Source organism: Pseudonocardia wallangbongensis, assembly GCF_054486945.1.
In genome coordinates this window covers 564,847-621,579 of record NZ_JBRERS010000005.1, presented here as the reverse complement: position 1 = coordinate 621,579, position 56,733 = coordinate 564,847, and the positions used below count along the sequence as shown (strand labels likewise).

Annotated in this window: 54 protein-coding genes (2 of these 54 cut by a window edge); 27 read left to right on the top strand and 27 right to left on the bottom strand. The window is 73.2% G+C overall.

Translation table 11 applies throughout. The features are described from left to right. Positions 1-1,137 carry the 5' portion of an SLC13 family permease gene (locus ACU436_RS21995; protein ID WP_459028104.1) on the bottom strand. 213 nt of this gene lie to the left of the window's left edge, so 1,137 of the gene's 1,350 nt are visible here — the first part of the coding sequence; its start codon is at positions 1,135-1,137; its stop codon lies off the left edge, out of view. Between the two features lie 118 nt (positions 1,138-1,255). Between ACU436_RS21995 and ACU436_RS21990 the strand changes: the two genes are divergently transcribed. Next, a complete protein-coding gene (locus ACU436_RS21990; RefSeq protein WP_459028102.1) occupies positions 1,256-2,428 on the top strand; it encodes a pyridoxal-phosphate-dependent aminotransferase family protein in 1,173 nt (390 codons plus the stop codon). Then, on the top strand, positions 2,425-5,346 hold the full coding sequence (locus tag ACU436_RS21985) for an FAD-binding and (Fe-S)-binding domain-containing protein (RefSeq protein ID WP_459028100.1): 2,922 nt from the start codon (positions 2,425-2,427) through the stop codon (positions 5,344-5,346). Before ACU436_RS21990 ends, ACU436_RS21985 begins: the two co-directional genes overlap by 4 nt. Before the next feature lie 4 nt (positions 5,347-5,350). Here ACU436_RS21985 and ACU436_RS21980 read toward each other — a convergent pair whose 3' ends face one another. Next, on the bottom strand, positions 5,351-6,736 hold the full coding sequence (locus ACU436_RS21980; protein ID WP_459028098.1) for an alpha/beta hydrolase family protein: 1,386 nt from the start codon (positions 6,734-6,736) through the stop codon (positions 5,351-5,353). Between the two features lie 47 nt (positions 6,737-6,783). Between ACU436_RS21980 and ACU436_RS21975 the strand changes: the two genes are divergently transcribed. From ACU436_RS21975 to ACU436_RS21965, 3 genes are all read left to right on the top strand, one after another. Continuing rightward, entirely contained in the window at positions 6,784-7,662 is an 879-nt protein-coding gene (locus tag ACU436_RS21975) for a TetR/AcrR family transcriptional regulator (protein WP_459028096.1), read from the top strand. Positions 7,663-7,882: 220 nt separating this feature from the next. After that, positions 7,883-9,034 (top strand): sensor histidine kinase, encoded by a 1,152-nt coding sequence (locus ACU436_RS21970; protein WP_459028095.1) that lies wholly within the window; start codon positions 7,883-7,885, stop codon positions 9,032-9,034. After that, entirely contained in the window at positions 9,034-9,711 is a 678-nt protein-coding gene (locus tag ACU436_RS21965; protein ID WP_459028093.1) for a response regulator transcription factor, read from the top strand. The genes ACU436_RS21970 and ACU436_RS21965 overlap by 1 nt, the downstream gene beginning before the upstream one ends. Here the strand turns inward: ACU436_RS21965 and ACU436_RS21960 are convergent. Further along, the gene (locus tag ACU436_RS21960; RefSeq protein WP_459028091.1) at positions 9,708-10,031 is read right to left on the bottom strand and encodes a hypothetical protein; all 324 of its coding nucleotides are present in this window, start codon (positions 10,029-10,031) and stop codon (positions 9,708-9,710) included. The genes ACU436_RS21965 and ACU436_RS21960 overlap by 4 nt on opposite strands. A gap of 29 nt (positions 10,032-10,060) precedes the next feature. Continuing rightward, complete coding sequence (locus ACU436_RS21955) at positions 10,061-11,512, bottom strand: amidase (RefSeq protein ID WP_459028191.1); 1,452 nt, start codon at positions 11,510-11,512, stop codon at positions 10,061-10,063. Between the two features lie 311 nt (positions 11,513-11,823). Here ACU436_RS21955 and ACU436_RS21950 point away from each other — a divergent pair, with 311 nt between their 5' ends. Beyond that, on the top strand, positions 11,824-13,068 hold the full coding sequence (locus tag ACU436_RS21950; protein WP_459028189.1) for an MFS transporter: 1,245 nt from the start codon (positions 11,824-11,826) through the stop codon (positions 13,066-13,068). On the opposite strand, the gene ACU436_RS21945 is transcribed toward ACU436_RS21950, so the two are convergent. From ACU436_RS21945 to ACU436_RS21910, 8 genes are all read right to left on the bottom strand, one after another. Further along, positions 13,037-13,933 carry a DMT family transporter gene (locus ACU436_RS21945; protein WP_459028089.1) on the bottom strand — a complete coding sequence of 299 codons (897 nt, stop codon included), beginning with the start codon at positions 13,931-13,933 and terminating at the stop codon, positions 13,037-13,039. The genes ACU436_RS21950 and ACU436_RS21945 overlap by 32 nt on opposite strands. A 122-nt stretch (positions 13,934-14,055) precedes the next feature. Continuing rightward, positions 14,056-14,658, bottom strand: a complete 603-nt coding sequence (locus tag ACU436_RS21940; protein ID WP_459028087.1) for a GNAT family N-acetyltransferase — start codon at positions 14,656-14,658, stop codon at positions 14,056-14,058. Between the two features lie 9 nt (positions 14,659-14,667). Beyond that, positions 14,668-15,441 carry a creatininase family protein gene (locus ACU436_RS21935; RefSeq protein ID WP_459028085.1) on the bottom strand — a complete coding sequence of 258 codons (774 nt, stop codon included), beginning with the start codon at positions 15,439-15,441 and terminating at the stop codon, positions 14,668-14,670. After that, positions 15,441-16,778: an FAD-binding oxidoreductase gene (locus tag ACU436_RS21930; RefSeq protein ID WP_459028083.1), complete on the bottom strand. Its 1,338-nt coding sequence runs from the start codon at positions 16,776-16,778 to the stop codon at positions 15,441-15,443. Before ACU436_RS21930 ends, ACU436_RS21935 begins: the two co-directional genes overlap by 1 nt. Then, positions 16,775-17,950, bottom strand: a complete 1,176-nt coding sequence (locus ACU436_RS21925) for a substrate-binding domain-containing protein (RefSeq protein ID WP_459028081.1) — start codon at positions 17,948-17,950, stop codon at positions 16,775-16,777. Before ACU436_RS21925 ends, ACU436_RS21930 begins: the two co-directional genes overlap by 4 nt. Before the next feature lie 26 nt (positions 17,951-17,976). Further along, positions 17,977-18,825, bottom strand: coding sequence for an ABC transporter permease (locus ACU436_RS21920; RefSeq protein WP_459028080.1), 849 nt, complete (start codon positions 18,823-18,825; stop codon positions 17,977-17,979). Then, positions 18,822-19,574, bottom strand: coding sequence for an ABC transporter ATP-binding protein (locus tag ACU436_RS21915; protein WP_459028078.1), 753 nt, complete (start codon positions 19,572-19,574; stop codon positions 18,822-18,824). The genes ACU436_RS21920 and ACU436_RS21915 overlap by 4 nt, the downstream gene beginning before the upstream one ends. Positions 19,575-19,579: 5 nt before the next feature. Beyond that, positions 19,580-20,842, bottom strand: coding sequence for an amidohydrolase family protein (locus ACU436_RS21910; protein ID WP_459028076.1), 1,263 nt, complete (start codon positions 20,840-20,842; stop codon positions 19,580-19,582). A gap of 175 nt (positions 20,843-21,017) precedes the next feature. Here ACU436_RS21910 and ACU436_RS21905 point away from each other — a divergent pair, with 175 nt between their 5' ends. Together ACU436_RS21905 and ACU436_RS21900 are read left to right on the top strand one after the other, a co-directional pair. Then, on the top strand, positions 21,018-21,599 hold the full coding sequence (locus ACU436_RS21905) for a helix-turn-helix domain-containing protein (protein WP_459028074.1): 582 nt from the start codon (positions 21,018-21,020) through the stop codon (positions 21,597-21,599). Next, positions 21,592-22,182, top strand: coding sequence for a pyridoxine/pyridoxamine 5'-phosphate oxidase (locus tag ACU436_RS21900; protein ID WP_459028072.1), 591 nt, complete (start codon positions 21,592-21,594; stop codon positions 22,180-22,182). The genes ACU436_RS21905 and ACU436_RS21900 overlap by 8 nt, the downstream gene beginning before the upstream one ends. A 63-nt stretch (positions 22,183-22,245) precedes the next feature. On the opposite strand, the gene ACU436_RS21895 is transcribed toward ACU436_RS21900, so the two are convergent. From ACU436_RS21895 to ACU436_RS21885, 3 genes are all read right to left on the bottom strand, one after another. Next, the gene (locus ACU436_RS21895; protein ID WP_459028070.1) at positions 22,246-23,127 is read right to left on the bottom strand and encodes a type IV toxin-antitoxin system AbiEi family antitoxin domain-containing protein; all 882 of its coding nucleotides are present in this window, start codon (positions 23,125-23,127) and stop codon (positions 22,246-22,248) included. A gap of 120 nt (positions 23,128-23,247) precedes the next feature. Continuing rightward, positions 23,248-24,540: an amidohydrolase family protein gene (locus ACU436_RS21890; protein WP_459028068.1), complete on the bottom strand. Its 1,293-nt coding sequence runs from the start codon at positions 24,538-24,540 to the stop codon at positions 23,248-23,250. Positions 24,541-24,550: 10 nt separating this feature from the next. Next, positions 24,551-25,879, bottom strand: coding sequence for an aminotransferase-like domain-containing protein (locus ACU436_RS21885; protein WP_459028066.1), 1,329 nt, complete (start codon positions 25,877-25,879; stop codon positions 24,551-24,553). A 95-nt stretch (positions 25,880-25,974) separates the two neighbouring features. On the opposite strand from ACU436_RS21885, the gene ACU436_RS21880 reads away from it, so the two are divergent. From ACU436_RS21880 to ACU436_RS21870, 3 genes are all read left to right on the top strand, one after another. Then, on the top strand, positions 25,975-26,757 hold the full coding sequence (locus ACU436_RS21880) for an alpha/beta fold hydrolase (RefSeq protein WP_459028064.1): 783 nt from the start codon (positions 25,975-25,977) through the stop codon (positions 26,755-26,757). A gap of 144 nt (positions 26,758-26,901) precedes the next feature. Continuing rightward, complete coding sequence (locus ACU436_RS21875; RefSeq protein WP_459028187.1) at positions 26,902-27,834, top strand: permease; 933 nt, start codon at positions 26,902-26,904, stop codon at positions 27,832-27,834. Then, the gene (locus ACU436_RS21870) at positions 27,831-28,514 is read left to right on the top strand and encodes a TIGR03943 family putative permease subunit (RefSeq protein WP_459028062.1); all 684 of its coding nucleotides are present in this window, start codon (positions 27,831-27,833) and stop codon (positions 28,512-28,514) included. The genes ACU436_RS21875 and ACU436_RS21870 overlap by 4 nt, the downstream gene beginning before the upstream one ends. Before the next feature lie 260 nt (positions 28,515-28,774). Here ACU436_RS21870 and ACU436_RS21865 read toward each other — a convergent pair whose 3' ends face one another. Next, positions 28,775-29,386, bottom strand: a complete 612-nt coding sequence (locus ACU436_RS21865) for a DedA family protein (protein WP_459028060.1) — start codon at positions 29,384-29,386, stop codon at positions 28,775-28,777. Between the two features lie 71 nt (positions 29,387-29,457). Here ACU436_RS21865 and ACU436_RS21860 point away from each other — a divergent pair, with 71 nt between their 5' ends. Further along, on the top strand, positions 29,458-30,534 hold the full coding sequence (locus ACU436_RS21860) for a carboxylate-amine ligase (protein WP_459028058.1): 1,077 nt from the start codon (positions 29,458-29,460) through the stop codon (positions 30,532-30,534). Between the two features lie 11 nt (positions 30,535-30,545). Here ACU436_RS21860 and ACU436_RS21855 read toward each other — a convergent pair whose 3' ends face one another. Together ACU436_RS21855 and ACU436_RS21850 are read right to left on the bottom strand one after the other, a co-directional pair. Continuing rightward, on the bottom strand, positions 30,546-32,705 hold the full coding sequence (locus ACU436_RS21855) for a 3-hydroxyacyl-CoA dehydrogenase NAD-binding domain-containing protein (protein WP_459028056.1): 2,160 nt from the start codon (positions 32,703-32,705) through the stop codon (positions 30,546-30,548). 203 nt (positions 32,706-32,908) lie between these two features. Continuing rightward, a complete protein-coding gene (locus tag ACU436_RS21850) occupies positions 32,909-34,120 on the bottom strand; it encodes an acetyl-CoA C-acetyltransferase (RefSeq protein WP_459028185.1) in 1,212 nt (403 codons plus the stop codon). A 101-nt stretch (positions 34,121-34,221) separates the two neighbouring features. On the opposite strand from ACU436_RS21850, the gene ACU436_RS21845 reads away from it, so the two are divergent. The 3 genes from ACU436_RS21845 to ACU436_RS21835 all read left to right on the top strand — a co-directional run bounded on the left by ACU436_RS21845 (position 34,222) and on the right by ACU436_RS21835 (position 36,449). After that, positions 34,222-34,953: a MerR family transcriptional regulator gene (locus ACU436_RS21845; protein ID WP_459028054.1), complete on the top strand. Its 732-nt coding sequence runs from the start codon at positions 34,222-34,224 to the stop codon at positions 34,951-34,953. Positions 34,954-35,130: 177 nt separating this feature from the next. After that, entirely contained in the window at positions 35,131-35,928 is a 798-nt protein-coding gene (locus tag ACU436_RS21840) for an alpha/beta hydrolase (RefSeq protein ID WP_459028052.1), read from the top strand. A 98-nt stretch (positions 35,929-36,026) separates the two neighbouring features. Next, positions 36,027-36,449, top strand: coding sequence for an acyl-CoA thioesterase (locus ACU436_RS21835; RefSeq protein WP_459028050.1), 423 nt, complete (start codon positions 36,027-36,029; stop codon positions 36,447-36,449). Here the strand turns inward: ACU436_RS21835 and ACU436_RS21830 are convergent. Further along, complete coding sequence (locus ACU436_RS21830) at positions 36,446-37,528, bottom strand: NAD-dependent epimerase/dehydratase family protein (RefSeq protein WP_459028048.1); 1,083 nt, start codon at positions 37,526-37,528, stop codon at positions 36,446-36,448. The two genes, ACU436_RS21835 and ACU436_RS21830, sit on opposite strands and share 4 nt — an antisense overlap. Before the next feature lie 84 nt (positions 37,529-37,612). Between ACU436_RS21830 and ACU436_RS21825 the strand changes: the two genes are divergently transcribed. Next, the gene (locus tag ACU436_RS21825) at positions 37,613-38,299 is read left to right on the top strand and encodes a TetR/AcrR family transcriptional regulator (protein ID WP_459028046.1); all 687 of its coding nucleotides are present in this window, start codon (positions 37,613-37,615) and stop codon (positions 38,297-38,299) included. On the opposite strand, the gene ACU436_RS21820 is transcribed toward ACU436_RS21825, so the two are convergent. Together ACU436_RS21820 and ACU436_RS21815 are read right to left on the bottom strand one after the other, a co-directional pair. Next, complete coding sequence (locus ACU436_RS21820; protein WP_459028044.1) at positions 38,300-39,232, bottom strand: aminoglycoside phosphotransferase family protein; 933 nt, start codon at positions 39,230-39,232, stop codon at positions 38,300-38,302. Between the two features lie 9 nt (positions 39,233-39,241). Continuing rightward, positions 39,242-40,216, bottom strand: a complete 975-nt coding sequence (locus ACU436_RS21815) for a DUF2867 domain-containing protein (protein WP_459028042.1) — start codon at positions 40,214-40,216, stop codon at positions 39,242-39,244. A gap of 53 nt (positions 40,217-40,269) precedes the next feature. Here ACU436_RS21815 and ACU436_RS21810 point away from each other — a divergent pair, with 53 nt between their 5' ends. The 3 genes from ACU436_RS21810 (at position 40,270) to ACU436_RS21800 (ending at position 44,377) form a co-directional block, all read left to right on the top strand. Next, positions 40,270-40,842 carry a TetR family transcriptional regulator gene (locus tag ACU436_RS21810; protein ID WP_459028040.1) on the top strand — a complete coding sequence of 191 codons (573 nt, stop codon included), beginning with the start codon at positions 40,270-40,272 and terminating at the stop codon, positions 40,840-40,842. Between the two features lie 60 nt (positions 40,843-40,902). Beyond that, complete coding sequence (locus ACU436_RS21805) at positions 40,903-43,668, top strand: AfsR/SARP family transcriptional regulator (protein ID WP_459028038.1); 2,766 nt, start codon at positions 40,903-40,905, stop codon at positions 43,666-43,668. Positions 43,669-43,804: 136 nt separating this feature from the next. Beyond that, positions 43,805-44,377 carry a hypothetical protein gene (locus tag ACU436_RS21800; RefSeq protein ID WP_459028036.1) on the top strand — a complete coding sequence of 191 codons (573 nt, stop codon included), beginning with the start codon at positions 43,805-43,807 and terminating at the stop codon, positions 44,375-44,377. A 45-nt stretch (positions 44,378-44,422) separates the two neighbouring features. Here the strand turns inward: ACU436_RS21800 and ACU436_RS21795 are convergent, their stop codons facing one another. Continuing rightward, positions 44,423-45,187, bottom strand: coding sequence for an enoyl-CoA hydratase/isomerase family protein (locus tag ACU436_RS21795; RefSeq protein ID WP_459028034.1), 765 nt, complete (start codon positions 45,185-45,187; stop codon positions 44,423-44,425). Positions 45,188-45,267: 80 nt separating this feature from the next. Between ACU436_RS21795 and ACU436_RS21790 the strand changes: the two genes are divergently transcribed. Genes ACU436_RS21790 through ACU436_RS21775 form a run of 4 tightly spaced genes read left to right on the top strand, consistent with a single transcriptional unit; the run spans position 45,268 to position 47,777 of the window. Beyond that, on the top strand, positions 45,268-46,353 hold the full coding sequence (locus tag ACU436_RS21790) for an S-(hydroxymethyl)mycothiol dehydrogenase (protein WP_459028032.1): 1,086 nt from the start codon (positions 45,268-45,270) through the stop codon (positions 46,351-46,353). Beyond that, the gene (locus tag ACU436_RS21785) at positions 46,353-46,979 is read left to right on the top strand and encodes an MBL fold metallo-hydrolase (RefSeq protein ID WP_459028030.1); all 627 of its coding nucleotides are present in this window, start codon (positions 46,353-46,355) and stop codon (positions 46,977-46,979) included. Before ACU436_RS21790 ends, ACU436_RS21785 begins: the two co-directional genes overlap by 1 nt. Positions 46,980-47,022: 43 nt before the next feature. After that, on the top strand, positions 47,023-47,322 hold the full coding sequence (locus ACU436_RS21780; protein WP_459028028.1) for a type II toxin-antitoxin system Phd/YefM family antitoxin: 300 nt from the start codon (positions 47,023-47,025) through the stop codon (positions 47,320-47,322). Beyond that, positions 47,319-47,777: a type II toxin-antitoxin system VapC family toxin gene (locus tag ACU436_RS21775; RefSeq protein ID WP_459028026.1), complete on the top strand. Its 459-nt coding sequence runs from the start codon at positions 47,319-47,321 to the stop codon at positions 47,775-47,777. The genes ACU436_RS21780 and ACU436_RS21775 overlap by 4 nt, the downstream gene beginning before the upstream one ends. Here the strand turns inward: ACU436_RS21775 and ACU436_RS21770 are convergent. Beyond that, positions 47,684-48,856, bottom strand: a complete 1,173-nt coding sequence (locus tag ACU436_RS21770) for an MFS transporter (RefSeq protein WP_459028024.1) — start codon at positions 48,854-48,856, stop codon at positions 47,684-47,686. The genes ACU436_RS21775 and ACU436_RS21770 overlap by 94 nt on opposite strands. A 71-nt stretch (positions 48,857-48,927) precedes the next feature. Between ACU436_RS21770 and ACU436_RS21765 the strand changes: the two genes are divergently transcribed. The 3 genes from ACU436_RS21765 to ACU436_RS21755 all read left to right on the top strand — a co-directional run bounded on the left by ACU436_RS21765 (position 48,928) and on the right by ACU436_RS21755 (position 52,356). After that, complete coding sequence (locus ACU436_RS21765; RefSeq protein ID WP_459028023.1) at positions 48,928-49,968, top strand: gamma-glutamylcyclotransferase family protein; 1,041 nt, start codon at positions 48,928-48,930, stop codon at positions 49,966-49,968. Positions 49,969-50,076: 108 nt separating this feature from the next. Then, positions 50,077-50,991, top strand: a complete 915-nt coding sequence (locus ACU436_RS21760; RefSeq protein WP_459028021.1) for an ABC transporter ATP-binding protein — start codon at positions 50,077-50,079, stop codon at positions 50,989-50,991. Between the two features lie 174 nt (positions 50,992-51,165). Next, a complete protein-coding gene (locus tag ACU436_RS21755) occupies positions 51,166-52,356 on the top strand; it encodes an ABC transporter permease (RefSeq protein ID WP_459028019.1) in 1,191 nt (396 codons plus the stop codon). Between the two features lie 15 nt (positions 52,357-52,371). Here ACU436_RS21755 and ACU436_RS21750 read toward each other — a convergent pair whose 3' ends face one another. The 4 genes from ACU436_RS21750 to pdxH form a co-directional block, all read right to left on the bottom strand. After that, a complete protein-coding gene (locus ACU436_RS21750; protein WP_459028018.1) occupies positions 52,372-52,587 on the bottom strand; it encodes a hypothetical protein in 216 nt (71 codons plus the stop codon). Positions 52,588-52,666: 79 nt separating this feature from the next. Continuing rightward, positions 52,667-53,968: a citrate synthase gene (locus tag ACU436_RS21745; protein ID WP_459028016.1), complete on the bottom strand. Its 1,302-nt coding sequence runs from the start codon at positions 53,966-53,968 to the stop codon at positions 52,667-52,669. A 105-nt stretch (positions 53,969-54,073) separates the two neighbouring features. Continuing rightward, entirely contained in the window at positions 54,074-55,306 is a 1,233-nt protein-coding gene (locus ACU436_RS21740; RefSeq protein ID WP_459028014.1) for an MFS transporter, read from the bottom strand. 261 nt (positions 55,307-55,567) lie between these two features. Continuing rightward, positions 55,568-56,221, bottom strand: coding sequence for a pyridoxamine 5'-phosphate oxidase (gene pdxH, locus ACU436_RS21735; protein ID WP_459028012.1), 654 nt, complete (start codon positions 56,219-56,221; stop codon positions 55,568-55,570). Between the two features lie 146 nt (positions 56,222-56,367). On the opposite strand from pdxH, the gene ACU436_RS21730 reads away from it, so the two are divergent. Continuing rightward, positions 56,368-56,733 carry the start of a citrate synthase 2 gene (locus ACU436_RS21730; protein ID WP_459028010.1) on the top strand. 795 nt of this gene lie beyond the right edge of the window, so only the first 366 of its 1,161 coding nucleotides appear in the window; the start codon lies at positions 56,368-56,370; the stop codon falls past the right edge of the window.

The following is a 56,733-nucleotide window of genomic DNA, read 5'->3' as shown; positions in this document are numbered from 1 at the left end:
CTGGCCGCCGAGCAGCAGCGGGACGGCGAGCGGGATCAGCGCGGCGAGGATGCCGGTGGTGGAGGCGAACGCCGAGACCACGGCACCGATGTAGCAGATCAGCAGCGCGGCGATCAGGGGAACGCCGACCGACGCCACCTGCTCTCCCACCCAGTCGATGGTGCCGTTCTCCTGCAGCAGGCTGACGTAGGTGACGATCCCGCAGACCAGCAGCACGGTCGGCCACGCGACCTGGGCGACCGCACCCTTGTAGGAGTTCGGGGCGACCAGCGAGAGCAGGACGGAGGCGGTGATGGCCAGCAGGCCGACATCCAGCTGGAACGCCAGCGCGCCGACCGCCACCAGGAGCAGCGCGACGAGCGTGAGCGACCGGTTGCGGTCGAGCGTGGTGATCGTGTGGTGGTCGTCGTCGGTGAAGGCGGCGCCGGTGGCTCCCGTGGTGGTGCTCTTCGCCGCGCCCGGCCCACCGCCCGGTGCGACCGCGGCCTCGCCCGCCTCCGCCGACTCGTCGACCACCCGGCCGACGAGCTGGCGCCCGCCGAACAGGAAGAACATGACGACGTTGAGCACGGTGTTGAAGACGAGGCTGCCCAGGAAGAGGAACACCGGGCTCCCCGGCAGCCCGGCATCCGCCACCACGCCGTTGGTGATGCTGCCGAAGATGCTGATCGGCGAGAAGCCACCGGCCGTGGCGCCGTTGATGATCGACAGGCCCATGAGCACCGGGTTGATCCGGTGCCGCACGGCGAGGCTGAGCCCGATGGGCGCGATGATCGCGACGGCCGCCGGGACCACGGACCCGAACGCGGTGAGGAGCGCGGTGACCGCGAACATGATCCACGGCACGAGCCAGATCCGGCCGCGGACGCCCTGCACCGACCGGTGGACCAGCCAGTCGACGGTGCCGTTCGCCCTGGCGATCGCGAACAGGAACGTGACGCCGACCAGCGTCACGAACAGGCTGCCGGGGAACCCGTCGAAGATCCCGTCGGCGATGTCGTCCGGCGAGCCCTCCAGGACGAACGATCCGATCACGAACGCCGCGACCAGCGCGATGGCGCCCAGGTTGATGGGGAACATGGTGGCGATCACGAAGGCGATCACCAGCACGAGGATCGAGATCACGTGGATGGACATGCGCACTTCCTCACGGCGGCGTTGTCGGAGGTGTTCCGCATCGCGGAAGTATGATTCCGGCTGGAGTATGGTTCGGGCCACTCGGAGCGTCAACCCGGGACACGACTTGGAGGTCCGCGTGCACATCACCGGAGGACGTCACTTCCTGCAGATCCCCGGACCGACCAATGTGCCGGACCGGGTGCTGCGGGCGATGGCCGCCCCGACGATCGACCACCGCGGCCCGGAGTTCACCGAGCTCACGAAGGCCGTGCTGACCGCTCTCGGCCCGGTGTTCGGCACGTCGGGGCCCGTCGTGATCTACCCGTCGTCGGGCACGGGGGCGTGGGAGGCGGCACTGGTCAACACGCTCGGCCCCGGCGACCGGGTGCTGATGAGCGAGACCGGGCAGTTCTCCACGCTCTGGTCCGATCTCGCCGGTCGCCTCGGGCTGCAGGTCGAGATGATCCCCGGCGACTGGCGCCACGGCGCCGACCCCGCGGAGATCGGCCGCCGGCTCGCCGCCGACGACGGGCACGCGATCAAGGCCGTCTGCGTGGTGCACAACGAGACGTCCACCGGCGTCACCAGCCGGGTGCCCGACGTGCGCGCCGCGATCGACGAGGCCGGCCATCCCGCGCTGCTGCTCGTCGACACGATCTCCTCGCTCGCATCGATCGACTACCGCCACGACGAGTGGGGCGTGGACGTCACCGTCGCCGGGTCGCAGAAGGGGCTCATGCTGCCGCCCGGCCTCGGGTTCAACGCGATCAGCGAGAAGGCGCTCGCCGCGTCGGCGACGGCCGGCCTGCCGCGCTCGTACTGGGACTGGGGCCCGATGATCGACGCCAACGCCCGCGGGTCCTTCCCGTACACGCCGGGCACCAACCTGCTCTACGGCCTGCGCGAGGCCTGCGCGATGCTCGCGGAGGAGGGCCTCGGAGAGGTCTTCGCCCGCCACCAGCGGCACGCCGCGGCCACCCGCGCCGCCGTCCGGGCGTGGGGGCTCGAGGTGCTGTGCGCCGACGAGCGCGAGCACTCCGGTTCCCTCACCGCCGTGCTGCTGCCCGCCGGCCACGATGCCGACGAGGTGCGGCGCGTGATCCTCGACAAGTTCGACATGTCCCTCGGTGCGGGCCTCGGCCGGCTCGCGGGCAAGGTCTTCCGCATCGGCCACCTCGGCCACTTCAACGACCTGACGCTCGCCGGCACCCTCGGCGGGGTACAGATGGGTCTGCAGCTCGCCGGCGTACCGATCAAGCCGGGAGGTGTGGAAGCGGCGCTCGATCACCTGCGGGAGGCGGCACAGTGACGGAGCTCCAGCAGGCCCTCGACCGGGAACTCGAGGGCGAGGTGCTGTTCGACGACTACACCCGCCACCTGTTCTCCCGCGACGCGAGCATGTACTCGATCACGCCCGTCGGCGTGGTGGCGCCCCGGCACGCGGGCGACGTCGGGACCGCCGTGCGCATCGCGGGCGAGCACGGCGTGCCCGTGCTGCCCCGCGGTGGCGGCACCAGCCTCGCCGGGCAGACCGTCGGCGAGGCGCTGGTGCTCGACTTCTCCCGGCACATGAGCACGATCCTCGAGCTCGACCCGGAGGCGCGCACCGCGCGCGTGCAACCCGGCGTCGTGCAGGACCAGCTCAACCGCGCGGCCGCCCCGCACGGGCTGCTCTTCGGGCCCGACACGTCGACGTCCAACCGCGCCACGCTCGGCGGGATGATCGGCAACAACTCGGCGGGCAGCGGATCCGTCCGGTACGGGATGACGATCGACCACGTCCGGGAGCTGGACGTGGTGCTCTCCGACACCTCCACCGCGCGGTTCGGGCCGGTCGACGAGGCCGAGCGGGCCCGCCGCGCACGTGCGGACACCCTGGAGGGGCGGCTCTACCGCGAGCTGCCCGCCCTCGTGGACGCCCACCGGGACGCGATCGCCACCGGGTTCCCGAAGTTCTGGCGGCGGGCCGGCGGCTACCGCCTCGACCGGCTCACGGACTCGTTCGACCTGGCGCGGTTCGTGGTGGGTTCCGAGGGGACGCTCGTCGTGGCCACCGAGGCCGTGGTCGGGCTCGTGCCCAAGCCGGCGAAGACCATGATCGCGGTGGGGCACTTCCGCTCCACCCAGGCCGCGATCGACGCCACCGAGGACGCGCTGTCCTGCGAGCCCGCAGCCGTCGAGCTGATGGACCGCACCATCCTCGACCTGTCCCGGTCGAAGCTGGAGTACGCCGCGCTCGGCACGATCCTGCAGGACGACCCGGACGCGCTGCTCTTCGTCTCGTTCAGCGGCGACGACCCCGCGGAGCTGAGGTCCCAGCTGGACCGGCTCGACGTGCTGTGGAAGCGCCACGGCCACGGCTACCACACGCTCGTCGCCGAGACCCCCGCACAGCAGGGCGCCCTGCTCAAGGTCAGGAAGTCCGGTCTCGGGCTGCTCATGGCCGCGAGCACCGGGTCCAACCGGCCCGCCGCGTTCGTCGAGGACACGGCCGTCGACCCGACCCGGCTCGCCGAGTACACCGAGCGGTTCGCGAAGGTGCTCGACCGGCACGGCATGCGCGCCGGCTTCTACGGCCACGCGTCGGTCGGCTGCCTGCACGTGCGCCCCTTCGTCGACCTCTCCCGACCGGAGGAGGTCGTGAAGATGCGCGCCGTGGCCGAGGAGGTCCGCGACCTCGTCGCCGAGTTCGGGGGCGCCAACTCCTCGGAGCACGGTGACGGCCTCGCCCGCAGCGAGTTCAACCGGCACCTGTTCGGCGACGAGCTCTACGAGGCCATGCGCCGCGTCAAGGGGATCTTCGACCCGGACGGCCGGATGAACCCCGGCAAGATCGTCGACGCCCCGTCGATGACCGACAACCTGCGGGAGCCCGCGCTGCCGCCCGCCGGGCCGCTCACCACGATGCTGGACCTCACGGTCGTGGCCGGTGGCGAGCGCGGGATGCGCGGCGCCGCCGACCGCTGCCAGAACATCGGGGTGTGCCGCAAGGACGACGCCGGCGTGATGTGCCCGTCGTACATGGCCACGCACCGCGAGGAGGACTCCACCCGCGGCCGGGCCAACGCGCTGGTCAAGGCGCTGTCCGAGCCCGACCCGCGCACCGCGCTCGGCGACGAGCGGCTGCACGAGGTGCTCGACCTGTGCCTCATGTGCAAGGCCTGCAAGAGCGAGTGCCCGCTCTCCGTCGACATGGCCACCCTCAAGGCCGAGGCCCTGCACCACAAGCACGAGACGAAGGGCGTGCCGCTCCGCTCGCGCGTCTTCGCCGGCATCCGCGGCCTCAACCGCGTAGGCGCCGCGAGCGCCCCCCTGGCCAACCTGCCGAACCGGGTGCCCGGGCTGCGCAAGCTGATGGCGAAGGCGATAGGCATCGCCCCGGAGCGCCCGCTCCCGAGCTTCACCAGCGAGACGTTGATGAGCTGGTTCCACTCCCGGGAAGTTCAGGAAAGCCACATTCATGAACCTGCAGGACAGGAAAGTGGCTTTCCTGAACTTCGGAGCCGGGGGCCGCTCACCTTTCTCGGCGACTCCTTCACCTCCTTCACCGAACCCGCGATCGGCATCGCCGCCATCGAGCTGCTGGAGCGCGCCGGGTGGGACGTGCGCCTGGAGTCGAGCGGGTGCTGCGGGCGGGCGGCGTTCTCCAAGGGCCTGCTCGACCAGGCCAGGCGCCAGGCGTCGGGGCTCGTGGACGCGCTGGCCGGCACGGAGGGCCCGATCGCGGGCGTCGAGCCGTCCTGCGTGCTGACCCTCGGCGACGAGCACCGCGCCCTGCTCGGCGCGGACGACCCCCGCGTCGCCGACGTGGCCGGCCGCGCCCGGCTCGTCGACGAGCTGCTCGTCGAGGCGATCGACGACGGCGCGCTGCGGCTGCGCGAGGACGCCTGGCCGGCCGGGCACCGCATCCTCTACCACGGGCACTGCCACCAGAAGGCCGAGGTCGGGACGGCCGCCACGGTGGCCCTGCTCTCCCGCATCCCGGGTGCCGAGGTCGTCGAGGTCGACGCGGGCTGCTGCGGGATGGCCGGCTCCTTCGGGTTCGAGGCCGAGCACTACGAGGTGTCGATGCAGGTGGGTGAGGACCGCCTGTTCCCCGCGGTGCGCGCCGAGCCCGGCGCCACCGTCATCGCCGCCACCGGGGTCTCGTGCCGTCAGCAGATCGCCCACGGCACGAGCCGGGAGGCCCACCACCCGGTGGAGCTGATCCGCGCGGCCCTCGCCTGACCGGCTACCGGCTTTCGAAGAGCACCTCGGGGAACCGCGCCGACGGGCCGTCGAGCAGCGGGGCGGGCCGCCCCTTCAGGTGCTTGTCGAAGAAGGCCTGCGCGTAGGCGTCGGGGATCTCGCGCGCCCGCTGCGGGTCGAGGGAGCCGCTGAGGCCGAGCGGCTTGGCGAGCATCGGTGAGAAGAGCGGGAAGTCGGAGAAGTCGACGTGGTACATCCCGGGGACCAGCACGATGTAGCCGGGCCCGGACAGTCGGTCGTAGACCGCGCGCATGGTGCGGTGCGTCTCCTCGACGTCGGACTCGGACCAGCCTTCGCGCCGCATGGTGCCGGCGTCGCGGCTGATCCACATGACCGGTTGGTGCAGGCCCTGGGAGACCACTTCGGCGGGCAGGAACACGTCGATGGGCAGGCACGCCCCGATGCGGGGGTCGTTCTTGCAGGCCTCGCCGGTGACGGCACCGCCGAGCGACACCCCGAACATGCCCACGTGGTCCAGGTCCAGCCGCCCGGCCAGGACGTCGTCGGCGTGGTCGACGTCGGCGAGCCGGTCCAGCGTGAAGGACGCGTCCTGGGCCAGGAACGGGATGACGGTGTCGATGAAGGGGCGGTCGAGCATCCGGGGGTCCATGTCGACCTGCCGCCCGTCCGGGAAGATCACGCCGGCCGAGGCGTGCGGGTGGTCGATGGCCGCCACCACGTAGCCGTGGGACACGAGCTCCTCGACCTGCGCCGTGTTGTGCTGGCGGTAGCCGCCACGACCGTGCGAGAAGATCAGCACGGGATAACGGGTGTCCTCGCGGACGGCGGGCGCACCGGCGACGGCGTTCGTCCGGACCTGGTCGAAGTAGTCGAAGGTGGGCCCGGGCAGCTTCATCAGGCGGGCCAGCGGCGCGAGCGCGCGGCCGTCGGCGACGTACGGCGCTCGCGGCGCCGACGGCTCGTCGGCGGCCGGGTACCAGACCTGCACGACGAGCTCCCGCCGGTCGTCGGGATCGGCGGTGAAGACGTCCGGGCGGCCGGCGTCCACCCAGTGGTAGGTCTGGGTGCCGACCGCGTACGGGCCGGTCGGGACGGGCAGCCGGAACACGGGGACGACCACCGGTACCGCGATCGCGACGGCCAGTCCCAGGACGCCGAGGCCGACGGCCACCCCGCGCCCCGGCGGCCGTCCGGCCGGCCGCGTGAGCCAGCCCAGGGCGGCGAGCCCGCTCAGCACGTAGGCCGGGATCATCTGCCAGCGCGCCCCTTCGACCAGCACCTGCGCGGCCAGCGCCGGGAGCGGGAGGAGCGCGAGGAGGCGGAGGTGACGCGCTCGGCCCGGGCACACCACCAGGACGACGAACGCGAGCACGATGGCGGTGAGCAGGGAGGCTTCGAGTGGGCGCATCCGGTCCTCTTGCTGGCATAGTTTGAGACTTGAGACATCGTATCTCAATGTGGGAGGTGGCAGTGTCGACCGGCTCCGAACCCACCGGTCTCACCCGCCGGCGACGCCGGCTGTCGGACCGGGAGACCGAACGGCGCATGCTCGACAGCGCGGTGGCCATGGTCAACGAGGCCGGCCTGACGGTGAGCCTCGAGCACATCAGCCTCGAGGAGGTGATCCGGGAAGCCGGGGTCGCCCGCAGCGCGGTGTACCGCCGCTGGCCCTACAAGGACCTGTTCTTCAGCGACCTGCTCCGTGAGCTCGCCCGTGCGGTGGCGCCCGCGTCGATCGCCGGCCGCGAGACGACGGACGCCGTCCTCGCCGGGATCGCGACCGAGCGGCTCGACCTGCTCGAGACGCCGGACGGACGGCGCGCGATGCTCCTGGAGCTGATCCGCGGCGAGCAGGACTTCGCGCTCGTGCACGAGTCCGCGGAGTGGCGGACCTACCTCGCCCTGCACGCCACGTTCCTCAGCCTCCCGGACGGGACCCTCCGCGCGGACGTGCAGGCGGCGCTGACCGCGTCCGAGCGGGGCTTCACCACCCGCATCGCCGCGGCGTGGCAGGAGTGGGCCGAGCTGTTCGGCTTCCGGCTGCGCCCCGCGCTCGACGCCGGTTACGAGGCCCTCGCGAGCCTGGTCAGCGCGCACTTCCGGGGGTTGGTGCTGATGTCACCGACGAGCCCCGACATCGTCGAGGCCCACGCGGACGCCGACCCGTTCGGCACCGGGGAGACGGCGCGCTGGCCGCTGCGCGCCGTCGCGCTGGCCGGCATCGCGCTCGCGTTCCTGGAGCCCGACCCCGGGATCACCTGGACCGAGGCGCGGGTGGCCGCCGCCCGGGACGAGTTGACCGCGGCGTCGAGCAAGTCGATGCGACCCGGTTGATCGCCACTCACACACGAACGGTGGTGCTCACACAGCAACTGCAGTTCGTGTGCGGGCGCAAGAGTTGGTGTGGGAGCGCTCGGAGACCGGTGGCTCGCTCGTGCGGTCAGAGGACCGATCACTCCGGCACGCTACGTGGCACCCGTACGCCGTCCGCGGTAGGACGAGGCACTCCCGCGGACGGAGGTGCGCGGACCGGCCGGCGGTTAGCGTCGGTCCCATGCGAACCGGCGGGCGACCGATCTGGTGGGCGGGTGTCCTGCCCACCGTGGTGCTCCCCGTCGCCGTCGCCGTGTTCACCGTCGTCGGCACGACGTTCGCCCAGGAGTTCGGCACGGGTTCGCGCTACCTCGACGTGCTCGGCAGGCTGCTGCTGCTGGCCGGGCCCGCCGCGCTGGTCTTCCGCCGGTGGAACCCGCCTGCCGTGTTCGCCGGGGTCGCCGGGGTGCTCCTGATCTACCTCGCGGTCGGCTATCCGTTCGGGCCGGTGCCACTCGCCTCGATCGTCGCGCTCGGCACCACCGTCGGCCGCGGCCACCGGCGGGCGGGGTACGCGATCGCCGCCGTCGCGTTCGCCGGCGTACTGGTGGTGGACGTGGTGCACCGCCCGGAACTCGGGTTCCCGTTCGCGGGCGCGTCGGGGTGGCTGGCCTGGATCGCCGCGTACGTCGCGGCCGTCGAGCTGTGGCGGGCCCGGCGCGAGCGGCGCGAGCAGGCGAAGGCCGCGGCGGCCGAGGCCGAGCGCCGACGCGGCAGCGAGGAGCGGCTGCAGATCGCGCGCGACCTGCACGACGTGCTCGGCCACCACATCTCGCTCATCAACGTCCAGGCCGGCGTGGCGCTCTACCTGATGGACGACGACCCCGAGCAGGCGCGCTCGGCGCTGACCGCGATCAAGCAGTCCAGCCGCGACCTGCTGCGCGAGATGCGCTCCACCCTCGGGGTGCTGCGCGGGGTGGACGAGGAGCCGCCGCACCAGCCGGTGGCCGGGCTCGCGCGGCTGGACGAGCTCGTGGAGGCAACGCGCGCGGCCGGGCTGCCCGTCGCCGTCGAGATCGGCGGCGAGCCGCGGGAGCTGCCGCCGAGCGTCGACACGGCCGTATACCGGATCATTCAGGAGGCGCTGACGAACGCCCGCAAGCACGCGGGGCCCGCGCGGGCGTCGGTGCTGCTCACCTACACCGAGGACGGGATCACGATGCGGATCGACGACGACGGCACCGGCCCGGCGGGGAGCGCGGGAGGCGGCAACGGGCTTCCCGGGATGCGCGAGCGCGCCGCGGCCCTCGGTGGCACGCTCACGGCGGGCCCGCGTCCCGGTGGCGGGTTCCGGGTGGACGCGCACCTGCTCACGACGGGAGGCGGGCACTGATGATCGGCGTGCTGCTGGTGGACGACCAGGCGCTGGTGCGCGCCGGGTTCCGCGCGCTGCTGCGGGCGCAGCCGGACATCGAGGTGGTCGGCGAGGCCGAGGACGGCGCCGCCGCCGTCACGATGGCCCGCGACACCAAGCCGGACGTCGTGCTGATGGACATCCGCATGCCGGGCCGCAACGGTCTCGACGCCACCAAGGACATCGTGGCCGACCCGCGCCTGTCCGGCGTGAAGGTCATCGTGCTCACGACGTTCGCCGAGGACGCGTACGTCTTCGACGCCATCCGCAACGGGGCGAGCGGCTTCCTGGTCAAGGACATCGAGCCGGTGGAGCTGGTGCACGCGATCCGCGTGGTGCACGGGGGCGACGCGCTCCTGTCCCCCGTCGTCACCCGGCGGCTGATCGAGGAGTTCGCGGCGCGGGCGAAGCCGCCGCAGCCGGCCAAGCAGATCACCGCCCTGCTCGGCCAGCTCACCGACCGCGAGCGTGAGGTGGTGGCGCTGGTCGCCGCGGGCCTGTCGAACGACGAGATCGCCGAGCGGCTGGTGGTCAGCCCGGCGACGGCGAAGACGCACGTCAGCCGGGCCATGATCAAACTCGCCGCGCGCGACCGCGCGCAGGTGGTCGTGCTCGCGTACGAGAGCGGGCTCGTGCGACCCGGCTGGACCGGTTAGGAGACCGGGCTTCCGGCTCCCCAGTAGAACGGTCCGGTCGTCGTGGCCCGCACCTGCACCCACCACCCGACCCGGGCGAGTCGCTCCTCGAGATCTCGCGGCCGGTGGGGCACCTTGACGGCCCGGTGAGCGGACCCGTCGTTCAGGCGGCGCAGGACCGTCGAGGACGACTCACCCTCGACGAGCTCGTCCGGCGTGCGGTACGCGTCGTCGACGAAGAACACCCGCCCACCCGGCTTCAGGCAGCCCGCGACCAGCGACCAGAACGACGCGAACCGCTCCAGCGGCACGTGCGAGATCCAGAAGCCGAAGAAGACCACGTCATACCGGCGATCCGGACGCGATGGGCCTACTCCGGCGCCCGGAAGCCGCCGATCTCCTGCTCGAGCAGTTCGGCCAGCCGCAGCGGGGTGCGGTCCTCGAACATCGGACCGATGAGCTGCACTCCCACCGGCAGGCCCTCGGGGGACCGGCCCGTCGGTATCGCAGTGGCGGGCAGGCCGGGCATGGTGGCCAGGCCGGCCCAGACGAGCTGGTCGAAGTAGGGGTGCTCGACGCCGTCGATTTCGATGCGCCGTTCCAACGGATTCGGATCGTGGTCGTGCGGGAACGCCGGCGTCGGTGTGATCGGGCACACCACGGCGTCGAACTCGGCGAACAGCTGCCGCCATCCGTGGCGGTGGAGCTCGCGGCGGTTGTTCGCCTCGATCCAGTCGCGGTGGCTGAACACCATTGCGCGCAGCCGCACGGCGTCAAGACTCCGGTCGTCCGCGCTCAGCCCGGCGGCGCGGATCTGCAGCTGCTCGTACGATTCGATGGGAAAACGCGCAACGGAACCCGAGATCAGCAACTGCATGTAGAGCGTCGCGGCTTCGGTCGGATCGGGCAGCAGCGGGCTGTGCCGTCCGACGCGGGCGCCGCCGGCGACCAGCGCGGCGGCCACCCGGTTCACGCCCGCCCGCACGGCGGACCCGGTCGGGATGAGCGGATGCTCGTCGAGGACCAGGACCCGGAAGTCGCCGAGCCGCTCGTGGCGGGCGGGCGGCAGTGCCAATCGGTGCGCCACGCCGAGCGTCAGCGGGTCCGGTCCGGCCATGACGTCGAGCAGGAGCGTGAGGTCGCGGGCGGTGCGCGCCATCGGGCCGACGACGGCGAGGTCCAGGTCGACCGGCAGCGCCGGCTCGGACGGCGGGACCATCCCGCGGTTGGCCGCCAGCCCGAGCGTCGGCTTGTGCGCGTAGACGCCGCAGAAATGCGCGGGGGTGCGCAGCGAGCCGGCGATGTCGGAGCCGATGGACAGCGCGCCGAATCCGCACGCCAGGGCGGCCGCCGATCCGCCGGAGGACCCGCCCGAGGTGCGATCGTGATCCCACGGGTTGTTGGTGGTGCCGTAGATCTCGTTGAAGCTCTGGATGTCTTGCAGCCCCAACGGCACATTGGTCTTGCCGAGCACCACCGCGCCCGCGGCATCGAGCCGCGACACCTGTACCGCGTCCTGCGCCGGCACGTGGTTCCGGTGCGGCGGCATGCCCCAGGTCGTGGGCAGCCCGGCGATGTTGTACGACTCCTTGACCGTCACCGGAACGCCCAGCAGCGGCCGGTCCTCACCACGCTCGCGTGCCTGGTCGGCACGGTGTGCGGCGGCCCGCGCACGGTCGAAGTCCGGCACGCAGATCGCATTGATCACTTTGTCGTCGCGCTCGATACGGGCTATCGCCTCGTCGGTCAGTTCCACCGACGTCACCGCACCGGCGCGCAACGCGGCAACGAGCTCTTCGGCCGCCTGAAAGCTCCACTCCATGAATCCGAAGCTATCCGCCTGCCACCGAGGACACGAAATTCCGGATCGTGCAACGGGGAGGCCGAATTCGGCGCCCCCGCCCAACCGCCGAAAAGGGTCCCACTGCAGGTCACAGTGCCGACCGTGGGCCTACTCCACCCGCTCGGGCCATGAAATACCGTTTCGCGCAACGGGATGGACGTCTCAATGCACCGGGACGGTTGACGCGCGGGTCCCCGCACTAGATCGTGTGCGCAGCACAGGGGGAGGTGGTCGGGGTGGACCCGACGTCGAAGGTTGCTGCCGCGGAGGCGGGGTCACACCCGAGCCAGATGAGGCGGGTGGCGCTCGCGAGCGCGGTCGGCACGACCATCGAGTGGTACGACTACTTCATCTACTCCACCGCGGCCGCGCTGGTGTTCGGCTCGCAGTTCTTCACGACTCTGGAACCGGCGTCCGCCACGCTCGCCGCGTTCGCGACGCTCGGCGTCGGCTTCCTCGCCCGGCCGATCGGCGGCATCCTCTGGGGTCACTTCGGCGACCGGATCGGCCGCAAGGCGATGCTCATCGCGTCGCTGCTGCTCATGGGCCTCGCCACGGTCGGCGTCGGGCTGCTGCCCACCTACGACCAGATCGGCCTGCTCGCGCCCGTGCTGCTGCTCGTGCTGCGGCTGCTCCAGGGCCTGTCCGCCGGCGGTGAGTGGGGCGGCGCCGCGCTCATGGCCGTCGAGCACGCGCCGGAGGGGAAGCGGGGCCGCTACGGCTCGTACTCCCAGATCGGGGTGCCGGCCGGGCTGATCCTCGCCCAGCTGGTGTTCGTGGCCGTCGGCGTGCTCGACGACGAGCAGTTCGCGAGCTGGGGCTGGCGGCTGCCGTTCCTGTTCAGCATCGTGCTCGTCGGCATCGGGCTGTTCATCCGGCTGCGCATCGAGGAGAGCCCCGTGTTCGCGACGCTGCGCGACGAGAACGTCCGGGCCCGGGTGCCGATGATGGACGTGCTGCGCGAGCGGCCCCGCGAGCTGCTGCTGGCCTCGGTCAGCTTCATCGCCAACACCGCGATCGGCTACGTCTTCCTCGCCTACCTGCTGTCCTACGGGACGTCGGTGCTGAAGGTCGACCGCACCACGATGCTGATCGTCGTGATCATCGGCAGCGTGTCGTGGCTGGTCAGCATCATGGTGTCGGCGCAGTGGTCGGACCGGGTCGGACGCAAGCCGGTGTATCTCGTCGGTTCGGTGCTGCTGGTCGTGTGGCCGGTGCCGTTCTTCCTGCTGATCGACACCAGGTCGACGGCCTTGATGATCATCTCGGTGATCGTCCTGACGATCGGCCTCGGCGCCTCGTACGGCCCGCAGTCGGCGCTCTTCGCCGAGATGTTCGAGGCGCGCTACCGCTACAGCGGCGCCTCGTTCTCCTACGCCGTCGGGGCGGTGGTCGGCGGTGGGTTCGCGCCGCTGATCGCCACCGCGCTGCACAACTCCACCGGCACGTCGCTCTCGGTGTCGGCGTACATGGTGGCGGTCGCGGTGATCAGCCTGATCGCGGTCATCTGCATTCGGGAGACCCGACGGGTGTGACGGCCTTCCGCGCCCGCGGCGCCGTGGCCAGCACGGAGCCGGCGAGGATCAGCGCGAACGCCACGAGGATCGACGCGGTGAGCGGCTCACCGAGCACGAGCACGCCCGCCGTGACCGCGACCGCCGGGTTCACGTACGTGAACACGAGCGCCCGCGACGGCCCGGCCTCGCGGATCAGCGCGAAGAACACGAGGAACGCCAGCGCCGTGCAGAGGACGGCGAGACCGGCGAGCGCCGCGAGCACGTGGCCGTCGGGCAGGGCCTGCGGCCAGGTGAGGGCGGCGGGTGCGGCGTAGACGAGCGCGGCCCCGCCGAGGCACAAGGCCGTCATGGGGAGCGTCGGCACGTCGGCCAGCCGGCGCGCTGCGATGATCGGTGCCGTGGCGTAGCAGACCGCGACCAGCAGCACCTCGACGACCGCCCACGGGCTCCCCTCACCCAGCGCGGGTGCGGCCAGCACGACCACGCCGGCGAGACCGACCCCGAGGCCGGCCCACCGTGCGACGCCGAGCCGCTCGGCGTCGCCGGTGACGCGGCCGATCAGCACCGCGACGATCGGGGTGGCCGCGATGAGCAGCCCGGTCATCGAGCTGGTGATGTGCCGCTCCGCGTCCGACAGCAGGTACCACGGGATCATGATCTCGATCGCCGCGAAGGCCACCAGCGGACGCCAGCGCTCCCGCAACCACGCCGGCCGGCCGGCCCGCAGCGCCAGCGGCAGCAGGATCGCGGCCCCCACGGCGGTGCGCGCGAACACGAGCACCGGGACCGAGATGCCGCCCTCCACCGCCACCTTGATCATCAGGTACGGGATTCCCCACAGGATGCCCATCGCCGCGAACAGCACCCACCCGCGACTGCTCATCGCTCGGCCTCGCTGCCGCTCGGCCGGCGCTTCGCGCGGGCGCTGTGCCGATGATTCGCTCGCTGACGCTCGCCCATCGCTCGCCCCCTCCGCGAGCACGATACGACGCCGCCCCGGCGGGTCTACACGACGATCGTGGCGCGGCCCAGGAATGCGCCGTCCGGGAAGCCCGCCACCGCGATCTCGTGGAACCCCAGCCGGTCGTAGAAGGCGCGCGCTCCGGCGTTGGCCGGGTCCATCTGCAGGTGCACGCGGGGCACCCCCATCGCGCCCAGCGCCCGCAGGAACGCGGTCATGAGCACCCGGCCGTGGCCGGCTCCCTGGTACGCGGGCAGCAGGTCGATGTGCAGGTGGGCGGCGTGGTCGGCCACCTCCCCCACGAGCATCCGCTCCGGGTCGTGGAGCGTGCGGACCAGCCGGTCGAGCGTGGTGCCGGGCCGCTCCGGCAGCCGGTGGCGCTCGGCGAGCGGGGGCAGCCACTCCTCCCGGAACCACGTCACGAACGCCGGGGTGTCGGCGGTGCCGAGCACGTACCCGACGGCGGCGCCGCCGTCGTCGAGCACGAACGCGAGCCCCGGCTCGTGCTCGACGTACGGCAGCGCGTAGATGCTCGGCAGCAGGTCGGGGTAGCGCTCGCGCGAGTCGTCTGCCACGTTGCTCGTGAGGACGCAGATCTCGGCGACGGCCGCGCGGTCCTCCGGCCGGTAGGCGCGGATCACGGGCACGACCGCGACCTACTGCGTGGTGAAGCGGTGGGCCTCGACGATCACCTCGGCGAGCCGGCCCACGGCCCCCTCGAAGATCATCTTGCCGTGCTCCGCGGAGGCGCCGGTGGGGTCGCCGACGTGGCCGTCGGGACCGAAGTCGGCGCTGGTCCAGCCGAACGACACCGGCTTGCCGAACCCGATGTGCTCGAAGGAGCGAAGCCCCTCGGGCACGTTCCGCCGGGCGTGCTCCATGTGCACCAGGTCGGGCCGCAGGTGCAGCATCAGCGACGTCTCGCCGTGGCCGCCGTGCACGCCCATCCCGTACTCGGTCTCCGCCGAGGTCCGCCCGCCCTGGTCGGCGGGCACCGACAGGTGCGCGAAGAACGTGCGCAGCCCGAACCTGATCCGGATCTCCCGGCACGCCACCTGGCCGAGCGCGGAGTTGCCGCCGTGCCCGTTGACGAACAGCAGCCGCGAGATGCCCGACGTCGAGAGCGACCGGCCGATGTCCACGAGCGTGCGCATCAGCGTGTCCCAGGACAGCCAGATCGTGCCGGCAGCCCAGTGGTGCTCGTCGGACTTCGTGTACGCGAGCGCGGGCAGCAGCACCACCGGCGCGCTGCCGGCCTCCGCGACGGTCCGGACGGCGGCCTCGGCCGCCTCGCTCGCCGTCACGTAGTCGGTGGAGACCGGCAGGTGCGGCCCGTGCTGCTCGATCGCCCCGAGCGGGAGCACCGCCACGGTGTCCGGCGGCAGCGCGGCCACCTGGGGCGCGGTGAGGTCGATGAACCGCGGCACCATCAGCGCACCCCGATGTTCACGCGCGTGTCGACCGGCGGGGCGGCGGTGAGCTTGCCCGGGTTGAGCAGACCCTTCGGGTCGGTCACGCGGGCGGTCTCGATGGCCAGCTCGACGTTGCGGTCGACGTACCACTGGTGCGGCGAGTGGACCCCCACCCCGATCGCGTCCAGCCGCGGGATCCCGGCGAGCACGGCGTCCTCTCCCCGGTACTCGGCGACGATCATGGCCCCCGGGCCGTGGCTGAAGAGCTCCAGGTGCAGGTGCACGGGCCCCTCGTACACCTCCCGCACCGCGTCGGGGTCGTCCCAGATCGCCGGGCCGCCCGACTCCATGTGGAAGTAGGTGCGCCCCGGGTTGCCGCGCTGGAAGAACCAGACCGGGTGGTTGTAGGACATGCCCGAGAGGCGGTCGGTCTCGGTGTAGTCGGTGAGCGTGGTGACGTGCTCGCCGCCCGCCGCCATCCGCCGGGCCACCTCCCCCGCCGTGGACGCCTCGGCGATAACCCGCAGGCTGTACCGGTCGGGGTCGAGCTTCATCGGCGCCGTCAGCGTCGGCACGAGCGCGGGCTCGTCGGCCGACGCCAGCCGCGGCAGCTGCGGCAGGTCCAGCAGCGAGCGGTGTACCGCCACCAGGTCGGCGTAGGAGCCGAAGCTCCCGTAGACGGCCACCCAGTCGCGCGCCGGGTCGGTGCGGATCTCGACGTCGACGAGGATGCCGGTGACCCCGTAGGTGTGGATGTAGGCCGCGAGCTCGTCGCCGGTGACCCGGCGCATCGCGCCGCTGCCGTCCATCGGCGCGACGAGCACCGAGACGACGAAGCCGTCGTCCGTGGTCCGGTGCTCGATCGTGCCGGTGCCCGCGCTGCCGCCGCCGATGAACCCACCGATCGTGGACGTCTTCGTGGACGGGTACATCCAGATGTCGCGCCCGGCCGCGCGGCCCACCTTGTCGATCGCGGTGAGCCGGGCGCCCGCGCCCGCCGTGATCGTGCCGCCCGGGTTCACGGTGATCGAGTCCAGGCCGCGCAGGTCGAGCAGGATGCCGCCGTCGAACGGGGTGGCCTGCCCGTAGTTGCCGGTGCCCGCCCCGCGCGGCGTGACCGGCACGTCGTGCTCGAAGGCCACGCGCAGCACCTCCGGCACGTGCTCCGGCTGCGTCGGGCGGACGACGGCCTCGGCGAGATAGCGCCCGGCCGGCACCTTCTCCTGCAGGACGGGCGACATGCGCGACCAGTCCGACGAGACCTTCAGGATCAACGCCGGGTCGACCGACACCGTGCCCACACCGAGCCGTGCGATCTCGGCGGCGGCCTCCGCCGTGCGCTCCGCGACGGTCACGGCCCCTCCATCTTGATGCTCGGGTCGATGAAGTCGTTGGTGTAGAGGCTCGCCGCGTCCGGGACGCTGGTGATCGTGCCCTGGGACTGCAGGATCGGCCCGAACGTGGACACGATCTCCTGCATCCGGTCCGGGTCGAGCTGCCCGAACACCCCCGACGCCGGGTCGTTCTTCACGAAGCCCTGGTCGACCTGGGCCTTCGCGGAGTACTCCGCGACGCCCGGCGAGTAGCTCCACCCGGTCTGGTACGCCTCGACCAGCTCGACGATCAGGCGGTTGGTCGGGGCCGGGTTCGCGAGGTAGTCGATCTGGGACTTCTGCATGATCGGCACGAGCTTCTGCAGGCACGGCCGCAGCTGATCGAGCTTGTCGGCGCGCACGGCGATCGGCTCCGGGTAGATCGAGTAGCCGTAGTTCGCGAGCGGCTCGTAGCCGACCGGGCGGCCCCACTCCTGGATCTCGTTCTGGTAGACGTACGGCTCGGCCGTCGCGAAGCCCTGCTGCAGGATCGTCGGGTCGGACACGAACCGCGCGGGCGTGCCTTCGTAGCTGGTGTCGATCTGCCCGCGCTGGATGATGCCCTTGCCCGCCAGCAGGGCCGGGACGATGTCACCGGAGGTGAGGACCGGCGCACCGCTCGCTGCGACCTCGCGGATCGTGGTCATCCCCGGGTGGCTGTCCGGGTCCCACATGAGGATCTGCGGGCTCACGGTCAGCTGCGAGGCGACGGCGACCGTCGGTTGGTCGGCGAACGCGGCGATCGCCGCGTCGCTGTTGACCGCGCCGAGCGTGATCGAGTCGTCCAGGTACATCAGGGCCGGCACCGGCTGGAACCCGACGTTCGGGCCGCCGGGCCGCACCTCGACGTCGACCCCGGTGTCCACGCCCTGCGTGACGAGCGATCCGGTGACCGACTTTGTGCTCGTGTCGATCTGGTAGTCGGGCCCGACCAGCGAGTACATCGAGCCGTGCTCGGCCTCGGGCTGCCAGTCCTGCTGCAGCACCACCGTGGCCGGGCAGGCCCCGGCGAGGTCGAGCGGACCGCCGGCCTCGGCGGCCGGGGCGGCCGGACCGGCCGCGGGGCCCGACTCGTCCCCTCCGCCCCCGCATGCGGACAGGACGAGCGCGGCGGCCAGTGCCGTCGCGGCGAGCGGGCCGGATCTGCGGATCATGGGGAGCTCCAGTGGTGGGACGGGGATCAGCGGGCGACTCGGCCGTACCAGCGGCCGACCACGGCCCGGTCGAGCACGGCGAAGATGGTGAAGATCACGACGCCGAAGAGCGCGGTGAGCGTGACGGACGTGAGCAGCGCCTCCATCTGCAGGCGCTGGGTGTAGACGCGCAGCAGGCCGCCGATCCCGGGCGAGCCCTGCTGGAAGAAGTAGTCACCGACGATCGCCCCGATCACCGAGAGGCCCGCGGCGTTGCGCAGCCCGGTGAAGATCGACGGCACGGCGGCCGGGAACTGCAGCTTCGTCAGCCGCTGCCACCGCGTGGCCTTGTTCAGCGTGAACAGGTCGTGCGCCGCGGCGCTCGCCGACTGCAACCCGAACAGCGTGTTGGCCACCATCGGGAACAGCGCGATGATCACGCAGACCGCCACCCGGGCGAGGAAGGAGTACCCGAGCCAGATCCCGATCAGGGGCACCAGCGCCAGGATCGGGATCGTCTGGAGGATCACCGCGTACGGGTAGAGGACCTTCTCCGCCCACGCCCACTGCGACATCACCACGGCGTAGGAGATGCCGAGCACCACCGCGGCCGCGAGCCCGATGAGCGCCACGGCGAAGCTGCGGGCCAGCGCCTCCATCATCGGGCCCATCAGCTGCGGGTTGGAGAAGGCACCGCCGTACACCTCGTGCGGGGGCGGCAGCAGGAACCGCTGCTTCGCCGGCAGCACCAGGTAGGTGACCGCGTACCAGAGCGCCACGAAGGCCACCAGCGCACCGATGATCGGAACGGAGCTCCGCACGGCCGACCGCGCGGCGGAGCGCGGTGGTGCCGCCTCGGCGGCCGGCGCCTCGACCCGGGTCTCCACAGTGGTCATGAGTGCTCCCCCAACGCGGTCGAGACGCGCCCGGTGATCTCGCCGAACTCGGCGGAGTACCGGAGCTCGGGCGGGCGCGGGTACTCCCACGGGATCGGGATCTCCGCCACGATCCGGCCCGGCCGGCCGCTCATCACGAGCACGCGCGTGGACAGGTAGACCGCCTCCGACACCGAGTGCGTGATGAACAGGCCCGCGAAACGCTCCTGCCGGAAGATCCGCTGCAGCTCGGTCTGCATCTGCAGCCGGGTGATCTCGTCGAGCGCGCCGAACGGCTCGTCGAAGAGGGCGAGGTCGGGTTCCGCGACCAGCGCCCGGGCCAGCGACACGCGCATCCGCATGCCGCCCGAGAGCTGCCGCGGGTGCTGGGCCTCGAACCCGGTGAGGCCCACGAGGTCGAACGCGGCACGGGCCCGCGACCGCCGCTCCTCGCGGGACGCACCGCGCAGCTCCCCCACCAGCTCGACGTTGCGCAGGGCACTGCGCCACTCGAGGAGCGTGGCGTCCTGGAACACGTAGCTGGTGGAGCGCGCGGACACCTCGATCGTGCCGCTGGTGGCGCTCTCCAGGCCGGACGCGAGCCGCAGCAGGGTGGACTTGCCGCAGCCGGACGGCCCGACAACGGTGACGAACTCGCCCGCGTCCAGGGAGAGGCCCACGTCGGTGAGCGCGACGGTGCCGGTCGGGAACCGCTTGGTCACCCCCCGTAGGTCAAGCGTGCGGGTGCGCTCGGCGGTATCGGTGGTCACGATCGCTACCTCACATCGGGGACCGGGTGCGGGGCAAGCTCGGGCTCGGCCCGGGCCGGCAGGTCGAGGGTGCGCGCGGTCCGCGTATCGGCGACGACCCGCCCCCCGGACACCACGACCCGCGCGTCCACGGCCCCCGCCAGGACGTCGCCCAGAGCCACATCGGGGACGAGAACGAGATCGGCATCGGCGCCGGGGGTGGTGCCGGCCTGGGGCAGCCCGAGCACGGTGCGCGCACCGGCGGTGACCGCGGCGAGCGCCTCCAGCGGGCGCAGGTGGGCGGCCGTCATCAGCAACGAGGTGGTCTCGAACGGGTCGGCTCGCCCGGCCGGGTTGAACGGGTCGCGCAGGTTGTCCGCGCCCGCGGCGAGCGGGACGGACGCGTCGAGGATCTGCCGCAGCGCGGCGATCCCGCGCGGCGCGGCGTGCGTGGCGTCGCGGCCCTGCAGGTACAGGTTCGTGATCGGCAGCGTGACGATGCCCAGGCCGGCCCGGGCTGCGAGGTCGAGCACCCGCGCCAGCCGCTCCGGCGGCAGCATGCCGAGGCGCACGCAGTGGCTCGCCGTGACCCGCTGCCCCAACCCGCGGGCGAGCACCTGCTCGGCGAGGTCGACGATGTCGAGCCCGGCATCGGACGGCGGGAGGCCGGTCTGCTCGTCGGCGTGCAGGTCGACCGGCAGGTCGAACCGCTCGGCCAGGTCGAGCATGCGCGCGGTCTCGCGGTGCGGGTCGGGCGCGATGTGCGGGCAGCCACCGATGACGTCGACACCGCGGGCCGCCGCCTCGGCGAGCACCGCGTCCGGCGTGGCGTGCCCGGCGAGCATGCAGACCTGCAACGTGACCCGGCCGCGCAGCTGTTCGCGCACGGCCACCAGGGCGTCGATGCCACGCATCGGGTCGCCGGTGCCCAGGACGTCCACGTGCGTGCGGATCGCGGTGATCCCGTTGGCGACGTAGCGGCGCACGGCGGCCAGGGCCCGCTCGGCGATGTCGGCGGTGTCGATCTCGGCGGCGAGGTCCTTCCACTGCGCGATCGCGGCGAGCAGGTCGTTGCCGGCGGCGGGATCCACGCGGGGCGCGGTGAGCGCCTTGTCCAGGTGCGCGTGCGGCTCCACCGCGGACGGCAGGACCCGCCAGCCCGTGGCGTCCACGGCCACGCCCGGGACGCCCTCCGGCGCCGGGTTCGAGCTGATGCGGCCGTCCACGACCTGCAGGTCGGCGACCGTGCCGTCCAGCAACCGGACCCCGCGCACGGAGCGCAGCCGCACGCCCGAGAACCGCGCCGGATCGTCCGGCGCTCCGATCGGGTGGACCAGTTCCTCGTCGATAGCTTCCTCCTTGACCCGCTATCTACCTGCACAATATTGATGGAGTCAACATCGGTGGACGCTAGGGAGCCCATGTTTCAGCGACGTTGCCGCGCCCGCGCGGCCGTGTGAAACCGTGCGGACCGCGAGCGGCCCCGAGCGAGCCGCGGACGCCCGGCTGGGCCGCGCCATCCGCGCCGCACGCCACGGCCGCGGCATGACCCTCGCACAGGTGGCGGCGCGGGCCGGGCTCTCCCAGCCGTTCCTGTCGCAGCTGGAGCTCGGGCGCACCCGTCCGTCCATGCGCTCACTGTTCCGGATCGCCACCGCGCTCGGCACCACCCAGCAGGCCCTTCTCGGCCGCGCCGCGGGCCCACCGCCGGGCGAGGCCGTGCGCGGCGACGACGCGGCGCTCGTCGACGTCGACACCGGGGGCGCCCGGCTGCTGATGCACGACCCGGACGGCGCCGACGTCACCGAGTTCGTCGGCTCACCGCAGGAGTTCGGCGAGTTCTTCCGCCACGTTCGCACGGAGCTGCTCTACGTGGCCCGCGGGACCGTCGAGGTGGAGCTGCGCGAGGACGGCACCAGCCGGTTCAGCACCCTCCACGCCCGCGACTCGATCACCTACCCTGGGCGGGTGGATCACCGGTTCCGCCAGGTCGGGCCGCAGGTGTGCATCGTGCTGCTGGTGCACTCGGGGGCACCCGATGCCTGAGGAGCTCTCCGGCGACCCGCTCGCCGTGCTCACCCGGTGGGCGGCCGCGGGTGAGCACCACACGATGACCTTCGCGACGGCCGATGCCGGCGGCGTCCCGCACGCCCGCACCGTGCTCGTCACGCGGATCGACCCGGACGGGGTGCGCTTCCACTCCTCCACCCCGACCACGAAGACCCGCGACATCGCCGCCAACCCGCACGCCTCCGCCGTCTTCCACTGGCCCGCGGCCGCGCGGCAGGTGGTGCTGCAGGGTCGCGCCGAGGTGCTCGACACCACGACCTCCCGCGAGGCCTACCGCACCCAGGCCCGCGAGCTGCAGGTCCTCGCCTGGGCCTACGAGGCCCTCCTCCCGCAGCTGCAGCCACCCGACTACGCCGTGCCACCCGGCGCCGTCGAGGAGGCGTTCGACGCGGCCGCCGCCGACCCCGCGACCCGCGACGCGCCACCGAGCTGGACGACGATCCGGCTCGAACCCGACCGCATCGACTTCTGGCAAGGGGGCAGCGAGACCTCGCCCTCGGCCAAGACCCGGTTCGTCCGGGACGGGGAGGGGTGGCGGCACTTCCCGGTGCTGCCCTGACCCGTGATCGTCCGGATCGGGACATGAGCTGCACCGCTGCAGCTCATGTCCCGTTTCTGCCGATCAGGCGGCTACCGTGAGGGTCTGGCGGATCTCGCTGACCGACTCCGCAGGCTGCTCGTGGAGCCCGTGCCACGTGAAGCGGAGCAGGTCCCAGCCGCGGCGGGTGATGTAGTTGCCCTTGCGGCGGTCGTTGCGGAAGCGGTCCGGGTCGACGTGCCACGCCCAGCTGTCCACCTCGATGGCCACGCGCTGCGCGGGGAAGGCGAGGTCGATCAGGTACGGGCCGAGCCGGTGGCCGAGCACCCAGCCGTCGATGCCGGCCTCGCGGAGCAGGCGCACGAGCAGCCGCTCGGCGGCGGAGTCGGCGCGGTCGGCGGCCGCGACGAGCAGGCGCCCGGCCGTGGAGGAGCCGGTGCGACCCATATTGCGGCAGAAGCTGCGGTAGACGGCCGGGAACCGGACGTGTTTCTGCAGTGCCCGGTCGAGGAAGGTGGAGCCGTCGGGCAGGTCAACGGCGGTCTCGAGGGCGGCGAACGGTGGGGCGGCTACCCGGATCCCGCGGGCGCGGGCCTCGGTGGGTTCGGTGACGTCGGAGCCGTAGAGGTCGCGGCGGCGCAGCCGGATTCCGGGTCGGGGTCGTGGTTTGGTGCAGGCGGGCACGGTGAGGTCGATGATCGCGGGGGCCTGGTCGAGCATGTGGTGCCAGCAGGCGGCCGCCGGCCCGGTGACGATGGCGTCTGGGGCGGCCCAGAGCCAAGCGGCGCGGATGCGGGCTTCGGAGGTGAGCCGGTGGCCGCCCACGAGGTAGACACCGGGGTGCAGCCGGGTCCAGCGGCCTTCGCGGACGCGGCGTTGCACGGTGGCGGCCGACATGCCGGCGGCGACGGCCTGGGCGAGGGTGACCACGCCGGCCTGGCGGGCGACGAGCCGCTCGAAGGACACGCCGGGCATCCTCGGACACACCGGGTCCCGCCCGTGGCGATTTCGGAGAACTCGTGGACCGTGATCGGCCCATCCGGGACATGAGCTGCACGGATGCAGCTCATGTCCCGAATCGGTCGATCAAGCGTCACCAGCCGACGAGGCCCTTACGGCGAGGAGGGCCCGAAGGCCGTCCGCCACCTCCCGCTCCGGCCGCCCCACCAGCTCCCCGTCGCGGACGACGACCCGGCCACCCACCACCACGTGCCGGGGCCGGCGGCCCGGGGCGGCCCAGAGGAGCCCGGCGAGCGGGTCGGCGACACCCGCGTCGGCGACGCCGGTGACGTCCCAGCAGGCGAGGTCGGCGGCGCAGCCCGGGTCGAGGCGGCCCAGCTCCGGGCGGCCCAGGCCGGTGGCGGAGCCCGCGGTCGCCCACGTGAGCACCTCGCGGGCGCTGACGGGGCGGCCGGCCAGCGGGGCGACCTGCATCGCGAGGCGGGCATCGGCGAGGAGGTGACCGGCGTCGTTGCTGCCGCCGCCGCTGGTACCCAGCCCGACCGGCACGCCCGCGTCGGCCAGCGCGGCCGCCGGCGCGACGCCCCAGCCCATCGGCACGTCGCAGCCGGGGGCGTGGGTGGCGCTCGCGCCCGCCCCCGCGACGCGGGCGATCTCCTCCGCCGTGACACCGCACAGGTGCGCCACGGTGACGTCCGGGGCGAGCCAGCCCCACTCGTCCAGCAGATCGAGGGGGCGGCGGCCGTAGCGCTCCCCCGCGACCTCGACGTCCACCTGCTCGTTCGCCTGCGTCCGGCGCCGCAGCCCGTGCCGGCGCGCGACCTCGCCGAGCAGCGCGAACGTCTCCGGCCCGTCGCTGTGGACGCCCGCCGGTCCGACCGCGACCTGCACCGTCCCGGTCGGGTCGCCGCCGAGCGCCGCCGCGATGGCGTCCGCGGACGCCGCCGCGTCCTGCGGATCGTCGCGGGCGCTGCCGCGGACGAACACCAGGCGCGCGCCCAGCTCGCCCGCGGCCGCGGCGACCGCGCGCGCGATCCCCACCCCGTCGCCGGCCGGCCAGGTGAGGTGGTGGTCGGCCACCGTCGTCACGCCGCACAGCAGCGCCTCGGCCAGGCCGGCCGCGGCGGCGGCGTGCGCCAGCTCGGCGTCGACGCCGACCGCGGCGTAGGCGGCGGCCATCCGCGGGAGCCAGTCGCGCATCGGGACGCCGCGGGTGCCCGGCAGGGTCCGGAACGCGGTCTGCAGCAGGTGGTGATGGGCGTTCACCAGGCCGGGAGTGACCACGCACCCGGAGGCGTCGAGCACCTCACCCTCGAACGGGCCGGCGGCGACCCGCCCGCCCGGCCCGCAGGCGACCTCGCCCCCCGGCAGCTCGGCGCTCCCCGTCCACACCAGCTCGGCACCCCGCACGATCAACACGGGCGCAGTTCTACTCCGTGCCGTCGTCGCCGGGAGCGCCCCGGCCCAGCCCGGCCAGCACGTCGAGGGCGGTGGCGAGCACGTCGAGCGGGGGCGTGGCCAGCGCCAGCCGCACCGCGCTCGGCGCGTGCCCGGCGCCCGCCGCGTACGAGGCGGCGGGCGTGACGGCGATCCCGCGGCGCGCGGCCGCCGCGACGAACGTCTCCGCCCGCCACGGTGCCGGGAGCTCCCACCAGCAGTGGTAGGCGGCCGGATCCGCCCGCACCGTGAACCCGGCCAGCCGCTCGCCCACCATGGCCTGCCGCCGCGCCGCGTCCTCCCGTTTCGCCCGCTGGATCTCGGCCACGACGCCGTCGGCCATCCACCGCGTGGCCGCCTCCACCGCGAACATCTGCGCCAGCCAGCCGCCCGCGCGGATCGCCGCCCGCACCCGCTGGTGACGCCCCATCGGCGGCACGACGAACCCGAGCGTGCAGCCGGGCGAGACGCGCTTGGACAGGCTGTCCACGACGACCGTGTGCTCCGGCGCGAACGCCGCGAGGGGTGGCGGGTCGTCGCACAGGAAGGAGTAGATGCGGTCCTCGATCGCGGGGACGTCGTGGTCGGCGAGCACCGCCGCCAGCTCCTCCCGGCGCGGTACGGGCATGGTGACGCCGAGCGGGTTGTGCATCGTCGGCTGCACGAACACGGCGTCGAGCCGCCCCGCCGCCCGCACGGCATCCGGCCGCAGCCCGTCGCCGTCGACCGCGAGCGGCACGACCTCCACGCCTAGCCGCGCCGCGACCGTGCGCGCCACCGGGTAGGTGAGCGCCTCGACGCCGAGCCGGCCGCCGACGGGCACGAGCGCGCCGATCGACGCGGCGATCGCCTGCCGCCCGTTGCCGGCGAAGAGCACCTGATCCGGCTGCGGCATCCAGCCGGCGCTCGCCAGCATCGCCGCGGCCGCCCGCCGGGCCGCCCCCGTGCCGGCGGCGCTGCCCGGCGACAGGGCCGCCCGCAGCCCGTCGGGCCGCAGCAAGCCGGTCAAGGCGGGTGCGAGCAGGGCCTCCTGCCCGTCGAGGATCGGGAAGTTCATCTCGAGGTCGACGTTGCCCGGGAGGTGCTCGGCGAGTGCGGGGGACGGCGGCGGGGGCGCGGCCCGGACGAACGTGCCCCGGCCCACCTCGCCTGCGACCAGCCCGCGGCGGGACAGCTCCGCGTAGGTGCGCGACGCCGTGGACACCGCGATTCCGCGGTCGCGCGCGAACCGCCGCTGGGTGGGGAGCCGGTCGCCCGCGCGAAGCCTCCCCGTGCGGATGTCGGCGGCGACGGCGTCGGCCAGCGCCCGGTAGTCGTCCACGATTGCTCCGAGTTCATTGTCGGGCAGCAACTTCATTGCTTCACGCGTTTGTACCGAGCAGACTCGGAACGGTCAATCCGGAGAGGAGTCGGGGGATGCGCACGATCGCACTGGAACGGACCGTTCTCGCCTACGACGACGTCGGGCCGGACCGTGGCATCCCCCTCCTGCTGGTGCACGGCCACCCCTTCGACCGCTCGATGTGGGAGCCGCAGCTGCGGCGGTTCGGCGCCGGCCGGCGCGTGATCGTCCCCGACCTGCGCGGGTACGGGGCCAGCGGGGGTGCGGTGCCCGAGTGGTCGGCGTTCGTCGACGACCTCGCCGCGCTGCTGGACGGCCTGCGCGTGCCCCGCGCCGTCGTCGTGGGGCTGTCGATGGGCGGCCAGATCGCGCTCGAGCTCTGGGCCCGCCACCCCGGCCGGGTGGCCGGCCTGCTGCTCGCCGACACGACGGCGGCCGGCGAGACCGCCGAGTCGCGCGAGGCGCGCATCGCGCAGGCCCAGCGCCTGCTGCGCGAGGGCATGGACCCGTACGCCGTCGAGATGCTCTACCTGATGGTCGCGCCGGACGCGCCGCCCGCCGTGGCGGAACACGTGCTCACGATGATGCGTTCCGCCGATCCGGGCGGTGCCGCGGCGGCCCAGCGCGCCCGCGCCGACCGCCCCGACCGGCGGGCCGACCTGGCCGCCGTCGCGGTGCCGACGGTCGTGGTCGTCGGCGGCGAGGACGCGTTCACCCCGGTCGCGGACGCCCGGGTGATCGCCGACGGCGTGCCGGGTGCGGAGCTCGTGGTCGTGGACGGCGCCGCGCACATGCCCAACCTCGAACGCCCGGAGGTCTTCGACGCGGCCCTGCAACGCCTCCTGGACCGAGTGTGATCCGAGGTATCGGTTGCACATTGCTCCGAGCGGCGCGATGAGCACCCGATAGTCGCGATCTTCGGCCGAACCGGCCACGCGGAACCGATCGCGCTGGCAGCATCCCCTCCCGTGACCGCTGCCGTCGGCTCCCGCCTCACGTCGATGCACGTGTTCTGCGCGGTGCTGCTGGTCGCGATCCTGGGACGGCCGCTGCTCGTCGACGCCCTGTCCGTGCCCGTCCTGCAGACGGCGGCCACGGTGTTCGTCGCCGTCTGCGTGCAGGCGCTGCCGTTCCTCGTGCTCGGGGTGCTGCTGTCCGGCGCGATCGCGGCGTTCGTCTCGCCCGCGGTGTTGCGCCGGGTCCTTCCCGCGCGGCCCGGCGCGGCCGTTCCGGTGGCGGGCGCCGCCGGGCTCGTGCTGCCGGGTTGCGAGTGCGCGTCGGTGCCGGTGGCGAGGCGGCTGATCGGTCAGGGCGTGCCGGACGCCGCCGCGCTGACGTTCCTGCTCGCCGCTCCGGCGATCAACCCGGTCGTGCTGGTGTCCACCGCCGTCGCGTTCCCGGGCGAGCCGCGGATGGTGCTGGCCCGGGCCATCGGCTCGCTCGCCACCGCCTGCGTGACCGGCTGGCTGTGGCAGCGCTTCGGCAGCGCCGAGTGGATCGTCCGCCGGGCGGCGCCGCCGAGCTCGGACGGCGGGCGCTGGGCGGTGCTCGCCGAGACCGCGCGGCACGACCTCGTCTCCGCGGGCGGGTTCCTCGTGGTCGGCGCGGCCGCCGCGGCGACGCTGTCGGTGCTCGTGCCGCCGGCCTGGACCGAGGCTCTCGCCGGGCAGCTGGTGCTCGCCGTGCTGGTCATGGCCGCCCTGGCCGTCGTGCTCGCGCTGTGCAGCGAGGCCGACGCGTTCGTCGCCGCGTCCCTCTCGACCCTGCCGCTCCTGCCCCGGCTGGTGTTCCTCGTCGTGGGCCCCGCGGTCGACGTCAAGCTGGTCGCGCTGCAGGCCGGCACGTTCGGCCGGGCGTTCGCCGCCCGGTTCGCGCCACTGACGTTCGTCGTGGCAGTGGTCTGCGCGGTCGGCGCCGGGGCGGTGCTGCTGTGAGGCGCGACACGCAGCACGTCCTGCTCGTGCTGCTCGGCGGCGCGCTGCTGCGGATCGCGGCCGACGACACCTACCTGCGCTACGTCCGCCCGTCGCACCGCTGGCTGCTGCTCGCCGCCGGGGCGGTGGTCGTGGTGCTCGCGGTCGTGGGTCTGGTGCGCGACCGCGCCGGGGCCGCCCACTCACCCGAGCACGGCCACGCCCCCTGGCTGCTGCTCGCCCCGGTCCTGGTGATCGCGCTGGTGGCCCCGCCCGCGCTGGGCGCGGACGCCGTCGGCCGCGCGGCTGCGGGCAATGCCGCGGTACAGGACTCCGACGTGTTCGGCCCGCTGCCGCCCGGCGATCCGGCCGAGCTCACCGTCGCCGAGTTCGTGCAGCGTGCGGTCTGGGACAGCAGCGGCTCCCTCGACGGGCGCGAGGTCGTGCTCACCGGGTTCGTGGTGCGCCGCGGCGCGGCCACCGACCTCGCCCGGCTGACGATCGCCTGCTGCGCGGCGGACGCCCGCCCGAACCGGGTCCAGCTGGCCGGGGACGTGGGCGACCACCCCGCCGACACCTGGCTGCACGTCCAGGGCGTCCTGCAGACGGGCAGCGCGACGGCCGCGGCGGGCCACGTCCCGACGCTCACGGTGACGAGCACGACGGCCGTCCCGGCGCCACCGGACCCGTACGAGTACTGACGCCGTCCTCGGGCCGCGCGGAGTTCCACGGCCCACGAGACGGCGGCCGCGGCAACGGCCAGCCCGATACCCGGCGCCGCCTGGGCGATCGGCAGCCGGCCCGACACGAGCGCCTCGACCGCCGAGCCCGCGGGCGGCAGCCACGGCTGCACCGCCGTCGCCATGACGACCGCGACACCGATGCAGAACGACCAGCCGATCCGCATGACCAGCGGTCGGGCGACGAGCAGGCCGAGAGCCGTGCCCGCACCCCCACGCCGTCATCGTGCCGCACGCTCCGCCGACCGCAGCCGCCGCACGACCAGCACGACCAGCCCCACCGCGAGGAGCGCGAGGACCACGTAGGTGACGGGCCCGAGGAACCCCTCCACCCGCTCCCAGTTCGCCCCGAGCGCCCAGCCGAGCCCGATGAACATCGCGTTCCAGATCCCGCTGCCGATCGTGGTGAGCACCGCGAAGCGCAGCAGCGGCATACCCGAGATCCCCGCCGGGATCGAGACCACGCTGCGCAGGAACGGGACGCACCGCGCGAGCAGCACGACCTTGCCCCCGTGCCGGTCGAAGATCGCGTCTCCGCGCTCGAGGTCCTTCTGGCTCACCAACACGAACCACCGGCGGCCGGCGAGGCGATGCAGCCGGTCGTAACCCAGCCACGCCCCGAGCCCGTAGAGAAGGAGCGCGCCGAGCACGGAACCCGCCGTGGCCGCGGGCCAGACGGCCAGGACGTTCAGGGCGCCCGTACGCGCCCGGAAGCCGGCGAGCGGAAGGATCACCTCGGACGGGATCGGAGGGATGAGGTTCTCGAGCAGGATGAGGATCCCCACCCCCGCCGCCCCGAGCCGGTCGACGATCGAGAACACCCAATCGGTCACGAACCCAGAGTGCCCAACACGTCCGGGGCCGAACAGTGGGACAGCCGGCCCGATGCGGGGTACTAGGTCGCATGACGGTACGGACGCTCGGCGTCGAAGAGGAGTTCCTGCTGGTCGACCCGCAAACCGGGCGGCCACAGGCGGTCGGGCAAGCGGTGCTCGCGACCAGCGCGGACGATGAGCTCACCGGCGAGCTGCAGCAGGAACAGGTGGAAACCGCGACGAAGCCCTGCCACACCCTCGACGAGCTGGCGGCCCAGATCCGGGCAGCGCGGTCCACCGCGGCGAAGGCCGCCGCGGATGTCGGCGCGGCGCTCGTCCCGATCGCGACGTCACCGCTCGTCGTGGAACCGACGATCACCCCGTCGTGGCGGTACGCGGAGATGGCCCGCCGGTTCGGGCTCACCGTCGACGAGGGGCTGACCTGCGGGTGCCACGTGCACGTGTCGGTCGACTCACCGGACGAGGGCGTCGCCGTGCTGGACCGGATCCGGCCGTGGCTCGCTCCACTGATCGCGCTGTCGGCGAACTCCCCGTTCTGGAACGGGGCGGACTCGGGGTATCGCAGCTACCGCACGCAGGTCTGGCAGCGCTGGCCGTCGGTCGGCGCGTACGCGCCGTTCGGGTCCGCCGGGTCGTACCGGGCGTTCGTCGACAGCGCTCTGGGAACCGACACCCTGCTCGACGAGGGCATGATCTACCTCGACGCGCGGCTGTCACGGCAGCACCCGACCGTCGAGGTGCGGGTGGCCGACGTCTGCTCGGAACCCGACGACGCCGTGCTCGTCGCCGCCCTGGTCCGCGCGCTGGTGCAGACCGCCGCGGACGCCTCCGCCCGGGGCGCCGCCCCCGACGCGGTGCGCCCCGAGGTGCTGCGGCTCGCGGCGTGGCGCGCGAGCCGCTCCGGCCTCGAGGGGGAGCTGCTGGACCCGGACGGGTGGCGACCGGCGCCCGCCGCGAAGGTGCTGGACGCGCTCGTCGCGCACGTCGGACCCGCGCTCGAGGAGACCGGCGACCTCCCCCTCGTGCGCGAGCTGCTCGACGGCGTGCTGCAGCGAGGCACCGGCGCGCGACGGCAACGGAACGTGCTGGGCCGGACGGGCGACCTCGCTGCCGTCGTCCGCGACGCCATGCACAAGGCTCCCTGATTGCAGCGTGGCTAGGCCGCCGTCGTCGACACCGCCCGGGTGCGGAGGCTCGCGGGCACCTCGAAGCGCCGGCCGTGGCGGCCCGCCAGCTCGTCGGCCCTCGCCACGAAGCCGGCGACGCCACCCTGGTAGCCCTCGACGTACTGCACCACGCCGCCGGTCCACGGCGGGAAGCCGATGCCGAAGATCGAGCCGATGTTGGCGTCGGCGTCGGTGGTGAGCACGCCCTCGTCGAGGCATTTCTGCGTCTCGATCGCCTCGACGAACAGCATGCGCTCGGAGAGCTCGTGCAGGTCGACGTCGTGGTTGGTGGCGCCCAGCTCCGCGCGCAGGCCGGGCCAGAGCCCGGTGCGCTTTCCGTCGGCGTACTCGTAGAAGCCCGCGCCGCCCGACTTGCCCGGACGGCCTGCCTCGACGAGCCGGTCGATCACCGCCTCCGCCGGGTGCGGCTGCCAGGTGCCCCCGGCCGCCTCGACCGCGGACCGCGACTCGTTGCGGATCTTCTGCGGCAGCGTGAGCGTGAGCTCGTCCATGAGCTGCAGGACCGGCGCCGGGTAGCCGGCCTGCGCCGACGCCTGCTCGATCGTCTGCGGGTCGATGCCCTCGGCGAGCATGGCGACACCCTCGTTGAGGAACGTGCCGATGACCCGGCTGGTGAAGAACCCGCGGCTGTCGTTGACGACGATCGGGGTCTTCCTGATCCCCAGTGTGAGGTCGAACGCCTTGGCGACGGTGGCGTCGGACGTGCGGTCGCCGCGGATGATCTCGACCAGCGGCATCTTGTCGACCGGTGAGAAGAAGTGCAGGCCGATGAAGTCGCCCTGGCGGTCGAGCCCGGCGGCGAGCTCGGTGATCGGGAGGGTGGAGGTGTTGGAGCAGAGCAGCGCGTCCGGCTCGACGACCTTCATCGCCTCGCGGAAGACCTCCTGCTTGAGCTGCACCGACTCGAACACCGCCTCGATGAGGACGTCGCAGCCCGCGAGGTCGTTGTAGTCGGCGGTGGGGGTGATCCGCTCGAGGAGCGCCTCGCCCTTCTCCGGGGTCGTCTTCCCGCGCTTGACGCCCTTCGCGACGAGGCCCTCCGAGTAGCCCTTGCCCTTCTCGGCCGCCTCCAGCGAGACGTCCTTGAGCACGACCTCCCAGCCGGCGAGCGCGCACACGTAGGCGATGCCCGCGCCCATCATCCCGGCGCCGAGCACCGCGACCCTGGTGGGCTGCCACTTCTCGTGGCCGTCCGGCCGGGACTTCCCGCCGTTGATGGCCTGCAGGTCGAAGAAGAACGCCTTGGTCATGTTCGTCGACGTCTGCCCGGTGGCCAGCTCGGTGAAGTAGCGGGCCTCGATGCGGAACGCGGTGTCGACGTCGACCTGGGTGCTCTCGACGGCGGCCGCGAGGATGTTGCGCGGCGCGGGCATCGGCGCGCCCTTGAGCTGCTTGCGCAGGTTGGCGGGGAAGGCCGGCAGGATCGAGGCGAGTTTCGGCGAGGACGGCGTGCCGCCGGGGATCTTGTAGCCGGGCTCGTCCCACGGCTGCTTCGACTCGGGATGGGCGGCGATCCACGCCCGCGCCTTGTCGAGCATCTCCTCCGGCGTCGCCGCCAGCTCGTCGACGATGCCGACCTCGAGGGCCTTGCCCGGCTTGTGCCGCTGGCCCTGCACCAGCACGTTCAGCACGGCGTTCGCGATGCCGAGCATCCGCACGGTGCGCACGACCCCACCGCCGCCGGGCAGCAGGCCGAGCGTCACCTCCGGACACCCGTAGACCACGCCCTTGGCGTCGAGCCCGATCCGGTGGTGGCAGGCCAGCCCGATCTCGAGACCGCCACCGAGCGCGGTGCCGTTCATGGCCGCGACGACCGGCTTGCCCAGCGTCTCCAGCTTCCGCAGCTGCCTCTTCACGGTCATGGACTTCTCCATGACCGCGGGCGCGTCCGCGGGGGTCGCCTTGCTCAGGGTGTCGAGGTCACCGCCCGCGAAGAAGGTCTTCTTCGCCGAGGTGATGATCACGCCGGTCAGACCGTCCTTGTCGGCCGCGAGCGCGTCGACGCACTCGCCCATCGCCTCGACGTAGCGGTCGTTCATGGTGTTGGCGCTGCGGCCCGGGTCGTCGAGGGTGACGACGACGATCCCGTCCTCGCCCTTCTCCCAGCGGACGGCCTTCTGGTCGGTCATTGTCGGACGTCCCTTCGTGTTCCGTTGGCGGCGCAGCCGCTCGTGCGAGTACGCAGCCGGCACCGCTGCGGGTTCTCAGGCGCCTTCTCGCGAGGACAGCGCCGACGCGGTGAATTGGCATTCATGAGGAGGCGATCCCGGAGCGAGAAGGCGTCTGAGGTTCCGCTACTCGCACCGCTTCGCAAAGCATGTCTGGAACTCCGTCAAAGGCGCTCGACGACGGTGGCGATGCCCATGCCGCCGCCGACGCACAAGGTGGCGACGCCGAAGCGCTGGTCGCGGCGCTCCAGCTCGTCGATCAGGGTGCCGAGGATCATGGCGCCGGTGGCGCCCAGCGGGTGGCCCATGGCGATGGCACCGCCGTTGACGTTGACCTTCTCGTGCGGCACGCCCATGTCCTTCATGAAGCGCATGACGACCGCGGCGAAGGCCTCGTTCATCTCGAACAGGTCGATCTGGTCGGCGGTCATCCCGGCCCGGGCGAGGGCCTTGCGGGTGGCCGGTGCCGGGCCGGTCAGCATGATCGTCGGGTCGGCACCGGACAGGGCGGTGGCGACGATCCGGGCCCGCGGGGTGAGCCCGGCGGCCTTGCCCGCGGCCTCCGTGCCGACGAGCACGAGCGCGGCGCCGTCGACGATGCCGGACGAGTTGCCGGCGGTGTGGACGTGGCCGATCTTCTCGACCCAGTGGTAGCGCTGCAGGGCCACGGCGTCGAAGCCGCCCTGGTCGCCGACCATCGCGAAGGAGGGCTGCAGCCCGCCGAGCGCCTCCAGGGTGGTGCCGGCGCGGACGTGCTCGTCGCGGTCCAGCACGCTCATCCCGTTGCGGTCCTTCACCGGGACGACCGAGCGCGCGAAGTAGCCGTTGGCCCACGCCTTCGCGGCCCGGGTCTGCGACTCCAGCGCGTAGGCGTCGACGTCGTCGCGGCTCCAGCCCTCCAGGGTGGCGATGAGGTCGGCGCCGATGCCCTGCGGCACGAAGCCGGTCTCGTAGGAGGTCTCGGGGTCCATCGCCCAGGCGCCCCCGTCGGAGCCCATCGGCACCCGGGACATGCTCTCGACGCCGCCGGCGAGCACGAAGTCGGCCATGCCGGCGCGCACCTGGTGGGCCGCGCTGTTCACCGCGTCGAGCCCGGAGGCGCAGAACCGGTTGTGCTGCACGCCCGCCGTGGTGTCCGCGAGGCCCGCGAGGATGGCGGCGGTCTTGGCGATGTCGCCGCCCTGGTCGCCGATCGGGGAGACGACACCGAGCACGACGTCGTCGATCGCCGCGGGGTCGAGCTCCGGGTAGCGGGCGCGCAGCTCGTGGATGAGGCCGACCACGAGCGACACCGGCTTCGTCTCGTAGAGCGAACCGGATGCCTTGCCCCGGCCACGAGGCGTGCGAATGGCGTCGTAGACGTACGCCTCGGGCATCTCTGCCATGGGAACCTCTTCCTCGACGAGCGCGCGGACCTTGCCTGCTTTGTTACAGCAGCACTGTCATATAGGTCAAGCGGTGCCGTAGCCTGCGCCCCATGGCGGCACCATCGCTACCCGACCGGGGCGAGCTCCTCACGATCGACCAGCTGGCCGACCGCTCGGGAATCACGGTCCGCAACATCCGGTACTACGCCGCCCGCGGGCTGCTCCCGCCCCCGCAGCTGCGCGGCCGCACCGGCCTCTACGGCCCCGACCACCTCGCCCGGCTGGAGCTCGTGAGCGAGCTGTCCGCGCTCGGCTTCACCCTCTCCGCGATCGAGAGCCACGTGGAACGCCTCCCGCCGCAGGTGGGCCACGCGGAGCTGGCGCTGCACCGCGCGCTGCTCACCCCGTGGGTGCCCGAGGAGATCGAGGAGGTCGACCGCGCCGAGCTGGAGAAGCGCGCCGGCCGCACCCTGTCGCCCGAGGACGTCGACTCCCTCCGCGACCTCGGCGCCGTCACCCCGATGCCCGACGGGCGCCTCCAGCTGCACGGCGGTGGCACCCTCGGCAGCGCGCTCGCAGTGATCGACTCGGACCTGCCGACCGACGTGTGGCGTCGAGCACACGGGTTGATCGAGAAACACACCACGGCCCTGGCCGAGGAACTGATGACGATGTTCCAGGATGAGGTCCTACAGCCCTATCGCGACCGCGGCCACCGCGCCGACGAGCGGCACCGCCTCGCGGCGGCGCTCTCCCAGCTCAAGCCGGTGACCGTGCTCGGACTGGTCACGGCGTTCGGGCGCGCCGTCAACCGGACGATCCGCGAGCGGTTGGGCGAGTAGCGCCCCCCGCCGGGGGTCCGTTGCGGATATCGGCGGATCCAGGTTTCCGCTGGGTGCACCGGCGAGTCGCCGCTCGTATTGGACATACTTGGGCGGCTCGCCGGTGCGGCCGGCGGGAAGCTGGGCCGTCGAGATGTGTGGCGGACCCCCGGCGGGGGGCGCTAGGGAGGGACGAGGGTGGCCGATTCGCAGGAATGGACCTTCGAAGGGCACGCGGGTGAGCTCACCGCTCGCACCTGGCCGCGGGGGAACGCGCGCTACATCGCGCTGCTGTGCCACGGCTACGGCGAGCACATCGGCCGGTACGAGCACGTCGCCGACGTGCTCGTGCGCAACGGCGCGGTGGTGCACGGCGTCGACCACGTCGGCCACGGCCGCAGCGCGGGCGAACGGGTGCTGATCCCGGACTACGAGCCGGTCGTGGGCGACTTCCACGAGCTCGCCACCCGGGTCCGCGACCCGAAGCTGCCCACCGTGCTCGTCGGGCACTCGATGGGCGGGATGATCGCGGCGCGCTACGCGCAGCAGTACGGCCACGAGCTCGCCGCCCTCGTGCTCTCCGGGCCGGTGCTCGGCCGCTGGGACCCCGCCCTCGACCTCCTCGAACTGGACGAGATCCCGGAGAGCCCGATCGACCCCGACACGCTCTCCCGCGACGCCGACGTGGGCAAGGCGTACGCCGACGACCCGCTCGTGTGGCACGGCCGCTTCCAGCGCGCCACCCTCGAGGGGATCGCCGCCTGCCTCGAACGGATCCGGTCCCACGGCCCGCTCGGCGCCCTACCCACGTTCTGGGTGCACGGCGGCGACGACCAGCTCGTCCCGATCGAGGGCACCCGGGTGGGCATCGACGACCTGCGCGGCATGGTGTTCGAGGAGAAGGTCTACCCGGGCGCCCGGCACGAGGTCTTCAACGAGACCAACAAGGACGCGATCCTGGCGGACGTCACCCGCTTCATCGACCGAGCCCTCTGAGAGGCGGCTTCACACACCCAGGACCGGCTTCACACAGGGCCGGCCTTGTGAAGCCGGTCCCCGGTATGTGAAGTCCTTCCACGGCACGGGAGTGGTCCATGAGTGACGTCTTCACCTTCCCCCTCACCGTCCGCTACCTGGAGGTGGACGCGCAGGGCGTGGTGTTCAACGCCTGGTACCTCGCCTACTTCGACGAGGCCATGTCGGCGTTCCTCACCGCGCGCGGGTTGCCGTACCAGAAGATGATCGAGGCGGGCTACGACGTGCAGCTGGTGCGCTCGGAGATCGACTGGCGGTCCGGGCTGCGCTGGCAGGACGCGGTGGAGGTCGCCGTCTCGACCGCGCGCATGGGGCGCACCAGCTTCGCCCTGGACTTCGAGGTGCGCCGCGACGGCCACGAGGTCACGTGCGCAGGACGCACCGTCTACGTGGTGATCGCCACCGATGGCTCCGGCAAGCGGGAGATCCCGCCGCCGATCGCCGCCGCGCTGGGCGAGCCGGCGCCGCTACGAGCCGACTAGTGTCCCGAACCGGAAGTCCGGTGCATGAATCGGCGGATCCAGGTTTCCGCCGGGTGCGCCGGCGGGCCGGCCTCGTACCGGGCGTACTCGGACGGTTCGCCGGTGCGGCCAGCGGGAAGCTGGGCCGTCGAGTTATGTGATGGACTTTCGGTTCGGGACACCAGCGTCATACCGCTCACCGTCTCGGCCAGGGTCTCCCCGATCGGCGTCGCGGTGACGCCCAGGGCCGCGGTGGCGGCCGACGAGTCCATGACGAACGGCCCGCGGAACTGGTACTGGGTCTCCCGCAGCTCCCGGACCAGCGGGTTCCCCAGCCCGCCGAGCCACAGGACGGGCGCGGGCATGGTCGACAACCGCGGCGGCGGGGCGTCGGCGAGTGCGCACGCCCGGGTGGCGATCTCGCGGACTGACAGCGGCGGCACGCTCGGCACGTGCCACGCCCGGCCCCAGGCCCCCTCGTCGTCCGCGACGGCGACGAGGGTGCGGGCGACATCGGCGACGGCGGTCCAGGTGTGCGGGGCATCGAGGTCCGCGGGCACGCTCGCCCGCCTGCCGGCGAGCACCCGCGGCAGCACCGCGGCCGTGAGCAGGGAACCGCTCCCGGCGCCGAGGTGGTCGGAGGCCCGCACGTCCGCCGTGCGGATCCGGCCGGCCTCGTGCCGCGCCAGCGCGTCCTGCCAGATCCGGGCCCGCACGCGCGCCTTGTGCCCGGCCGGCCGCGCGGGCAGGTCCTCGGTGAGCGGGCCGTCGACGGGGCCGTAGAGGTAGAGGTTGCCGGCCGAGACGAGGACGGCGCCGCATTCCTCGGCCGCGTCGAGCAGCGCCCCCGCCAGCGGCGGCCACTCCTGCGGCCAGCGGTGGTACGGCGGGGCGGCGCAGTTGTAGAGCGCGACCGCGCCGAACGCGTGACGCGCGAGTGCGGCGGAGTCGGTGGCGTCCGCCGCCACCCGCTCGACGGACGGGTGCTCCGGCCCGGCGCCGCGCCGGCTGACCAGGCGGACCCGATCGCCGCGGGCGGCGAGCAGCCGCACCGTCGCCAGCCCCACCGCACCCGCTCCGACCACCACGTGCAGTGCCACGGCCCCACCTCCGGAATATTGTTCCGTTTAGAGAACACTGTTCTCAACGAGAGACTAGCACGGCCCTGTGGAAGTCTCACCCCCGTGCCCGCCCCGTCCCTGCGCGCGCGAGTGCGCGCCGAGCTCGTGGAGGAGATCAAGGCGGCCGCCCGCCGCCGCCTGGCGACCGACGGCCCCGGCCTGACCCTCCGCGCGGTGGCGCGCGATCTCGAGATGGTGCCGTCCGCGCTCTACCGCTACTTCGACGGCCGCGACGCCCTGCTCACCGCCCTGATCACCGACGCGTACGACGAGCTGGGGGCGGCCGCGGAGGCGGCGGAGGCCGCCGTGGACCCGCCCGACCTGCGCGCCCGGTGGATGGCGTTGTGCCGGGCGGTGCGGCACTGGGCGCTGGCGCACCCGGCCGAGTACGCGCTGCTCTACGGCACGCCGGTGCCCGGCTACGCCGCGCCGGCCGACACCGCGCCGCCCGCGTCCCGGGTGGTCGTGGCACTGGTCCGGGTGGCCGCCGAGGCCCAGGGCTCGCCGGGCGAGCCGGTCGGCCCGGCCCTGCACGCGGACCTCGACCGGATCGTCGCAGCGGCGCCGGGCCCACCCCCGGACGTCCGCCCCGGCGATCGGGCCGTGCTCGCCGGGCTCGCCGCGTGGAGCCAGCTCTTCGGCCTGGTGAGCTTCGAGGTGTTCGGCAGGCTGGCGGAGATGTTCGCGGACCCGGCGGGCCACTTCGACCACCAGATGCAGACGATGGCCGATCTCGCGGGACTGCCCTGATCAGCGGAGCCGGACGTCCACCCAGCGCAGGGCGGCCTCGCCCTGAACCCGCTGGAACTCGCGCACCCGCTCCAGGTTCTTGGGCGGCGGCAGCACGGACTGGTGCAGGAAGAATCCCGTCAGCGCGACGAGAACCGCCGTGACCGCGTCCGGGTCGGCGGCCCGCGCCGGCGGGTAGGCGGCCCAGACCTGCTCGGGATCGCTGCCGGTGGCCGCCGCGCTGGGCAGCAGGAGCAGCAGGTCGAGCCACGGGGCGCCGATCCTGGCGTGCGGCCAGTCGACGAAGACCACCTCGTGCGGGGTCAGCAGGATGTTGTCGGCGCGGAGATCACCGTGCACCAGCGACTCGCCCTCGGCGGCAGCGGTCCAGCCTTCCTCGATCGCGGCGAGCTCGTCGAGCCGGGCGGTCACGGCGGGACCGAGCGGGGCGGCGACAGCCGGGTCCGCGGCCAGGGTTCGCCAACCCCGGAACCCGTGCTCGTCCAGCGTGGCGATCGGCGGACGCGCGATCGGGCTCGGGGTGAGCCGGTCGGCGAGCCGGGCCATGGCGTCCACCACCCTGGCGAGCTCGGGCGGGCGCCACGGCTCGGCCGGCGTCTCCCCGTCCACGTCCTCGACGACGAGCGCCACCCAGTCGCCGTCGTCGTAGCTGCCCAGGAGGGCGGGCACGGGCAGGTCGGGCGGCAGGGCGGCGAGCACCTCCACCTCCCGCCGGTGGAACCTCGGGGCGTCGGGGTTGCGCTCGACGCCGGCGGCCTTGGCGAAGGCCCGTCGCCCGTCGGCGAGCACGAGCCGGGCGCCGAGGCCGGGCGAGAACCCACCCGGCTGCGAGTGCGCCGCCACGACGGGCGCGCCCAGGATCTCCTCGATCGCGCCGCGCACGCGCTCGGGGATCTCGTCGATGCCCAGCCGGGCCCCGCCTCCGTTCGCCATCACTAGAGATCACGGCATCCGCGCGGCCGCGTCCAGCGGATTCCGCCGGGCCGAACCCGAGAGCCTGCGCGCCGCACGGTTCAGCATCGCGCGCACGACGACGGGATGCACCCGCCGCACGAGCGCCGAGTACGCCCGCCCGCGCCGGTTGTGCAGCTGCACGACGGTGGTGACCACGACCCGGTCCGGCTCGCGGCGCACCGAGACGCGGAAGTCGAGGTGGTTCGCATCGGTGCCGAGCAGCACCTCGTCCTCGGTGCGGGCGAGGGTGTCGAAGGCGGCACGGCCGCCGCGGTCCACCCCGACGAGGCCGACCAGCAGCTCGCGCAGCCCGAGCGCGGCGAGGACCCAGCGGGGCGGGTCGCGGAAGACCGCGTCCGCCCAGACCTGCGGATCGGACGCGACACCGGGGAGCGCGGTGACGGCGTACGCGTCGGTCCAGTCGACCCGCGGCAGCGCGCCCACGATCAACGCGGTGCGGAGCGGCGGGACGGGGCGGGCCCGCGGCGTGCCGAACCCGCGGATCAGCCGCACCCACACCGACCGGCGGGCCGGGCTGGCCGGCTCCGCCCCGAGCGCCCGCTCGGCGTTGTCGAGGATCTCCTCGAGCACCGCGTCGTGCGCCCAGCGGATGCCGAGCGGCCAGGTCAGGCGCGCCGGACCGGTGACCCTGCCGTCGATCACGTGGCGCAGCAGCGTGCGGTCCGGCCCGGCCGGCTCCGCCGTGAACGTGTGCGTGCCGTCGATCCCCATCCCCGGCGTGAACGTGAACTCGACCTCGCGGCCCGGCACGTACCCGGTGACGCGGTAGCGGATCGGGCCGTGACCGCCGGACGACCCCACGGCCACGGGTCCGTCGAGCACCATCGGCCGCCACGCGGGAGTCGGCCACAGCACGTCGTCCGGACCGCCGAGCCGGTCGAGCAGTGGGCCGACCCGCTCGAGGGGAGCGGCAACGACCCGCTCGTGGATGTTGCGAACCACAGGACCTCCTCCGTACGCCACCGTATGGAACTTCCGTACGGTACCGTACGGAAGTGGCGGATCGGAAGCGGCTGTCGGCGCACGACTGGACGGCGGCCGCGCTCGCTGCGCTCACCCGCGGCGGGATCGCGGCGGTCGCGGTCGAGCCGATCGCGGCATCCCTCGGCGCCACCAAGGGCAGCTTCTACTGGCACTTCACCGGCCGCGACGCCCTGCTCGAGGCGGCGCTCCTCGAGTGGGAGCGCACCGACACCGACGACGTCATCACCCTGGTCGAGTCCGAGCCGGACCTGCACCGCAGGCTGCGCAAGCTGCTCGCCGTCGCGCTCGGCGCGGGCATCGAGCGACCGGGAGGGCGGGTCGAGCTCGTCCTGCAAGCAGGCGCGGACCACCCGCTGGTCGCGCCCGTGCTGGCGCGGGTCACCGCCCGGCGCCTCGACTACCTCGCCGAGCTGTTCGCAGCACTCGGCTTCCCACCCGACGAGGCCCGGCAGCGGAGCCTGCTCGCCTACACGGCCTACCTCGGCCACGCGCAGCTCGCGCACGCCACCCCGGACGCGGCGCCTCGCGGGGACGCGCTGCCCGCATACATCCACGCGGTGATCACCACCCTCACCGCCCGGTAGCGCATCTCAGCGTCGGGCCGGAGGGCGTTGGACCCGGTCCGGCCTGCGTAGGCTCGTCAAGTGCAGTTCAGGGTGCTGGGTCCGGTCGCGGCCCGCCACGACGGCCGCCCCGTCGACCTCGGGCCCGCCCGGCAGAGACACGTGCTGGCCGCCCTGCTGGTCGACGCGAACCGGGTCGTCACCGCGGCCGCGCTCGCCGAGCGGGTCTGGGGCGAGAACCCGCCCGCGCGGGCCGTCCCGACGTTGCGCACCTACCTGTCCCGGCTGAGATCGACCGGGTGCGAGATCGGCCACCGATCCGGCGGGTACGTCGCGGACGTCGACGACGACGTGGTCGATCTCCACCGGTTCCGCCGGCTCGCCGCGGAAGCGCACGACGCAGACGACGACACGGCCGCGGACCTGCTCCGGGACGCACTGGGTTTGTGGCAGGGGGCGCCCATCGCCGGGCTGGACACCCCGTGGGCGGCCCGCGCGCGGGAGGCGCTGCACGCCGAACGGCTCGCCGCCGAGCTCGACTTCTACGACGCGCAGCTGGGGCGCGGGCAGCACGCCACCCTGCTCGCCGAGCTCACCTCCCGTGCCGAGGAGCACCCGCTCGACGAGCGGCTGGCCCGCCAGCTCCTCCTCGCCCTCTACCGCAGCGGGCGGCAGGCCGAGGCGCTGGAGCGCTACGAGTGGATCCGGTTGCGCCTCGCCGACGAGCTGGGCGCCGACCCGAGTCCCGGCCTCCAGCTGCTGCACCAGCAGATGCTCGCCGCCGCCCCGGCGCTGGACGCACCGAACAAGGAGCCCGCGTCCCGCGTCCCGGTCCCCCGCCAGCTGCCCGCGCCGCCCGCCGGGTTCGTCGGACGCGGCGCCGAGCTCGCGGTGCTCGACGCCGCGCTGGACCCGCTCGCCGACCCCGGCCGGCCGGTGGCGATCTCCGCGGTCGGCGGGTGTGGCGGCGTCGGCAAGACGTGGCTGGCGCTGCACTGGGCGCACCGGAACGTCGACCGCTTCCCGGACGGGCAGCTGTACGCGAACCTCCGCGGCTTCGACGACAGCGCCGAACCGCTCGCTCCCGACGCGGTGGTCCGGGGGTTCCTGGACGCCTTCGGGGTGGGCACGCCGGTCCCCGTCGGCCTCGACGCCCAGGCCGCCCTGTACCGCAGCCTCGTGGCGGGCAGGCGCATGCTGGTCCTGCTCGACAACGCCCGCGACACCGGTCAGGTCGTCCCGCTGCTGCCCGGCAGCCCGACCTGCACCGTCGTCGTCACGAGCCGGCAGCAGCTCACCGGCCTCGTCACGACGCACGCGGCCCGGCCCGTCACGCTGGACGTGCTCCCCGACGTCGAGGCCCGCGACCTCCTCGCCCGCCGGCTCGGGCACGCCCGGCTGGATCGTGAACCCGACGCCGCCGCGGACCTCGTGCGCGCCTGCTCCGGGCTCCCCCTCGCCCTCGGCATCGTGGCCGCCCGGGCGAGCGCCCGGCCCTCCTTCGAGATCGCCGCCGTGGCGGCGGAGCTCGTGGACGTCGCCACCGGGCTGGACCCGTTCGACGCCGGCGACCCGCAGGCCGACCTGCGGACGGTGTTCTCCTGGTCCTACCGCGCTCTGGGCACCGGCGCAGCGAGGCTGTTCCGGCTGCTCGGCCTGCACCCGGGGCCCGACATCTCGCTGCCGGCCGCGGCGAGCCTCGCGGGCATGACCGTCCGTGACGCGCGGCCGCTGGTGGCCGAGCTGACCCGCGCCAACCTGCTCACCGAGCACCTCCCCGGTCGGTTCCTGCTCCACGACCTGCTGCGCGCGTACGCCGCCGAGCGGAGCCGCTTCGACGACACCGAGGACGAGCGGCACCGGGCGAACCGCCGCGCCCTCGACCACTACCTGCACACGAGCCTCGCCGCGAACCGGCTGCTGAGCCCGGCCAGGAAGCCGATCAGCCCGGACCCGTTCGCGCCCGGTGTCACACCCGAGGACTTCCCAGACCTGTCCCGGGCGATGGCGTGGTACGGCACCGAACGCCCGGTGTACCTGGCCGCCATCCGGCACGCGGCGGACACCGGGTTCGACGTGCACGCGTGGCAGCTGGAGTGGGCGGTCAGCTCGTTCCTCGACCGGGACGCTCACTGGCACGACTACGCCGAGGCCTGCAGAACGGCGATCCCCGCGGCGCGGCGCCTCGGCTCCCTCGACGTCGAGGCGCTCATGCTCCGCGGTCTCGCCAGGGCGTGCACCCGGCTCGGCGCAGGCGACGAAGCCCACGCCCACCTCGAACGCGCGCGGGACCTGTACGCGCGGCTGCAGGACCCGAACGGCCAGGCCGCCACCCACATGGCGTTCGGGCGCCTGCTCGAGCCGCAGGGCCACCAGGCCGAGGCACTCGCTCACGCCCGGCAGGCGTTGGAGCTCTACCGGGTGGCCGGCAACGCCGGCGGCCAGGTCCACGCACTGAACGGGATCGGCTGGTGCCACGCCAAGCTGGGCGACTACGCGGAGACGATCGAGCCCGCCACGGAGGCGATCCGGCTCGCCGGACGGATCGAAGGCCTCGAAACCGCCGGGATCTGGGACACGCTCGGCTACGCGCGCGAACGTCTCGGCCAGCACGACGAGGCGCTCGACTGCTACCGGCACGCCCTCGCCTCGGCGGGGGACCAGCGCGACGTCAACTTCGAGGCGACGGCGCACATCCGCATCGGCGATCTGCTCCACGTCATGGGCGACGTCGACGCCGCGCGCGAGCACTGGAGCCGGGCGCTGGAGGTGCACCGCACGCACGATCGGCAGCGGGAGGCGGCCGAGCTCGAACGGAAGCTGCGAGCCCTGAGCCCGACCGGGTGATGTTGAAGCCGGGTTGTGCACACGTTGAATCCGCTGGTCCACGCGTTACCCCGAAAGAGTGACGCCCGCTGCCGTGACCTCGTTGATCAACCGTCGCCCAGTGGCGACAGCTGCAGCGAGGAGAGGAACAGTGGGAATGGCAGGACACCGCTTGAAGGTCGTGGGTTCTCTGGTGGTCGTGGCGGCCGCCGCGGGCGCCGTCCTGACGTCGAACGCCGCCATGGCGGCCGAGCCGGCGACGGTTGCGCCCGCGTCTGCGACCGCGTCCGCGAGCCAGGCGGCCGAGCACCAGAAGCCGCTGCTCGAAATGGCGACGAACGACAACCGGGGCAGCTTCTACACGCTCGACCCGGCCGAGGCCGACCGCGCCCAGCGGGAGCACGGCTTCTCGCCGAAGTACGACTCCACCGGGATCACGATGTTCGACGAGGAGGTCGACGGGAGCATCCCGGTGTACCGGCTCCGGCAGAAGGACGGCTTCCAGACGTACCTGCTCAGCGTGAGCAAGGACGAGATCAAGAGCCTCGGCGACCGCTTCGAGAACGAGGGCGTCGTCGGCTACGTCTGGTCCGGGCCGCGGGACGACGCCATGGCGATCGTGCGGTACAGCAAGGACAGCGACTGGCGCGTCGCGCGTGAGGGCCGGCTCGACCTCGCGCTCGCCGGCTACAAGAAGGACGGCGTGATGGGGTACGTCCCCGAGGGCTGAGGAACGGCGGCGGGTGGGACCGGATCGGGCGGCCGATCCCACCCGTCAGCGCCCGGTGACCGACGCGAGGTACCGCGCCACCGACCCGTCGGAGATGTGGCGCTTCCACAGCTGCGCCACCTGCTCGTCCTCGTCGGCGTAGCGGTCGGTCCGCTCCAGGGCGACGCGCCGCAGCTGCCCCTTCGTGGTGGCGAACGTGTCGGGCGGGACGTCGCGCGCCAGCGCCGCCGCCGCGGCCGCCGCCCGCGACCCCAGCTCGTCGGCGGGGACGACCTCGTGGACGAGCCCGAGCTGCGCGGCCCGCTCCGGCCGATGGGTCTGCGCGCCCATCACGAGCTCCCGCGCGCCCCGCTCGCCCGCCGCGACGCCGAGCACCTCCAGCGCGATGCGCGGGAACGGCACCCCCACCCGGATCTCGGGCACCCCGATCCGCGCGGCGCCCCCGGCCATCAGCACGACGTCGGCGCAGGCGGCGAGCACGCACCCGCCGGCGATCGCGTGCCCGTTCACCGCCGCGACGAGCGGCTTCGGCAGCTCGAAGGCCGCCCGGAACGCCTCCGAGAGCGCCGGGAGGAACTCCTCGACGTACGGATCGCCGCCCGCGGTGCAGCGCTTCAGGTCGACACCTGCCGAGAAGGTCTGGTCGGATCCGGTGAGGACCACGGCCCGCGCGGGATCGGCCGCGAGACCCCGGAACCGCTCGGCGAGTGCCTGGCACAGCCCGAGATCCATGGCGTTGACGGGGCCGTGCGCCATCCGCAGCACCGCCACCGGGACACCCTCGACGTCGACGTCGTCGCGTTCCAACACGCCGTCGAACCTACCGACGGGCTGCTCACGTGGCAGGCTGCGCATGAGCGCATCCGAGGTGACGAGATGAGGGAGAGCCAATGCCGCAGCAGGTCCGCGGGGTCGTCGCGCACAAGAAGGGTGAGCCGGTCTCCCTGGAGACGGTGATCGTGCCGGACCCCGGGCCCGGCGAAGCGGTGGTGCAGGTGCAGGCCTGCGGGGTCTGCCACACCGACCTGCACTACCGCGAGGGCGGGATCAACGACGAGTTCCCGTTCCTCCTCGGGCACGAGGCCGCCGGGGTCGTCGAGTCCGTCGGAGAGGGCGTCACCGATGTGCAACCCGGTGACTTCGTGATCCTCAACTGGCGCGCCGTCGACGGCACCTGCCGCGCCTGCCGCCGGGGCGAGCCCTGGTACTGCTTCTCCACCCACAACGCCGCCCAGAAGATGACGCTGGAGTCGGGACAGGAGCTGTCCCCCGCGCTGGGCATCGGCGCGTTCGTCGAGAAGACCCTCGTCCACTCCGGCCAGTGCACGAAGGTGAACCCCGAGGCCAAGCCCGAGGTCGCCGGGCTGCTCGGCTGCGGGGTCATGGCCGGCATCGGCGCGGCCATCAACACCGGGAAGGTGGGTCGCGGCGACTCCATCGCCGTGATCGGCTGCGGCGGTGTGGGTGACGCGGCGATCGCGGGCGCCCGGCTCGCCGGCGCGTCCACGATCATCGCGGTCGACGTGGACGACCGGAAGCTCGCGTGGGCGAAGGAGTTCGGCGCCACCCACACGATCAACTCCCGCGAGCAGGACGTCGTCGAGGGCGTGCAGGCGCTCACCGACGGCAACGGCGCGAACGTCGTCGTCGAGGCGGTCGGCCGCCCGGAGACCTACAAGCAGGCGTTCTACGCCCGCGACCTCGCCGGCACCGTCGTGCTGGTCGGCGTGCCCACCCCCGACATGGCGATCGACCTGCCGCTGATCGACATGTTCGGCCGCGGCGGCTCGCTGAAGTCGTCCTGGTACGGCGACTGCCTGCCGTCGCGCGACTTCCCCATGCTCGTGGACCTGCACCTGCAGGGCCGGCTCCCGCTGGAGAAGTTCGTCAGCGAGACGATCGGGATCGGCGACGTCGAGGCCGCGTTCGAGAAGATGCACAAGGGCGACGTGCTGCGGTCGGTCGTGGTCTTCTGATGCCACCCGTCGACCACCTCGTCACCTCGGGCACGTTCTCGCTGGACGGCGGCACCTGGGACGTCGACAACAACGTGTGGATCGTCGGGGACGAGCGCGAGGTGCTCGTCGTCGACGCCCCGCACGACGCCGACGCGATCGCGGCGGCCGTCGGCGACCGGCGCCTCGTGGCCGTGGTGTGCACGCACGGCCACGACGACCACGTGCGCAAGGCGCCGGAGCTGGCCGACCGGTTCGGCGCACCGATCCTGCTGCACCCGGCCGAGGCGCCGCTGTGGGAGCTGACCCACCCGGACCGGAAGCCCGACCGCGAGCTGGCCGACGGCGATACCGTGAGCGCGGGCGGGGTAGCGCTGCGGGTGCTGCACACCCCCGGCCACTCCCCCGGCTCGTGCAGCCTGTACGCGCCCGAGCTGGGCTCGGTGTTCACCGGCGACACCCTGTTCCAGGGCGGGCCGGGAGCCACCGGCCGGTCCTTCTCGTCGTTCGACACGATCATCGACTCGATCCGCGGCCGCCTGCTGACGCTCCCCGGCGACACGGTGGTCCGCACGGGCCACGGCGACTCGACGGCGATCGGCGAGGAGCTCCCGCACCTGGAGGAGTGGATCGCGCGGGGCAGCTGAGACGCTCCCTAAACCGGTAGCACATTTGTGTTACTTTCACCTCATGGGTGAGCCGGAGAGCATCGGCATCCGCGAGCTGCGCCAGCACGCCTCGCGATACGTCGCGATGGCCAAGCAAGGCAAGCGGGTTCCGGTGACGGATCGGGGCGAGCTGGTGGCCTACCTCGTTCCTGCGCACGAGCCGAGCACGACCTTCCAGCGAATGGTGGCTGCGGGCCAGGTCCGGCTGGCCAAGGGCAATCTCGCGGAGACCCTCGCGTCCCTCGAGCCACTCGAGGCCGAACCGGGCGAGAAGACCTTGTCCGAGGTGCTCCGCGAGATGCGCGACGAGGAGCGGTATTGATCTACCTGGACACCTCGGCGCTGCTCAAGCTCGTCAAGGACGACGAAGCCGAGGGACCCACGCTCCGCGCTCACCTCGAACGGACGGCCGAGGCCGGGCTCGTGTCGAGCACCCTGCTCGCCGTCGAAGCCCGAAGGGGGATGCTCCGGATCCGGCCGGACGGCCTACCGAAGGTCGATCTCATCCTCTCCGAGGTCGCGCAGATCGGCATCTCCGACGCGGTGATCGAGTCCGCGAGCCGCCTGCCCGACCCGTTGCTGCGCTCTCTCGACGCCATCCACCTCGCCACCGCCCTGATGATCCGCGACGACATCGAGAGCGTGGTCACGTACGACAGTCGCCTGCTCGCCGCCGCCGAAGCTCACGGTCTTCCCACCGCGGCCCCGGGCCGGACCCAGGCCACCACCACCCCGGCCCCCAGCAAGACGGCCGCCGCCCCGAACGCGGCGGAGTAGCCGAACGGCTGCGCCACCGCGCCGAGGCCGAGCGCGCCGACGCCGGTGCCCGCGTCGAAGGCGATGTTCCAGATCGCGCTCGCCGCGCCGTAGCCGGCGCTGCCGAACGCGGCGAAGAGCACGGTGAGGGAGTCGTTCTGCACCATGCCGAAGCCGAAGCCGACGGCGGCGGCCCCGATCACGACGAGCGCGCCCACGCCGGCGCCGAGGGCGACGACCTCGGCCACCAGCCCGGCCGCGGCGAGCAGCATCCCCGGTACGAGCAGCCGGCCTCCCCAGCCGCGCCGGTCCACGAGCTCGCCGGCCACCAGGCGGCCCAGCAACGCCCCCGCCGCCGTCGCCAGCAGGGCACCGGCGACGAGCAGCCCGGCGTCCGGCACGGCGAGCGGGAGGAACGTGATCAGGCCGCCCTGGGCGATCGAGCAGGCGAGCATCGCGAGCACCGGGGTGAGCGCCGAGCGCACCGGGGGCCGCGGGAGCGGCGCGGCCCCCGTCCGCGCAGTCGCGTGCGACATCCGGATCCCCGGCACGAGCAGCGCACCCAGCACCGGGCCGACCCCCGCCACGACGAACACCGCGGTGAAGCCGAACCGGTCGACCGCGGCCACCCCGGCCGCCAGCAGCACAAGCTGGGGCAGCCCGACCGCGAGGCCGTAGCGGCCCGCCGCCCGGCCGTGCTGCTCCCGGGGTACGAGCTCCGCCACCAGGGCACTCCCGGCCACCGTCGCCAGCCCGAAGCCGACGCCGCGCAGCGCGGAGAGCGCGAGCACGGGCGCGAGGTCGGGCGACAGGGCGAGGAACGGCGCGGGGGCACCGAGCAGCACCGAGCCGGCCGCGAGCACCCAGCGGTGGCCGACCCGCACGAGCAGCCACGGCACCGCGAGCTGGGTGGCCACCGTGGTGGCCATCAGGACCGCGGTGGTGGCGCCCGACCCGAGCGCGCCCGCCCCTCCGCGCTCCGCCCAGAGCGGCACGATCGGCAGCAGCAGCGCGTACCCGCTGAAGCACAGCACGGTGGCACCGAGCATGAATCGGAACGGTGCGCCGGCGATCCCGGCGGGAGCGCTGGTCGATACCACGACCCCGAGCGTAGGTGGCGTACGCCCGGAACGGTTGACGCGACGGCAGGCGGACCAGGCACCCTGGTCGGGTGCCGCCGCTCCCCGACAGCGACTTCCCCGCCGACCCGTACCCCGGCGCCATGCCGGACACCTCGTTCGCCCACGTCGACGAGGAGTCGCACCCGTTGCGCCGCGACCCGCGGCACGGCTGGACGGTCGAGGGCCGCCCCCTCGACGACTGGCTGGCCGGCCGCGGCGCGGCGCCCCGCGCGCGGCGCGTACCCCTGCTCGCGTACGGCTCCAACCGGTGCCCGAGCAAGATCACCTGGCTGCGCCGGGCGCTCGGGATGGGCGCGGACCCGGTGGTGGCACTGCGGGTCCGCACCCGCGGCGTGGCCGCGGTCTGGGCCAACGGGCTGCGCAGGCGGGACGGGCAGCGGCCCGCGGTGCTCGCCGCCGCGCCCGGGGTGGTCGAGGAGCACGTCGTGTGGCTCGCGACGGCCGAGCAGATCGCGGTGCTGGACCGCTGCGAGGGCCGGGACGAGCGGTTCCGCCTGGCCCGGCTGGGCACCGGCGAGGTGCGCACGACCGACGGCGACGTCCGGATCGCGCAGCCGTGGTGCTACGTCGCGCACGGCGCGATCCGCCTGCCCCTGCACGTGGACGGTGCGCTCGTCCGTTGCACGGAGCTGCCGCAGGAAGCGGCGCTCGCGCTCCTCGGCGAGCCCGCCGACGACGGCCTGCACGCGCCGACGGTGGCCGGGGCGCCCCACCCCGACGAGTGGCCCGCCGCCCTCTTCGTCTACGGGCTCCTGCAGCCCGGCGGGCCCTCCTGGTCCATGGTGGCACCGCACAGCACGGGCGAGCCGCACCGCACGACCGTCGACGGCGGCGTCTACGACACCGGCCTCGGGTATCCGGCCCTGCGCCGCGACGCCGGCGGCCGCGCACCCGGCTGGCTGGTGCCGGTGCGCGACCCCGCGGCCCTCCTGCCCGCCCTCGACGAGTACGAGGGCAGCGCGTACCGCCGGGAGCGGGTCGTCGCCGGCGACGGAACTGTCTGCTGGAGCTACGTGTGGGCGGCCCCGTTCGACGGCCTCCACCCGCTCCCCGCGGGCTGGCCGGCCTAGCCCCGACGGCCGCACACACCGTCTGAGGTCCGCACACATGGTCGGACATGTGTGCGGTGCCGCGACGGTGTGCGCGGTGGGCCCGGGAGCTGGCGCTAGGGTCGGGCCGTGCTGGAGATCGCGGGGGTCGGTAAGCGGTTCGGCACCCGGCAGGCGCTCGACGACGTCTCGTTCACCGTCGAACCGGGCGAGGTGTTCGGGTTCGTCGGGAGCAACGGCGCCGGCAAGACCACCACCATGCGCATCGTGCTCGGCGTGCTCTCCGCCGACGCGGGCGACGTGCGCTGGAAGGGTCGGCCGGTGGACGCCGACCTGCGGCGACGCATCGGCTACATGCCCGAGGAGCGGGGCCTCTACCCGAAGATGCGGGTCGGCGACCAGTTGCGCTACCTGGCCCGGCTGCACGGCCTCACCGGGGCCGAAGCCGCCACGGCCGTCACGCTGTGGACCGAGCGGCTCGGTGTCGCCGCCCGGCTCGGCGACGAGGTGCAGAAGCTCTCGCTCGGCAACCAGCAGCGCGTGCAGCTGTGCGCGGCGCTCGTGCACGACCCGGAGGTGCTCGTGCTCGACGAGCCGTTCTCCGGGCTCGACCCCACCGCTGTCGAGGTGATGAGCAGCGTGCTACGCGACAAGGCCGAGACGGGGGTCCCGGTGATCTTCTCCAGCCACCAGCTCGAGCTCGTGGAACGACTGTGCGACCGGATCGGCATCATCGCCGGCGGGCGCATGGTGGCCGTCGGCAGCGTCGCCGACCTGCGCGAACGCGATGGGTCGGGGGCGGTCCTGGATGTCGAGGGGCCACCGGCCGGATGGGCCGCGGCGCTGCCGGGCGTCGAGGTGCTCAGCGACGACGCCGGGCACACGCGCGTGCGCCTCGCCGCCGGCACCGACGACCAGGACGTGCTGCGGGCGGCGCTCGCCGCCGGCCCGGTGCGCGAGTTCCGCCGGTGGCGCCCGCCGCTCACGGAGCTCTACCGCGACGTCGTCCAGGCCGGACCCGCGCCGGCGGAGCCCGCGGCATGAGCGAGCTTGCGAGCGAATCGATGTCACAGCGCCTGCGCGCTGCGTTTCATCTCTCTGGGCCGGCCGAGCGCAGCGAGGCCGAGCGATGAGCGAGCTTGCGAGCGAATCAATGTCACAGCGCCTGCGCGCTGCGTTTCATCTCTCTGGGCCGGCCGAGCGCAGCGAGGCCGAGTGATGAGCGCGCCGTTGCCGGCCCGCAGCGCGATCCTGCTCGTCGCGCGCCGCGAGTTCGTCATGCAGGTCCGCTCGCGCAGCTTCGCGATCGGGCTCGTGATCACGCTCGTCTTCTTCGGCGGGATCTTCCTGCTCGGCGCCTACATCAGCGGGCAGGCCTCGAACCACACGCTCGGGATCACACCGCAGGCCGCGGACATCCGGCCGATGGTCGAGCAGACGGCGCACCTGCAGGGAGTCGAGCTCAGCGTCCGCGAGGTCGACGACGGCCCGGGCCGCGACCAGGTGCGGGACGACGACCTCGACGCCCTGCTCACCGGCGCGCCCGGCGCGTACGAGCTGGTGGGCCACGACTCCGTGGACGGCGGCCTGCAGGCGATCGTGCAGACCGCGGCCGAGCAGCAGGCCGTCTCGACGGCGCTGGCCGGTGCCGGCGTCGACCCCGTCCAGGTCGCGAACTCCTCGGCCCTCGCCGTCTCCGCGCTCGAGGCCGCCGACAGCGACATCGGCCAGCGGCTCGCGCTCGCCATCGTCGGGACGATGCTGCTGTTCGTCTCGCTCAGCGCCTACGGCAGCCTGGTCGCCACCGGCGTCGTCGAGGAGAAGCAGAGCCGCGTGGTGGAGCTGCTGCTCGCCACGATCACGCCGTGGCAGCTCCTGGCCGGCAAGGTCGTCGGGCTCGGCGCGGTGGGGCTGTTGCAGCTGGTCATCCTGAGCACCGTCGCGGGGGTGAGCGCCGGGGTGGCGGGGCTGCTGGTCCTGCCGGGCGCCGCGCTCGGCATGTTCGTGATGGTCGTGATCTGGTACCTGCTCGGCTTCTTCCTGTACGCGTCGCTCTACGCGGCCGTCGGGTCCACCGTCTCGCGCCAGGAGGAGCTCCAGTCGGTGGTCGCACCGATGATCTTCCTGCTGCTGATCCCGTTCATCCTCACGATGAACGTGCTGCCGAACGACCCGCGCAACGGGCTCGCCACCGTGCTGTCGTTCATCCCGTTCTTCTCCCAGACCGTGATGCCCGCGCGCTACGCCCTCGGCGTCGCGTCGCTGTGGGAGGTGCTGGTGGCGGCGGTGCTCGCCGCGGCCGCGATCGTGGTGGTGGTGCGGGTCGCCGGGCGCGTCTACCGGAACTCGGTGTTGCGCACCGGCGCCCGCGTGGGCCTCCGCGAGGCCCTCACCAGCAAGCCGTCCTGACCCGGGGAGCCGAGGTCAGGGCGTCGGAGCGGGACGCGGCCGCGGCGACGGGCGGCGCGGCGCGGCATCGGCCGTGGGCGGCGGAGCGGGCCGGGGTGGCGGCCAGTCGGTGTCGACGGCCGATCGGGCCGCGACCTGCGATCTGACGACCCACGCCGCGATCGCCAGCAACACAGCGAGGACCAGCCAGCGGCCACGACGGCCCCGGTGCCCCTCGACGTTCTCCGCCATAGACCCCACCTTCCGCCGGATGCGCACGAAGGGTAAGCCGTTCGCCCGCGATCCGCGCCCCGACGCGGCCCGGGTGCGGTCAGCGGTTGGCCATCGGCACGTACGGGCGCTCGGTCTGACCGACGTACAGCTGGCGCGGCCGGCCGATCTTCGTGCTCGGGTCGTTGATCATCTCGCGCCAGTGGGCGATCCACCCCGGCAGGCGACCGAGCGCGAACAGGACCGTGAACATCTTCGTCGGGAAGCCCATCGCCCGGTAGATGACGCCGGTGTAGAAGTCGACGTTCGGGTAGAGCTTGCGCTCGATGAAATAGTCGTCGGCCAGCGCCCGCTCCTCGAGCGCCTTCGCGATGTCGAGCAGCTGGTCGCTGACGCCGAGCTTCTTCAGGATCTCGTCGGCGCTCTGCTTCACGATCCGGGCGCGGGGGTCGTAGTTCTTGTAGACCCGGTGCCCGAAGCCCATGAGCCGGGCGCCGTGCTCCCGGTTCTTCACCCGCTCGACGAAGGCGTCGACGTTGCCCTCCTCGACGTCGCGGATGCGCTGCAGCATCTCCAGCACCGCCTGGTTGGCGCCGCCGTGCAGCGGCCCGAACAGGGCGTTGATGCCCGCGGAGATGCTCGCGAACAGGTTGGCCTGCGACGAGCCCACCATCCGGACCGTGGACGTCGAGCAGTTCTGCTCGTGGTCGGCGTGCAGGATCAGCAGCACGTCGAGGGCGCGGACGAAGTCGGGGTCGATCTCGTAGGGCTCGGCCGGGAAGCCGAAGGTCATCCTCAGGAAGTTCTCCACCAGGCCCTGCGAGTTGTCCGGGTAGAGGAACGGCTGGCCGATCGACTTCTTGTACGCGTACGCCGCGATCGTCGGCACCTTGGCGAGCAGCCGGACGGTGGACAGCTCCACCGCGTCCGCGTCGAACGGGTCGAGGCTGTCCTGGTAGAAGGTGGACAGCGCGCTGACGGCGCTGGAGAGCACCGGCATCGGGTGCGCGTCCCGCGGGAAGCCCTCGAAGAACCGTTTCAGGTCCTCGTGCAGCAACGTGTGGCGGCTGATCTTGTTGGTGAAGTCGTCCAGCTCGGCCCGCGTCGGCAGCTCGCCGTAGATCAGCAGGTAGCTGACCTCCAGGAACGTGGAGTTCTCTGCGAGCTGGTCGATCGGGTACCCGCGGTAGCGCAGGATGCCGGCGTCACCGTCGATATAGGTGATCGCCGAGGAACAGGCGGCGGTGTTGCCGTACCCCGAGTCGAGCGTGGTCAGCCCCGTCGACGTCAGCAGCTTGGAGATGTCGAACGCGGATGCACCCTCGGTCGCGGGCCGGATCGCCATCTCGTACTCGCCGCCGGGGTGGTTCAGAACAGCAGCGCTGGTGGTCTCGTCGGCCATGTGGAGGTTCCCTCACACTCATGTTTTGCGTGGTTGGGCGCAACGCTAGTGCTCCGGATCAGGGTTGCGCCCGTCCTGGCGTTGACGCGTTCATCACGGCCGATGTCACGCGTCGTGAGCAGGGCGGTAACGCCAGAACGTCGGGAAGATCACCACCACGACCACGGCACCGATGACCACCAGGACGCCACCCACGGACGCCGCGAGGCCCGGCCCCCACCAGTCCGCGGCCGCCCCGTGCCACATGTCGGCCACCCGCGGGCCACCGGCGACCACGACCGCGAAGACGCCCTGCATGCGGCCGCGCATCTCGTCGGTGGCGACCGTCTGCAGGATCGACATCCGGTACACGCTGCTCACCAGGTCACCGGCACCCGCCAGCGCCAGGAAGAGCACGGCCAGCCACAGCGAGCCGGCGAGGCCGAACAGCGCGACGCCGACGCCCCACAGGCAGATCGCGATCGTGACGGCCACGCCCTGGCGCCGGATCCGGTGCAGGCTCCCGGAGAACAAGCCGGCCACGACCATCCCGGCGGGGATCGCGGCGAACAGCAGCCCGTACGCGACCCCACCGCCCGGTGGGTCGCCGAAGACGGTCTGCGCGATCTCCGGGAACACCACCCGCGGCATGCCGAACGCCATCGCCACGATGTCCATCAGGAACGACACGAGCAGCACCGCGTGCAGCGCGGCGTACCGGAAGCCCTCGGCGATCTCGCGCAGGCCTGCGCGCCTGCGCACGCCGTTCGTCTCGGGCGGCACCGGCGGGAGCCGCCAGGTGGCCCACAGCGTCGCGAGGAGGAAGATCGCGTCGAGCAGGTAGAGCGTGGGGAGCCCGATCGTCGGGATCAGGACGCCGGCGAGCAGCGGGCCCGCGATCGCACCGGTCTGGAAGACGGTCATGTTGAGCGTGTTGGCCGCGGGGATCTGCTCGGCGGGGAGCAACCGCGGGATGACGGCGTTGCGCGCCGGCTGGTTGACGGCGAGGAACGCCGTCTGCACCGCGAAGAGCGCGAGGACCAGCCAGACCCCGCCGGCGCCGCTCGCCGCCGTGACCCACAGCGCGAGCGAGGACAGCGCGATCCCCGACCCGCTGAACAGCAGCAGGGTGCGCCGGTCCATGGCGTCGGCGATCGCGCCACCCCACAGCCCGAAGACGACCAGCGGCACGAGCCCGAAGAGGCCCGTGAGCCCCACGTACGCCGACGAGCCGGTGAGCTCGTAGATCTGCGCCGGCACCGCGACGACGGAGAGCTGGGCGCCGACCACCGTGACGATGCCGGCCGTCCACAGCCTGCGGTAGGCCGGGGTGCGCAGGGGACGGGTGTCGGTCAGCACGCCGCGCACGGCCCGCGCGAAGCGCCGGGTGGCGGGCTCGGGGGGCGGGGTCGGGCCGGTCGGTGCGTCCGGGCCGGTGGATATCGGCTTCGTAGGGCCATCCGGACCGGACGTTGTCATACGACAACGACTACCACCCGAGGCCGCCGGAGCGTGCACGGGTTCGAGCCCGGAGTGCCCGGCCTCACGACCGAACCCGGCGAATCACCCGGTTCCCGGGGCGCCGATCCGACGATCACCCTCGGGCCGCGAGCTCCGCGGTCAGGGGGCGAGGCGGCGGATCTTCCAGGTGCGGCTGTGGGAGTCCAGCTCGAAGCGCAGCCGGTCGTGCATGCGGTTGCTGCGGCCCTGCCAGAACTCCACCTGCTCGGGGACGATCCGCCAGCCGCCCCAGTGCGGCGGCGGGGGCACCGTCTCCTGGGCCGCGAAGCGCTGGGTGGCGGTCGCGAGCGCGTCGTCGAGCACGCGGCGGTCGCGTACCTCCACCGACTGGGCGGACGCCCACGCGCCGAGCTGGGAGCCGCGGGGGCGGGTGGCCCAGTAGGCCTTGGTCTCCGCGGCGCTCACGAGCTCGACCTGCCCGCGCACGTGCACCTGCCGGTGCTGGCCGTACCAGGGGAAGGTGGCCGAAGCGAACCGGGTGGCGCGCAGCTGGTGGCTCTTCGCGGACGTGTAGTTCGTGTAGAAGACGATGCCGCGCGCGTCGAGGCCCTTGCACAGCACCGTGCGCGAGCTCGGCCTGCCGTCCTCGCCGGTGGTGGCGAGCACCATCGCGTTGGGTTCGGCGACGCCGTCGGTGATGGCCTCGTCCAGCCACGCGGCGAGCTGCTCGTGCCATGTCGCGGCCAGATCGCCCACGTCGAGCTCGTCCGTGCGCACGTAGTCCACGCGCATCGTCGCCAGCTGCTCGGCCATCGATGCCCTCCCCCGGGTAGCGGACCCACCACGCTAAGTGGAACGACCCCCGATCGGCACCCCCGGTGACCGATGCCACCCGGTCGCCCGTTGCACCACCCTCGACGCAGCGTCAGGGTTGCGCCAACCACGACGAGGAGGACGCGGTGACCACTGCGCCGGCTGCACCCGGATCCGACCAGGACGAGGCGGTTCCGCCGCCGCCCCCCGGTTTCACCCCCGGCCTCGAGGGCCACGTCGCCTTCCGCACCCACATCGCGGAGCCCGACAAGGACGGCGGTTCGCTCCGCTACCGCGGGGTCGACATCGAGGACCTCGTCGGAAAGGTGACCTTCGGCAACGTCTGGGCGTTGCTCGTCGACGGCCGGTTCGGGCCCGGCCTGCCTCCCGCGGAGCCGTTCCCGATCCCGGTGCACACCGGCGACGTCCGGGTGGACGTGCAGGCGGCACTCGCGATGCTCGCCCCCTACTGGGGCTACCGCCCCCTGCTGGACATCGGCGACGAGGAGGCC

Bases quoted from the DNA above. Each gene is read 5' to 3' on its own strand.
- ACU436_RS21875 (WP_459028187.1), top strand. From the start codon at position 26,902: ATGCACGTGTTCTGCGCGGTGCTGCTGGTCGCGATCCTGGGACGGCCG.
- ACU436_RS21835 (WP_459028050.1), top strand. From the start codon at position 36,027: ATGAGTGACGTCTTCACCTTCCCCCTCACCGTCCGCTACCTGGAGGTG.
- ACU436_RS21880 (WP_459028064.1), top strand. From the start codon at position 25,975: ATGCGCACGATCGCACTGGAACGGACCGTTCTCGCCTACGACGACGTC.
- ACU436_RS21965 (WP_459028093.1), top strand. From the start codon at position 9,034: ATGATCGGCGTGCTGCTGGTGGACGACCAGGCGCTGGTGCGCGCCGGG.
- ACU436_RS21970 (WP_459028095.1), top strand. From the start codon at position 7,883: ATGCGAACCGGCGGGCGACCGATCTGGTGGGCGGGTGTCCTGCCCACC.
- ACU436_RS21790 (WP_459028032.1), top strand. From the start codon at position 45,268: ATGCCGCAGCAGGTCCGCGGGGTCGTCGCGCACAAGAAGGGTGAGCCG.
- ACU436_RS21785 (WP_459028030.1), top strand. From the start codon at position 46,353: ATGCCACCCGTCGACCACCTCGTCACCTCGGGCACGTTCTCGCTGGAC.
- ACU436_RS21780 (WP_459028028.1), top strand. From the start codon at position 47,023: ATGGGTGAGCCGGAGAGCATCGGCATCCGCGAGCTGCGCCAGCACGCC.
- ACU436_RS21955 (WP_459028191.1), bottom strand. From the start codon at position 11,512: ATGGAGTGGAGCTTTCAGGCGGCCGAAGAGCTCGTTGCCGCGTTGCGC.
- ACU436_RS21750 (WP_459028018.1), bottom strand. From the start codon at position 52,587: ATGGCGGAGAACGTCGAGGGGCACCGGGGCCGTCGTGGCCGCTGGCTG.
- ACU436_RS21980 (WP_459028098.1), bottom strand. From the start codon at position 6,736: ATGCGCCCACTCGAAGCCTCCCTGCTCACCGCCATCGTGCTCGCGTTC.
- ACU436_RS21855 (WP_459028056.1), bottom strand. From the start codon at position 32,705: ATGACCGACCAGAAGGCCGTCCGCTGGGAGAAGGGCGAGGACGGGATC.
- ACU436_RS21820 (WP_459028044.1), bottom strand. From the start codon at position 39,232: ATGGCGAACGGAGGCGGGGCCCGGCTGGGCATCGACGAGATCCCCGAG.
- ACU436_RS21745 (WP_459028016.1), bottom strand. From the start codon at position 53,968: ATGGCCGACGAGACCACCAGCGCTGCTGTTCTGAACCACCCCGGCGGC.
- ACU436_RS21850 (WP_459028185.1), bottom strand. From the start codon at position 34,120: ATGCCCGAGGCGTACGTCTACGACGCCATTCGCACGCCTCGTGGCCGG.
- ACU436_RS21900 (WP_459028072.1), top strand. From the start codon at position 21,592: ATGCCTGAGGAGCTCTCCGGCGACCCGCTCGCCGTGCTCACCCGGTGG.
- ACU436_RS21800 (WP_459028036.1), top strand. From the start codon at position 43,805: ATGGCAGGACACCGCTTGAAGGTCGTGGGTTCTCTGGTGGTCGTGGCG.
- ACU436_RS21755 (WP_459028019.1), top strand. From the start codon at position 51,166: ATGAGCGCGCCGTTGCCGGCCCGCAGCGCGATCCTGCTCGTCGCGCGC.
- ACU436_RS21935 (WP_459028085.1), bottom strand. From the start codon at position 15,441: ATGGTGCCGCGGTTCATCGACCTCACCGCGCCCCAGGTGGCCGCGCTG.
- ACU436_RS21845 (WP_459028054.1), top strand. From the start codon at position 34,222: ATGGCGGCACCATCGCTACCCGACCGGGGCGAGCTCCTCACGATCGAC.
- ACU436_RS21950 (WP_459028189.1), top strand. From the start codon at position 11,824: ATGAGGCGGGTGGCGCTCGCGAGCGCGGTCGGCACGACCATCGAGTGG.
- ACU436_RS21975 (WP_459028096.1), top strand. From the start codon at position 6,784: ATGTGGGAGGTGGCAGTGTCGACCGGCTCCGAACCCACCGGTCTCACC.
- ACU436_RS21925 (WP_459028081.1), bottom strand. From the start codon at position 17,950: ATGATCCGCAGATCCGGCCCGCTCGCCGCGACGGCACTGGCCGCCGCG.
- ACU436_RS21920 (WP_459028080.1), bottom strand. From the start codon at position 18,825: ATGACCACTGTGGAGACCCGGGTCGAGGCGCCGGCCGCCGAGGCGGCA.
- ACU436_RS21860 (WP_459028058.1), top strand. From the start codon at position 29,458: ATGACGGTACGGACGCTCGGCGTCGAAGAGGAGTTCCTGCTGGTCGAC.
- pdxH (WP_459028012.1), bottom strand. From the start codon at position 56,221: ATGGCCGAGCAGCTGGCGACGATGCGCGTGGACTACGTGCGCACGGAC.
- ACU436_RS21945 (WP_459028089.1), bottom strand. From the start codon at position 13,933: ATGAGCAGTCGCGGGTGGGTGCTGTTCGCGGCGATGGGCATCCTGTGG.